Here is a 55,695-nt window from a genome sequence, read left to right as displayed (position 1 = left end):
AATGCCTCAGCCACGCACCATCCCCGTTATTCCAGGAATACGCCGATGACCGCAGCCGCCGCACCTGCCGTACCCGCTTCCACCGCTCCGCGCTGGCCCGTGCGCTACCTGCTCTTCATCGGCGGCCTGGGCGGCCTGCTGTACGGCATCGACATCGGCATCATCGCCGGTGCCCTGCCCTACCTTGAAGCGACCGCCAGCCACGCCTGGCAGCTCAGCAGCCAGCAGCTCGGCTTCGTGGTGGCAGCGGTGCTGCTGGGCAGCGTGTTGTCCTCGCTGTTCGCCGGCATGATCGCCGACCTGATCGGCCGCCGCGGCGCGATGCTGCTGGCCGGCCTGCTGTTCACCGCCTCGATTCCGATCATGGCACTGGCCTCCGGCTACACGCCGCTGCTGCTGGGACGCCTGCTGCAGGGCATCAGTGGCGGTTTGATCGGCGTCGTGATTCCGCTGTACCTGGCCGAAGTGCTCAGCCCCGAACGACGCGGGCGAGGCGCGGCCATGTTCCAGCTGCTGCTGACCGTTGGCCTGGTGCTGGCAGCCCTGATCGGCCTGTACCACGCCCATGCCGTGGATGCCGCCGCCGAGGCCGTGCGCTCGCTGCCGGTCGCGGAGCAGGCGCAGGAACTGTTCACGGTGAAGGACCACGCCTGGCGCACCATCTTCTGGACCTGCCTGGCGCCAGGACTGCTGTTCTGCGCCGGCATCTTCTGGCTGTCCGAATCGCCACGCTGGCTGGTGCGCCGCGGCCGCATCGACGAAGCGCGCCGCAGCCTGCAGCGCGTCCTTCCCGCCGCAGAGGTCGAGCCCACGCTGGCCCAGATCCAGGCCCCGGAATCGAGCAGCAGCGACGGCAAGCGGGATCCGCTGCTCAGCCGCCGCTACGTGGTGCCGTTCCTGCTGGCCTGCGTGGTGCTGGCCTGCACCCAGGCCACCGGCATCAATTCGGTGCTGGCCTACGCAGTCAACATCCTCAACCAGGCCGGTCTGTCCGGCTCGGTGGCCAACGGCGCCGACGTAGCGATCAAGCTGCTCAACGCGGTGATGACCGTGGTCGCGCTGCTGCTGGTCGACCGCAAGGGCCGCAAGTTCCTGTTGATGCTGGGCAGCGGCGGTATCTGCGTGGCCCTGCTGGCCGCCGCCACGCTGTTCTTCCAGGCCGAGCGCGGCCGCGCCGATGTGCAGCCGCAGTTGCAGGCGGCGGTCAGCCGCGATGGCCTGCAGCTGGTGCTGGATGACGCACAGTGGCAGCGCCTCGGCGCAGGCATCGACAGCGAAGGCCGGCCGATGCAGCTGACCGTGTCGTATGCCTACGGTGACTTCACCAATGTGCGCGCCCTGCGCAGCGACAACCTGACCGATCGCGAGCTGCGCATCGAGCGCGCCGGCACCGTGCAGCCGGACAGCGTGATCGGTGCGTTCTTCCGCAAGCTGCACCTCAACCCGTTCGCCGACCCGGCCAGCGCCGAGCAGGCGCCGCTGCGCATCGAACAGGCCCGCATCGGGCCGGTGCCGCCGCCCGCACACGGCTGGGCGGTGGCCACCTGCATCCTGGTGTTCGTCGCGTTCTTCGCCGTCGGCCCCGGCGTGTGCGTGTGGCTGGCATTGTCTGAGCTGATGCCGAACCGCATCCGCTCCAACGGCATGAGCATCGCGCTGCTGATCAACCAGTTCGTCTCAACCACCATCGCCGCGATCTTCCTGCCCACGGTGGGCCACTACGGCTACGCCAGCATGTTCGTGTTCTGGGCGGCGTGCACCTTCGTGTTCTTCCTGGTGGCCGCGTTGTGGCTGCCGGAAACCAAGGGCAAGTCGCTGGAAGAGATCGAGGCACGGTTCGCGGGAAGGCGGAGCTGACGGCACCGGTTCCTGGCGTCGGCCATGCCCTCACATGACATGCCAACCGTGCGCGCCTGACGACCGGGTGTGGGGTATCGATGGGATGTTGCCTGCCGACGAGGTGTGGCCTACCGATAGGCATGGCCTGCCGACTGGGTAGAGTCGACTGTCAGTCGACTCCACCGCCTCCGGTCATTTCCCGGTGATGTGCCTGGCCAGTTCCCGCGCCTCGTCCTTGCCCGGCAACCCGCTCAGACCCATCGATTCAGAAAATGGTCCCTGTACCGTTGCCACCGTCACCACACGGCCGTCCACGCTGATGGCGATGCGCTGACCGACCAGCGCCGCCGTGCCATCATGGATGCGCCGGTGCGCCTCGGGACGATAGCGGATCTGCAGCACCGTCAAACCATTCCCATCCGGCACCGCGCGCACATCGGCGATGTCCGCGCTGCTCGCGATCGGGGGTTGCCGAAGCGTCAGCCACTCGTCCTGCCACGGCACCCCTGCGTCCTTCCCGGCCACGTCAACCGCACTCAGGCGGACGTCCACGCCGGGAAGCGGCGGACGGTCCGCTCCCCCGGTCGTACCCGGCGTGGTGCCTGACATGCATCCGGTCAGGCCCAACGCCGTCGCCAACAGCAGCGGACAGGCCGCCCTCACTTCAGCTTCCGCAGCTTGAACGCCACCAGTACCTGCAGCAGGCCGTACAGCAGGCTGCCGATGCCGATCCACAGCGTGGTCACCGCCACGCCCGCATACGGGTTGGCGGCAAACAGCAGGCCCAGCACCACCGCCAGTACGCCGCTGAGGATCAGCAGCCACTCACCCTGGATCTGCCTGCGCACGCGGATCGCGAACACGATGCGATAGATGCCGGCCACCAGCAGCCACGCGGCCAGGAACAGCACCAGCACGCTGGCCGTTGCCAGCGGATTGATCACCGCCAGGATGCCGAAGCCCAGCGAGGCGATGACATACAGCGCCAGCCAGCCACGCGACGCGCCGCTGCCGCCGCTGACCAGGGCGAACAGGCTGATCACGCCCTCGACAATGGCCATCACGCCCAGCGTCCAGGCCAGTGCCATCGCCGCCGACAGCGGCCAGCCAATGGCGATGATGCCGAAGCCAAGCGCAACCAACCCGTACAGCAGCAGGATCCACCAGCTGCGCCCGACCCCCGACAGCAAGGGAGACAAAGGGGAATTCATGGCCACTCCTTCGATCCGGAATCGGCCCCATCCTAGTCCCTGCGCATGAAAGCGGCGATCACGGCACGCGCGCGCAGACCCACACGCGCACCTCTTCAGTCCCTACCAGACGCAAGGTCTCGGCGATCTCCATCACCGTGCTGCCGGTGGTCATCACGTCATCCACCAACGTCAGCCGCACCGGCGCTGATCCGCGCGTGGCGAATGCGTCGAAGAGGTTGTCCCGGCGCTGTTCGGCGCTGCGCTCCGACTGCGGTGCCGTATGCCGGCGCCGATACAGGCCCTGCCAGACCGGCATCGGTAGCAACCGGCACAGTTCGGCGGCCTGGTTGTAGCCGCGCTGGCGCAGGCGGCGGTTGTGCAGCGGCACCGGCACCAGTGGCGCGCACGACCAGGGCGGCGGTGCGCGCTGCATCAGCTGCACGAGCAGGCGGCCGGCCGCCAGGTCCTGGTGGAACTTGTAGCGCACCAGCAGCTGGTCGACCGGCGGCAGATACAGCAGGCTGGCATGGGTGGCGGCCTGCGGCGGCACTTCCTCACGGCAGGTACCGCAGACGATCAGCGCGTTGTCGGGCAGTGGCAGCGCGCAACGCAGGCAGGCACGGCCGGCCCACGGAAGTTCCGCGTAACACGCCGCGCAGAGATCCAGGCCATCGTGGCCGTCATCGTTGCAGACCAGGCATCGCAGCGGCAGCAGCACGCGAAGCAGCGCGCGGGAGACACGGGTTGCCGTATGCCAGAGAGGGATGCGCATGCCCCAGTTTTCCGCCGCGCTGCGGGCATCGCCATCACCGGAATGCCTGCTGCGGTGTCGGCGTTATCCGTTGCCGCACCGTCCATCAGGCTGAGCGTTCGCGATGCCCTGCATCCGACGGCGCCAAGGCCGGCACCATCAACAGCTCCGCCAGACCGCGATAGATCGGCACGCGGCACACCAGCCCGGATACACCACGAGCAAGCAGCACCGTGGCCAGGATCGGCAACAGCAAGTCACCACTGTCGGTCAGTTCCAGCGAGATCACCGCCGAGGTCAGCGGTGCCTGGGTGACGCCGGTCAGGTAAGCGCACATGCCCAGCAGCACGAATGCGCGCGGGTCCACGCCCGGCATCAGCACTGACAGGTTGTGGCCCAGTCCCGCGCCGACCGCCAGCGCCGGCGAGAACAGACCACCGGGAATACCCGCCACGTACGACGCCAGGTTGGCCAGCAGCTTCATCAGCCCGAATTCGTGGCCGACCATTGCCTGGCCCTGCACCAGGCTGCGCGCCTGTTCGTAGCCGGTGCCGAACGCGCCTTCACCGAACACCATCGCCAGCACGACCACCGCCAGACCGCAGCCTGCGGCCAGCAGGACCGGATGGCGCTGCCGCAGTTGCCCCAGCCAGCGCGGGCGGCCCGCAGCGCTGGCCAGCACCGCTCGTGCGAACAGCCCACCCAGCAGGCCTGCCACCACGCCGCACAGCAGGATCGCCAGCCAGCCCTGGCCCAGCGGCAGGCGTGCGCTCACATGACCGAAATAGGTGTAGTTGCCCAACAGACCGAGCGATACCACGCCACCGACGATCACCGCGGTCAACAAGGTGCCGGAGAAGCGATGTTCGAAACGGCCGCTGAGCTCTTCGATGGCGAAAACGATGCCCGCCAGCGGCGTGTTGAAGGCCGCCGCAATACCCGCAGCGCCGCCAGCCAACAGGAAGTGCGAGAGCTCGCGGGGATCCTTGAAGCCGAACCAGCGGCCGAACAGGTACATCAGGCTGGCGCCCACATGCACCGTCGGGCCCTCGCGGCCGACCGATGCGCCCCCCAGCAACGACAGCGAGGTCAGCAGCAGCTTCCCGGCCGAAACCGCAGGTGACAGGTTGGTCTTCCGGAACGGCTCATCCGCCTTGTCCAACGCAGCGATGACCTGCGGAATGCCGCTGCCGCGCGTAGGCTTCAGCACGCCAGCGGTCAGCCAGGCCAGCAGCGCGAAAATGCCCGGCGTAAGCAGCAGGGCCCACCACGGCCAGTGCGCGGTGATGCGCTGGAACAGATGGAAGGCCGCATCGCTGGCCTTGGCGAACAGGATCGCCACCAGCGCCACGGCCACGGCACCGCCCCAGAGCGCGGCGCGGCGGCGCCAGGCCTCGCTGAGGACCAGCGCGCTGATGCGGCCGCGGAGACGATGGAGATCGGTCATGGGAAAGAGTCTGCGCGCCAGCGCTTCCGTTGGGCAGCGGCCACTTTGGCCGAAGCCCTTGCAGGATGCGGTGAAATGCGGCGCTTCTGACAAGCGCGATCGGAGCGGCCTTCCGTAAACCAACATAACTCTATTTAGGTTGACAGCGTTCATCAACCCACCCACACTGCCGCCCTCGCTCCATTCGTACCCAAGGTCCCGCCATGGCTGCTGCCATCCGCCACGACTGGCAACAGGACGAGCTGCAAGCGCTGTTCGAGCTGCCGCTCCCTGAGCTGCTGTTCCGCGCCGCAGCGGTCCATCGCGAGCACTTCGACCCGTCGCAGGTGCAGGTATCCACCCTGCTGTCGGTGAAGACCGGCGGCTGCCCGGAAGACTGCGCGTACTGCCCGCAGGCGCAGCGCTACAGCACCGGGGTGAACGCGCAGAAGCTGATGGACACCGATGCGGTACTGGCCAAGGCACGCCAGGCCAAGGCCGCCGGTGCATCGCGCTTCTGCATGGGTGCCGCGTGGCGATCGCCGAAGGACCGTGACATCCCGAAGGTGGCGGCGATGATCGCCGGGGTGAAGGCGCTGGGCCTGGAGACCTGCGCCACGCTCGGGATGCTCAGTGGCGAGCAGGCGCGTGCGCTGAAGGATGCCGGTCTGGACTACTACAATCACAATCTCGACACCGCGCCGGACTACTACGATTCGATCATCCACACGCGCCAGTACCAGGACCGCCTGGATACACTGGAACACGTGCGCGATGCCGGCCTGAAGACCTGCTGCGGCGGCATCGTCGGCATGGGCGAGACGCGCGCGCAGCGCGTCGGCCTGCTGCTGGCGCTGGCCACGCTGCCGGCGCATCCGGATTCGGTGCCGATCAACAAGCTGGTGCAGGTGGCGGGTACGCCGCTGCATGGCAGCGCCGAGCTTGACCCGTTCGAGTTCGTGCGCATGATCGCGGTGGCGCGCATCGCCATGCCGCGCTCGATGGTGCGGCTGTCGGCCGGCCGCGAGGCGATGAGTGACGAACTGCAGGCGCTGTGCTTCCTGGCCGGTGCCAACTCGATCTTCTACGGCGACAAGCTGCTGACCACCGGCAACCCGGAAAGCGAACGCGACCTGGCCCTGTTCGCGCGGCTGGGGCTGCAGCCGATGGCGGTGCAGGTGGATGCCGAAGGCCACGACCACGGCGGCACCGTGCACGCCGATATCAGCGCCGACGCGCCCGGCTGCGGCTGCGCTCACGCGGCCTGAGACGGGCGGCAAGCAGGCGCCGCGGCAACGCGCTACCCTAGCCGCCCCGTCGACGCATTCAGCCACCATGGCCCGCCCCGACCTGACCGCCCGCCTCCACGCCCAGCGCGCTCTGCGCGATGCCCAAGGCCGTCGCCGCCCGCGACGTACGGTCACCCGTCGCGATGGCGTGCGCCTTGAGGTGGACGGCCAGTGGCTGACCGGCTTCTGCAGCAACGATTATCTGGGCCTGGCGCAGCAGTTCAGCGTGGTCAATGCGCTGCAGGACGCCGCTGCGCGCGAAGGTGCCGGTGCCGGTGCATCGCATCTGGTCTGTGGCCACCACGCGATGCACGACGCACTCGAACGCGAGGTGGCCGAGTGGCTGGGTTACCCGCGTGCATTGCTGTTCGGCAGTGGCTTCGCCGCCAACCTGGCGGTGCAGCAGGCGCTGCTGAGCGAAGAGAACGACGTCTGCGTGCAGGACAAGCTCAACCACGCCAGCCTGCTCGATGCGACGCGGCTGGCCGGTGCACGCCTGCGCCGCTACCCGCACCTGGATGCGGAAGGCGCGATGCGCCAGCTCAAGCACGCACCCGACGGCGCGGCGATGCTCGCCACCGACGGTGTCTTCAGCATGGATGGCGACATCGCGCCGCTGCGTGCGTTGTCGCTGGTCGCGCGCCTGCAGCAGGCGTTGTTCTACGTCGATGACGCACATGGCGTGGGCGTGGTGGGGGACGGCCGTGGCGCCGTTGCTGCCGCCGGCCTGGGCGTGGACGACGTACCGGTGCAGCTGGTGACGCTGGGCAAGGCCTTGGGCGGTTCCGGTGCGTTGGTGCTGGGCCGCGACGACCTGGTCGAGCACTTGGCCGAAACCGCGCGCCCGTACATCTACACCACCGCCGTGCCACCGGCGATGGCCGCCGCTGCACTCGAGGCGGTGCGCCTGGCGCGCCGCGACAACTGGCGCCGTTCCAAGCTGGCTGACCTGATCGGGCTGTTCCGCAGCGAAGCACGCCGCCACGGGCTGGACCTGATGGCCTCGGAAACGCCGATCCAGCCGCTGCTGTGCGGCGATGACCACAGCGCCATGGCGATGTCCAGGGCCCTGGAACAGGCCGGCTGGATGGTCGGCGCGATCCGCCCGCCGACCGTGCCGGAAGGCAAGGCACGGTTGCGCGTCACGCTCTCCGCGCTGCACACGCCGGAACAGGTGCGCGGCCTGGTCGAGGCCATCGCCAGCGCGCGCGACCGCGTCAATCTTGCCCTGCATGAAGCCGCTCCGCCGCCGCTGCCCGCTTTTGCCTGAGTTCCGTGTCGTTGCCCATGCATATTGAAGTCACCGGCCGTGGGCCGGACCTGGTGTTGATCCACGGTTGGGGCCTGCAGGGCGGCGTGTTCGCACCGCTGGTGCAGCGACTTGCGGACCAGTTCACCCTGCATCGGGTCGACCTGCCCGGTCATGGCCACAGCCGCGAAGACGCCACCCCGCTGCGCCTGCCGTTCGTGGTCAGTGCCATTGCCGCGGCCACGCCGCCGGCGGTGTGGTGCGGCTGGTCGCTGGGCGGCCTGTTCGCACTGCACGCGGCGGCCACGCTGCCGAAGGTGCGCGGGCTGGCGATGATCGCCGCCACGCCGCGCTTCGTGCGTGGCGAGGACTGGCCGCACGCAGTGGAGCCGGCAGTGTTCGAGCAGTTCGGGCGAGAGCTGGCCAACGATTTCGGCGGCACGCTGGAGCGCTTCCTGGCACTGGACGTGATGGGCTCGGCGCACGCCCGCGAGGAGCTGCGCACGCTGCGCCAGCGCCTGGTCGAGCGCGGCGCCCCCACTGAACGCGCCCTGCTGGAAGGCCTGCGCCTGCTCGAAGGCACCGATCTGCGGGGCGCGCTGCCCACGCTGGGCAAGCCCAGCTTGTGGATCGCCGGCCAGCGTGACCGGCTGGTGTCGCCGACGGCGATGCAGGCTGCCGCTGCGCTGGCCCCGGGCGCGCAGGCGCTGACCATTGCCCACGGTGGACATGCGCCTTTCCTCGGCCATGCCGATGAGGTGGCCGCCGCCCTGCAACACTTCGTTGCCGGCCTGTCACCGGCCGATGGCGGACAATGAGACCCCTCCGAATTCCGCAGGACTGACGCATGGATCTGGGTATCAATGGCCGCTGGGCACTGGTCTGCGGCGCCAGCAAGGGGCTCGGCCTGGGCTGCGCACGCGCGCTGGTGCGCGAGGGCGTCAACGTGGTGATCGTGGCCCGTGGCGAGGCTGCACTGCAGGTCGCTGCCGACGAACTGCGTGCACTGCCAGGTGCCGGTGAGGTGCGCGCCGTCGCCGCCGACGTCACCACCGAGGCCGGCCGTACTGCCGCGCTGGCCGCCTGCCCGCAGGTGGATATCCTGGTCAACAACGCAGGCGGCCCACCGCCCGGCGACTTCCGCAGCTTCGAGCGCGACGACTGGATCGCCGCACTGGACGCCAACATGCTGGCGCCGATCGCGCTGATCCGCGCCACCGTGGATGCGATGATGGAACGCGGCTTCGGCCGCATCGTCAACATCACCTCGTCCGCGGTGAAAGCCCCGATCGACATCCTGGCGCTGTCCAACGGCGCGCGCAGCGGCCTGACCGGTTTCGTCGCTGGCCTGTCGCGCCGCACCGTGGCCTACAACGTCACGATCAACAACCTGCTGCCCGGCCAGTTCGACACCGACCGCCTGCGTGCCAACTTCGCCCACAGTGCGGGCAAGGACGGCAATGCAGGCGAAGTGGCCGAACGCCGCCGCCAGCAGATTCCCGCCGGCCGCTTTGGCACGCCGGACGAGTTCGGCGCCGCCTGCGCCTTCCTGTGCAGTGCACAGGCCGGTTACCTCACCGGGCAGAACCTGCTGATCGACGGCGGCACCTACCCCGGTACGTTCTAAGAGACTTCTGCAATGCCGTCCCACTTCGATGCCCGCCATGTCCGTCGCGCGTTCGCGCGTGCCGCCACCAGCTACGACGCTGCCGCCGCCCTGCAGCGCGAGGTGCAGTCGCGGCTGATCGAGTCGCTGGACTACCTGGAGGCGCGCAAGCCCGAGGTGGTGCTGGACATCGGCGCAGGCACCGGCCACGCCACTGCGCTGATGAAGAAGCGCTGGCCGAAGGCGCAGGTGATCGCGCTGGACGTGGCGCTGCCGATGCTGGACCAGGCCAAGCGCCAGGCCGGCTGGTGGAAGCCGTTCCAGCGCCTGTGTGGCGATGCCGCTGCGCTGCCGCTGGCCGACAACAGCGTGGACGTGATCTTCAGCAACCTGTGCCTGCAGTGGGTGGACGACCTGCCGGCAGTGTTCGCCGGTTTCCGCCGCGTGCTCAAGCCAGGTGGCCTGCTGCTGTGCTCGACCTTCGGCCCGGAAACGCTGATCGAACTCAATGAGGCGTTCGCCGCCGCCGACGACCGCCCGCACGTGAGCCGCTTCGCGCAGATCGCGCAGTTCGGCGACGCACTGATGATGGCCGGCTTCCGCGACCCGGTGCTGGACCGCGATCTGTTCACCCTGACCTACGACGACCTGCCCTCGCTGATGCGCGAGCTGCGCGCGATGGGTGCGACCAATGCGCGGGTAGACCGCCGCCATACCCTGACCGGGCGCGGACGTTTCGCGGCGGCGGCGGCGGCGTACGAGCCGATGCGCCGTGCCGACGGCAAGCTGCCCAGCAGCTGGGAAGTGATCTACGCCCACGCCTGGGCCCCGGACCCGGGCGCGCCGATCCGCGAAGGCGGGCATGACGTGGCCTCGGTGCCGGTATCGGCGATTCCGATCCGGCGCAAGCAGACCTGATCGATCGATCACGGGTGATGCGCCGACCACGGTCGGCGACTACCGACTCATGCACGGAACCCGCTCTGGTAGGTGCCGACCCTGGTCGGCACAATGCCGGCGGCATCGCGATCTGACAGATTGTGCCGACCAAGGTCGGCACGCACCCAATGCAGGCTTCCGCCTCAGGTGTTGGCCGGCGAACTCAGCGGCGGGCGCACCAGGTCACGGTGGAAGAAATAGATTTCCTGCACCAGGAAGCGCCAGCTGGTGTGGAAGCTGCGGAAGCGCGTGCTGGGCGTCGACGAGGCCAGCGCATCGATGCCCAGTGCCTTGCTCAGGCGCAGCGCGCGCGCCATGTGCAGCGGGTCGCTGACGATGATCACCCGGTGCAGGTCGCGCTGGTCCATCAAGCGCTTGGCTTCCACCAGGTTCTGTACGGTATTGCGCGAGGCGGTCTCGATCAGGATCGCCTCATCCGGCACGCCATGCTTCAGCGCATAGCGCCGCGCCACCTGCGATTCGGAGAAGCGCGCACCGGTGCCGCCATAGCCGCCGGTGAAGATCAACAGCGGCGCGTACCGGGCGTCGTACAGATCCAGGCCATGGCGGATGCGCTCTTCGAACACCGGTGACGGCTTGGCGTCGTAGGCGGCGGCACCCAGCACGATGATGGCGTCGGCCTTGGCGGCCTGGTCGCGTTCACCCACCCAGACGATCCAGGCGGTCACGCCCAGCAGCCAGATCACCAGCAGCACGAACAGCCGCCACAACCAGCCCAGCAGGCCGGTGCGTTCGCGGTGCCGCCCGCGGCTCACGCCGCCCCCCAGCGCAGGGCGGGCAGATCGACATTGCCACCGGACAGCACCAGGCCGACGCGCAGGCCGGCGAAGCGCTGCGGCTGCGCCAGCACCGCCGCCAGCACGGTGGCCGAGGACGGCTCGACCACCTGCTTGAGGATGTCCCACAGCAGGCGCATCGCTGCCAGCGTCGCGGTGTCATCGACCACGATCACCTCGGCACCGGCGGCGCGCAGCAGTTCGAAATTGGGCGCGCCGATCAGGGTACGCAGTCCATCGCAGATCGTGTCCGGGGTGAACGCGCCCTGCCGCTCGCCAGCGGCCAGCGAGCGCGCGGTATCGTCGGCTCCGGCTGGCTCGGCCAGCACCAGGCGGGTCTGCGGGCTGGCGTGCTGCAGCGCCAGCGCAGTACCGCTGGCCAGGCCACCACCACCCACCGGCACTACCAGCACATCGAACGGGCCGTCGCTGTGCAGCAGTTCCAGGGCCGCCGTGCCCTGCCCGGCCATCACCGCCGGGTCCGCATACGGATGGACCAGGGTCGCGCCGGTATCGGCCTGCACCCTGGCGCAGGTGGCCTCACGGTCGGCGATGGTCGGCGGGCAGCGCCAGAGCGTGGCGCCGTGGCGGGCGATGTTGGCCAGCTTGGCCGCCACCGCCCCTTCCGGCACCACCACATGGCAGGGAATGCCACGGGTGCGCGCGGCCAGGGCCAGCGCGGCGCCGTGGTTGCCGGAGGAATGGGTCACCACACCGGCACTGGCGCGATCGGCATCGAGCGACCACACCGCATTGCAGGCACCGCGGAACTTGAATGCGCCACCGCGCTGCAGGTGCTCGGCCTTGAACGCCAGCTGCGCGCCGGTCATCGCATCGAGCGTGCGCGAGCGCAGCACCGGGGTCACGCTGGCATGCGGGGCGATCCTCGCAGCAGCAAGCAGGACGTCGTCGGCGCGGGGCAACAGTGAATCGCTCATGACGCAAGATTAACGTATGGCCGCGCGCTGGCGACCCCGGCACAGGCCATGCCAGCATGAGGGCCTTCACCTCCATTCATTCTGGCCAGCGGAATTAAGGGCCGATTCAACGCCTGCGCCCGAAGCTGGCGGCACAACCCGTCCTCTGGGGGGACCCACCATGAAAATGCGCCTGTTGCTTGCCGGTGGCCTGCTGCTGGCCCTGACCGGCTGCACCACCTACGACTATGTAGGTGGTAGCCGCGGTGGCGGCTACTACCACGGTGCGCCGTCGGTGGAGTACCGCTACCCCGCCGGCTATCCCTACAACTACGGCTACCCGTACTACGGTGGCTATGGCGGCTATTACGGCGGCTACGGCAACCCGTACTACTCGCGCCCGATCTACCGTCCGCCGCACAACCACCGCCCGCCGCCGCGCCCGCCCGGCAACGGCGGCGAGAACCGTCCCCCGCCGCCGTCACGGCCGTCGTACAACGGCGGCTCGCCGTGGCGGAACATGGATTCGATGCGTCGCCCGCCGCAGTCGAACATGCAACCGTCGGCGCCGCCGCCGCAGGCCCGTCCGGCCCCGGCACCGAGCGCACCGAGGATGAACGGTTCCCCTTGGCGCAACATGGATCGTGCGACGCAGCGCACAGTTGAGCGCTGAACCGTCTTGCATTTCACACGGTCTAAGCCGCACTCTACGCGGACAGTGACGGCCCGCGTCACAAAGTGACAAAAACGACACGGGCCGCCGCAAAAGGCTCTGCGTCGATATCCGACAGGAACATCTGGATCCCCCCTGTTCCGGCCCTGTCGGATGTCGGCACCTCTGAAGGCAGACGGCCCCGCAATGCGGGGCCGTTTGTTTTGTTGGGTCGCCGACCGGCAAGGGCCCCAGCGTCAGTAGATCCACGCCATGCGTGGATGGCGCCGTCCCGACAGCTCCAAAAAAACAGGGCCGGACAGTCCCCCGACTGCCGGCCCTCTGCTCCCCCACCGTGCGCCTGTACCGGCCCCTGTTCCAATTCCGGTCACGGGCGCCCACGGCGCCAGCCACGATGGGTGCTATTGGGTTATCTGCAAAAATCCTGCCAACTTTAGGGCTGATTTCGACACCGGTCGGCCGGCCCCGACGACCCGGCCCCGAATGGCGCTAAAATCGCCACCCCGGCGCCGCCCCCCCCGGGGCCGCGCCCGCCCCCAGCTGAACAGCCTCCCATGAACCCGTCCTTCCATCGTTACGACGTCATCGTCATCGGCGGTGGCCACGCTGGCACCGAAGCCGCGCTGGCCGCGGCCCGCACCGGCGTGCGCACCCTGCTGCTGACCCACAACATCGAAACCGTGGGCGCGATGAGCTGCAACCCGGCCATCGGCGGCATCGGCAAGGGCCATCTGGTCAAGGAAATCGACGCCCTGGGTGGTGCGATGGCGCATGCCGCCGACCGCGCCGGCATCCAGTGGCGCACCCTCAATGCGTCCAAGGGCCCGGCCGTGCGCGCCACCCGCTGCCAGGCCGACCGCAACCTGTACCGCATGGCGATCCGCGCCATCGTCGAAGGCCAGGACAACCTGACCGTGTTCCAGGCCGCGGTCGATGACCTGGTGATCGAAGGCGACGCCGTGCGCGGGGTCATCACCCAGACCGGGTTGCGCTTCGACGCCGAGGCGGTGGTGCTGACCGCCGGCACCTTCCTGGCCGGCAAGATCCACGTCGGCCCGACCCAGTACGCCGCCGGCCGCATGGGCGACCCGCCGGCCACCACGCTGGCCGCGCGCCTGCGCGAGCGTCCGTTCCAGGTCGACCGCCTGAAGACCGGCACGCCGCCGCGCATCGATGGCCGCTCGCTGGACTACAGCGTGATGGACGAGCAGCCGGGCGATTCGCCGCGGCCGGTGATGTCTTTCCTCGGCTCGGTGGACGAGCATCCGCAGCAGGTCAGCTGCTGGATCACCCACACTACCGAGCAGACCCACCAGATCATCCGCGATGCCCTGCACCGCTCGCCGCTGTACAGCGGCCAGATCGAAGGCATCGGCCCGCGCTACTGCCCGTCCATCGAAGACAAGGTGGTGCGCTTCGCCGAGAAGGCCAGCCACCAGATCTTCGTCGAACCCGAAGGCCTGGGCATCGTCGAGATCTACCCCAACGGCATTTCCACCTCGCTGCCATTCGACGTGCAGCTGGAGATGGTGCGCAGCATCCGCGGCTTCGAAAACGCGCACATCACCCGCCCCGGCTATGCGATCGAGTACGACTTCTTCGATCCGCGTGGGCTGAAGGCTTCGCTGGAGACCAAGCTGGTCAACGGCCTGTTCTTCGCCGGCCAGATCAACGGCACCACCGGCTATGAAGAGGCCGCCGCGCAGGGCCTGCTGGCCGGCCTGAACGCCGCACGCCAGGTGCGTGGGCTGGACGGTTGGTGCCCCCGTCGCGACGAGGCATACCTGGGCGTGCTGGTCGATGACCTGATCACCCACGGCACCAACGAGCCGTACCGCATGTTCACCAGCCGCGCCGAATACCGCCTGCAGCTGCGCGAGGACAATGCCGACCAGCGCCTGACCCCGGCCGGCCGCGAGATGGGCCTGGTGGATGACCGCCGCTGGAGCGCGTTCGAGACCAAGCAGGCCGCCGTCGCCGCCGAGCGTGCGCGGCTGGGCGCGCTGTGGGCGACCCCGGCCAATGCACTGGGCCGTGAACTGCAGGACACGCTGGGCGTGGCGGTCAGCCGCGAAACCAACGTGCTGGACCTGATCAAGCGCCCCGAGCTGGACTACGCGCAGCTGATGCAGGTGCCGTCGCTGGGCCCGGCGGTAGCCGACGGCAAGGTGGCAGAACAGGTGGAGATCGGCGTGAAGTACGCCGGCTACCTGGACCGCCAGCGCGAGGAAATCGAGCGCCAGCAGCGGCATGAGGCCACGCCGATCGCCGAGGCGTTCGACTATGCGACCGTTCGCGGGCTGTCGGCCGAGGCGCTGCAGAAACTGGAGCGCGTGCGACCGCAGACCATCGGCCAGGCGCAGCGGATTCCCGGCATGACCCCGGCGGCGATCTCTCTGCTGCTGGTGCATCTGGAGCGCGCGCGCCGCGGGCGCGTGGCGTAACGCAGGACCGTCCGCTTCTGGTGGGTACCGACCTTGGTCGGGACATGACTCTGCTCTGGTGGGTACCGACCTTGGTCGGCACGAATCATCCGATCGCGATGCCGCATGGCATCTGTGCCGACCAAGGTCGGCACCCACCGGAACGCACGCGCTACTGTGCGTCGGCGCAGCCGCCCAAGACCTTGAACAACGTCACCCGGTTGCCCGCTTCCTGCTGCTGGAGTGCGATCAGGTCCTGCTGCGCGGCATACAGGCTGCGCTGCGCATCCAGCGACTGCAGGTAGCCGTCCAGCCCGGTGCGGTAACGCGCGTCGGCCAGCATGTAGCTGCGCTGGCTGGTAGCGACCAGCGCGCGTTGCGCGTCCATCTGCACGGTCAGGTGATCGCGCGTGGCCAGCGCATCGGCCACTTCACTGAAGGCCTGCTGGATCGCTTTCTCATACTGCGCGATGCCGATGTCCCTGCCGATCTTCGAGGCATCCAGCGACGCCTTCAGTGCGCCGGCGTGGAAGATCGGCGCGGTGATGCTCGGCGCAAACGACCAGCCGCGGGTGCCGGCCGAGAACAGCGTCGACAACGCGGCGGAGCTATGGCCGTAGTTGGCGGTCAATGTCAGCGTCGGGAAGAATGCAGCGCGCGCGGCACCGATATCGGCATTGGCGGCCTGCAACGCATGCTCAGCGGACAGTACATCCGGGCGCTGCAGCAGCACGCTGGACGGCAGGTTGGCCGCCAACGGCGCCAGTGCCACGCTGCCATCCAGCGCCTGCGTGGTCGGCAGCAGGGCTGGATCCAGTGGCTCCCCCACCAGCAACTGCAACGCATCGCGATCCTGCGCCTGCTGGGTCTGCAGCTTGGCAAGCGCGCCGCGCGCGGCCTCCACGCTGGTCTGCACCTGCGACAGGTCCAGCCCCGAGGCCAGCCCCTGCGCATGACGCGCTTCGATGCGCTGCAGGGTCTGCTGCTGGCTGTCCAGGGTCTGTTGCGTGAATGCCAACGACTGCCCATCGGCCGCCAGCGCCAGCCACGCCGTCGCCACTTCGGCGATCAGGCTGGTGCGCGCCGCACGCTGGTTCTCGGCGCTGGCCAGCCAGTTCTGCAGGGCCTCGTTCTTCAGGCTGCGGATGCGCCCGAACAGGTCCAGCTCCCAGCTGCTGATGCCGACCTGCACGGCATCGGATCCGGTCACCTGGGTGACGCCGGTCTCGCTGTTGGCATCGCTCACCCGCGACCGGGTGACACTGCCGCTGGCATCCACCGACGGCAGCAGTGCTGCGCGCTGGATGCGGTACTGCGCGCGTTCCTTTTCCACCTGCAGCACCGCCACGCGCAGGTCGCGGTTGTTCTGCAGCGCCAGCGCGATGACCTGCTGCAGGCGTGGTTCCAGGAACACGTCGCGCCAGGCCGGCATCGCCAGCGCGGAATCGGCCTCGCCAGTGGCGGCATTGCCGAACTGTGCCGGCACCGGCGCCTCGGGGCGCTGGTAATGCGGCGCCATGCTCACGCAGCCGCCCAGCACGGTCGTCATCGTTGCGGCCGCCAGGGCGCGCAGCAGCATCGGCTTCATGGGCGTGCCTCCGGGGCAGCGGCTTCGGCCGGCGCGCGGCCCGGGAACATCCGGCGCACCAGCAGGTAGAACAACGGCACGAAGAACATGCCCAGCACCATCGAGGCAATCGTGCCGCCGGCTACGCCGGTACCCAGCGAACGGCGCGCGGCAGAACCGGCGCCGGTGGCGAACACCAGCGGCAGCACGCCCATCAGGAACGCCAGCGACGTCATCACGATCGGCCGCAGCCGCAGGTAGACCGCCTGCAGGATCGCCTCGCGGGTGGGCTTGCCCTGCTGTTCCAGGATGCGCGCGAACTCGACGATCAGGATGCCGTTCTTCGCCGCCAGGCCAATCGTGGTCAACAGGCCGACCTGGAAGTACACGTCATTGTTGAGGCCGCGCAGGTTCATCATCAGCACGGCGCCGAACACGCCCACCGGCACGGCCAGCATCACCGCGAACGGCACCGCCCAGCTTTCATACAGCGCGGCCAGGCACAGGAACACGAACAGCAGCGAGATGGCGTACAGCATCGGTGCCTGGTTGCCCGACAGCTGTTCCTGGTAGGCCATGTCCGACCAGGCGTGGCTGAAGCCTTCCGGCAGCGTGTCGGCCAGGCGCGCGATCTCGGCCATCGCCTCGCCGGAGCTGACGCCGGGCGCCGGCTGGCCGGTGATCTCCATCGCCGAGATGCCGTTGTAGCGCTGCAGCGCGGCCGGTGCGCTGGACCAATGCGCGCTGACCAGCGATGAGAGCGGCACCATCTGACCGGCCTGGTTGCGCACGCTCCAGCGCTCGATGTCCTGCGGCTGCATGCGCGCTTCGGCGGTGCCCTGGATGAAGACCTTCTTGATGCGGCCCTTGTAGATGAAGTTGTTGACGAAGTCGCCGCCCAGCGCGGCATTCAAGGTGTCGTTGATGTCCTGCGGATTCACGCCCATCGCCTGCGCCTTGGCGTCATCCACCTTCACTGCGTATACCGGCGCGTCCTCCAGGCTGGCATAGCGCACGTTGACCAGCTTTGGATCCCTTGCGGCCTCCTTCAGCAATGTGTTGCGCGCAGCCACAGCGGCCGCATGGCCGGCACCGCCTTCGTCCTGCAACTCCAGGGTGAAACCGCCCGCATCGCCGAGACCGAGGATGGCCGGTGGCGAGGTGATGAACACCTGCGCATCGGGCACGCTGGCCATGGCTTTGGTCAACCGCGCGGCGATGGTATCGGCGTCGTCCTTGCGGTCATCCCAGTCCTTCAGGCGGATGAAGGCCTGGCCGACATTCTGGCCGCTGCCGGTCACGCTGAAACCGGCGGTGGCCTGGATCGACAGCACGCCGTCGTCCTTCACCGCCACCGCACTGAGGCGATCCATCACCGCGCGGGTCTGCTCCAGCGTGGCGCCGGCCGGTAGCTTGACCAGTGCGTTGAGCATGCCCTGATCCTCATCAGGCAGGAATGCACCCGGCAGGTGCCACAGCAGCAGGCCGGTGGCCACGCTCAGCACCAGGTAGAACAGCACGCCCAGCGTGCGCCGGCCAAGGAAACCATCCACGCGATGGCGCAGGCCGTTGGAGGTGCGCTCGAAGCGGTGGTTGAACCAGATGAAGAACTTGCCCAGCAGGCCCGGTTCGCCGCCGTGGTCGCCGTGCGGATTGCCGCCCTTGGGAATCGGGTGCAGGATGCTGCCGCACAGTGCGGGAGTGATGGTCATCGCCACCAGCACCGACAGGATCATGGCAGCGGCGATCGTCACCGAGAACTGGCGGTAGATCACGCCGGTGACGCCGCTGAAGAACGCCATCGGCAGGAACACTGCGGTCAGCACCAGCACGATGCCGACCAGCGCGCCGGTGATCTGGCCCATCGCCTTCAGCGTGGCCGGCTTCGGCGCCAGCCCTTCGAAGGTCATTACCCGCTCTACGTTCTCCACCACCACGATGGCATCGTCCACCAGCAGGCCGATGGCCAGCACCAGCGCGAACATGGTCAAGGTGTTGATCGAATACCCAAATGCGGCCAGCACGCCGAACGTGCCGAGCAGCACCACCGGCACCGCAATGGTCGGGATCAGGGTGGCGCGCCAGTTCTGCAGGAACAGGTACATCACCAGCACCACCAGGATGATCGCCTCGATCAGGGTGATCACCACTTCCTTCAGCGAGATGGTCACGAACGGCGTGGTGGTGAACGCCACGTGGGCGGTGTAGCCATGCGGCCAGTACTTCTGCAGCTGCTGAAGCCGTGCATCGATGGCCTTGGACACGGCGATGGCGTTGGCACCGGCATTGAGTTCGATGCCCAGTGACGCCGACGGCTTGCCGTTGAAAGTACTGATGCTGTCGTAGCTCTCAGGGCCCAGGCCGATCGTCGCCACGTCGCCCAGATGCACCACGCTGCCGTTGGCATCGGCCTTGAGCACCACCTGCGCGAAATGCTCGGGGGTGTGCAGGCGGCTGCGCGCGGTCACCGTGGCGTCGAGCTGCTGGCCCTTCAGCGCCGGCTGGCCGCCGAGTTCACCGGCCGAGACATCGGTGTTCTGCGCCTGCAGCGCGCTCTCGATGTCCGAGGGCATCAACGCGTACTGGCGCATCTTCTCCGGGTCCAGCCAGATACGCATGGCGTACTCCTGGCCGATCGGCTGGATGTTGCCGACACCGCTGACGCGGCTGATCTGGTCGTCGATGCGCGCTTCCATGAAGTTGGCGACATCGAAGTTGTCCATGCTGCCGTCTTCGCTGGTGAACGACAGCACCTCGAAGATCGAACCACTGGACTTGGTGATGGTCAGGCCGTTCTGCTGCACCGCCTGCGGCAGCGTGGCCATGGCCGCCTGCAGCTGGTTCTGCACCTGCACCTGCGCGGTATCCGGGTTGGTGCCGGTGGCGAACACCAGGTTGACCTGCGCCGAGCCGTCGGAGGCACTGGTCGAGGTCATGTACATCAGGTGATCAAGGCTCTGCTGCGACTGCTCGATGACCTGGGTGACCGCGTTTTCCACGGTCTGCGACGACGCACCGGTGTAGGTGGCGCGGATGGTGATGGTCGGTGGCGCGATCTGCGGATAGCGGTCCACCGGCAGGATCAGGATCGCAAGCAGGCCGAGCAGGCTGACCGCGATGGCGATCACCCAGGCGAAGATCGGCCGGTCGATGAAGAAACGAACCATGTGCGGCAGGCCTCAGTGCGACTTTTCGTCGGTGTTGCCGTTCGGGTCGATCGCCGGCATCGTCGCCAGCTGCGCCGTCGTGGCCTGCACCGCCTTCACCTGCTGGCCGAGCGAAACCGCACTACCGTTGCTGACGATCACCCGTTCGCCGGCCATGAGGCCGTCGGTGATCTGCCACTGGTTGCCGACCACCTGGCCGGTGCTGACCCGGCGCTCGATCACATGATCCCTGGCATCAAGCAGGCGCAGCAGCGGCTCGCCGCGTTCGTTGCGCAGCACCGCCTTCTGCGGCACCAGCAGCGCGCGCGCGTCGGTGGCCATCGGCAGCACTGCCTTCAGGTACATGCCCGGCAGCAGCAGTCCGTCCGGATTCGGGATGACCGCGCGCAGCACCACGTTGCCGGTGCCCGGATCCACCGCGCTGCCGACGAACTCCAGGGTGCCTTCATGCGCGTAAGTGCTGCCGTCTTCCAGCAGCACCTTCACCTGCGCCTTGCCATCGATGGCCTTCACCAGGCCGGCATCGAGCTGTTTGCGCAGCGCCAGCATCTGCGTGCTGGACTGGGTGACATCCAGGTAGACCGGGTCCAACCGCTGGATGGTGGTCAGCGCGGCGTCCTGCCCGGCCGCGACCAGCGCGCCAGCGGTGACGCTGGAGGTGCCGATGCGACCGTCGATGGGAGCGGTCACGCGGGTGTAGTCGAGGTTGATGCGCGCGGCCTGCAATGCCGCGCGCGCCGCAATCACGTTGGCCTGCGCCTGCTTCAATGCCGAGGTGGCATCGTCGGCGTCCTGCTTGCTGGCCGCATCCATGCTCACCAGCGCGCGGGTGCGCTCGGCCTTCGGCTGCGCCGACAGCACGGTGGCCTCAGCCTGCGCCAGCTGGCCACGGGCGGTATCGAAAGCCGCCTGGTACGGCGCCGGGTCGACCTGGTACAGCAGCTGGCCGGCCTTGACCTGCTGGCCTTCGGTGAACAACCGCTGGCGGATCAGGCCGCCGATCTGCGGCCGCACCTCGGAAATCTCGAACGGCACCGCGCGACCCGGCAGGGTCTGCTGCAGCGCCAGCGGCTGCGCGCTGGCGTTGATGATGCCCACTTCGGGCATGGCCGGGGCTTCAGTCCTGCCCGCCGAACAGGCCGCCAAGGCCAGCAGCAGGGGCAACAACAGCGGACGGGGGGTACGGGACAGCGGGCGCAGGAGGGACATGGGGGGCGTGGGGGCCTTGCGTTGACCCGTGCACGCTGCCGTGGAACTGTGCAGAGAATATGGAGATTGTGCGACCAGCTCAGCTGGCGCTTGCTTTCGGCGCCGCATGCGCCGCTAATGGCCCCCGCGATGGCGAAGATTCGACTCAAATTCGGCCTGACCGCGAAGACCTTCCTCGCGATCTTCACCGCCTGCCTGCTGGTGCTGGCAGTGAATGGTATTGCCAGCCGCGTCGCCTTCCAGACCGGCTTCCTGGACTACCTCAACGACCAGGGCGACCTGCGCATGCAGCGGCTGATGCCGCACCTGCAACGCGAGTACCGCGAACATGGCGGCTGGGAACATCTGCACGGTGACAGCGACCGCTGGGCGCGGCTGCTGCGCCCGGAACTGGCCCACGGCCATGAAGGACCGGTGCCGCCGCTATCCGACCAGACCGGCGTACCATCGCGCCTGGGCCTGTTCGATGCACGGCACCGGTGGGTGGCCGGCAATCCCGACGCCACCAGCGACGACGAACCGCATGCGGTGCAGGTGGACGGGCAGACCGTCGGCTGGCTGGGCATGGTGCCGTTCCAGACCGTCATCGCCACCAACGACCTGAACTTCTACAACACCCAGGTGCGCGCGTGGTGGGTGATCGGCATCGCGCTGCTGCTGGTGACGGTGCTGCTGGCCTGGCTGGTATCGCGGGCGCTGCGCCAGCGCCTGGCCAAGCTGGCCGCGGCCACCCACCGCTTGGCCGCCGGTGACTACGCCACCCGCATCGAGCGCACCAGCGACGATGAGCTGGACGCACTGGTCAATGACTTCAACCGGATGGCGCAGGCGCTGGACGATACCGAGCGCAACCGCCGCGCCTTCATCGCCGACATCTCGCACGAGCTGCGCACGCCCCTGGCGGTGGTGCGCGCCGAGCTGGAGGCGATCGAAGACGGCATCCGTCCGCTGGACCGCGCCAACCTGGTGGGCCTGCAGGGCGAGATCCGCCAGTTGGGCAAGCTGATCGACGACCTGCACGACCTGTCGATGACCCAGTCCGGTGGCCTGGCCTACCGCTTCGCGCCGCTGGACCTGGTGGCGCTGCTGCGCAGCGAGCTCAACGGCATGCGCGTGCGCTTCGCCAATGCAGGCCTGGCGCTGGAAGAAGACCTGCCAGCCACACCGTTGCAGGTGTCCGGTGACGAACGACGCCTGCAACAGGTACTGGCGAACCTGCTGGAAAACGCGCTGCGCTATACCCACGCCGGGGGCCGCGTGCACGTGCAGGCCGCGCGCGTGCCCGCCGGCGTGCAGCTGATCGTGGAAGACACCGCGCCGGGCGTGCCGGCCGACAAATGCGGGCTGCTGTTCGAACGCTTCTACCGGGTGGAAAGTTCGCGCAACCGCGCCAGCGGCGGCAGTGGTCTGGGACTGGCCATCAGCCACAACATCATCCTCGCCCACCACGGCCACATCCACGCCGAGCCCTCGCCACTGGGCGGGCTGCGCGTGGTCATCACCCTGCCGGAGCCTGCATGAGCACGTCGCCCGCTACGTCCGCGAAGATCCTGATCGTCGAGGACGAGCCACGCTTGGCCTCGGTGCTGCGCGACTACCTGGCCGCCGCCGGCATGGCCAGCGAGTGGGTGGACGACGGTGGCCAGGTGATCGACGCCTTCGCGCGCTACCAGCCCGACCTGGTGCTGCTGGACCTGATGCTGCCACAGCGCGATGGCGTGGACCTGTGCCGTGAACTGCGCGCCAGCAGCGATGTGCCGGTCATCATGGTCACCGCACGGGTGGAAGAGATCGACCGCCTGCTGGGCCTGGAGATCGGCGCCGACGACTACATCTGCAAGCCATTCAGTCCGCGCGAAGTGGTCGCGCGGGTAATGGCGGTGCTGCGCCGCTACCGCCCGGATCCCGGTGCGCGCGCCAACGGCGGCCTGCACATCGACGAGCCGGCCGCACGCGCCACCTGGAACGGCAAGGGTCTGGACCTGACTCCGGTGGAGTACCGCCTGCTGCGCACGCTGCTGGCCACGCCAGGGCGGATCTGGGCACGCGACGAACTGCTCGACCGCCTCTATCTGGACCATCGCGTGGTGGTCGACCGCACCGTCGACAGCCATGTGCGCAACCTGCGCCGCAAGCTGGCCGACGCCGGCATGGAAGGCGAGCCGATCCGCTCGGTGTATGGCATGGGCTACAGCTACGAGCCTTGAAACAACCGTAGAGCCGAGCCCACGCTCGGCTGCTTCTGCCCGAATGGTCGGCAAGCCGAGCGTGGGCTCGGCTCTACAACACACCACGCAGGTATCATCGTCGCGAATGCCCTGATTTGCGGAGACACCGATGAACCCGTTGCGCCCCTTCCGCGACAAGATGCCGGTCCTCGGCGAGCGCGTGTACATCGACCCGGCCTGCACCGTCATCGGTGATGTGGAACTGGGCGACGACGTGTCGGTGTGGCCGGCCACGGTCATCCGCGGCGACGTCAATTACGTGCGCATCGGTGCGCGCACCAACGTGCAGGACGGCACCATCATCCATGTCAGCCACCACAGCCCGTACAACAAGGCCGGCTGCCCGACCCTGATCGGCGAGGGCGTGACCGTTGGCCACGGCTGCATCATCCACGCCTGCACCATTGGTGATTACAGCCTGATCGGCATGGGCGCCTGCATCCTCGACGGTGCCCGCGTTGAACGTCACGGCTTTGTCGGTGCCGGCGCGGTGGTCGGCCCGGGCAAGGTGGTGGGCGAAGGCGAGCTGTGGGTCGGCAATCCGGCCCGGCCGGCGCGCACGCTGAGCGACAAGGAGATCGAGTCGCTGCATTACTCGGCCGACCACTACGTACGGCTGAAGGGCGAGTACCTGGGCTGAACGGCCAACACCGCCCGACGGCTCTGCTAAAGTCTGGGCCCGACCAGGATCTGTCGAGACCCCCCATGCCTGTGGCTGCCTGCCGGAGAGGACTCCGGCGCCCACAACGAAGGCCATCGCGCTGATGGCCGCACCGATGCTCGATACCTACCGCGAGGTGGTGACGCCGGAGGGCGTGCTGCTGCAGTTGCCGGCGGCTGGCCCGCTGCCGCGGGCGATGGCCTGGCTGGTGGACCTCGGTGTGCGCATCGCGGTGCTGGTGCTGATGTCGATCCCGCTGGCACTGCTGGACACGTTCGGCTCCGGCCTCTACCTGGTGCTGATGTTCCTGGTCTACTGGATCTACCAGATCGTCTGCGAGGCGCTGTGGGGCCGCACCCTGGGCAAGCGTGCGCTGGGCCTGCGCGTGCTGTCGCGCGATGGCGCACCGGTGGGCTGGATGGCAGCGATCACCCGCAACCTGCTGCGCACCGTGGACATGCTGCCGTTCGGCTATGCGCTGGGGCTGGTCAGCAGCCTATTCGATCCGTATGGACGGCGCCTTGGCGACCTGGTGGCCGGCACCGTGGTGGTGCATGCACCCGCGCTGTACCTGCCTCCGCCGCCCACCATCGACAGCGTGCTGGCGCCGCCGCAGCCGCTGCGCCCGGAGGAACAGGCCGCTTTGATGGCCTTCGCCGAGCGTGCACCGCGTTTGTCCGCGCCCCGCCAGCAGGAGCTGGCCGGCATTGCCGAACCGCTGACCGGCAGCCAGGGCCAGATCGGCGTGCTGCGCCTGTATGCAATGGCCAACTGGTTGCTGGGGCGGCGATGAGACAGGAACAGTTCGTCGCCCGCTACCAGCAGGAGTGGCAGGACCTGGAGCATTGGCTGCTGCTGCGTGCCGGTGCCTCGCGCCGCGCGCGCCGCAAGGCCAGCGGCCTGGCACTGGACGATCCCGCCTTCCCACAACGCTACCGTCGCCTGTGCCAGCAATTGGCGCTGGCCCGCGAGCGCGGCTACAGCCCCCAACTGATCCAGCGCCTGCAGCAGCTGATGCAGCAGGGCCACAGCGTGCTGTACCGCACACGACCGACGCGCTGGCGCGCCTCGTTGGAATTCCTGGTGGCCGACTTCCCGCTGCTCGTGCGCAGCCAGGCACGCAGCATGTGGGTAGCGCTGGCGATGTTCGCGCTACCGGCCATCGCCTGCTTCGTGCTGGCGCAGGTCTACCCGGACCTGATCCACATGCTGATGGACAACCGCCAGATCGCCGCGATGGAGCGCATGTACGACCCTGCCGCTGAACGGCTGGGCCGCGACAGCGGCACCGACTGGATGATGTTCGGCCACTACATCATGAACAACATCAGCATTGCCCTGCGCACGTTCGCCAGCGGCCTGCTGGCCGGGCTCGGCACGCTGCTGGTGCTGCTGTTCAACGGCGTCACCATCGGGGCGGTGGCCGGCCACCTGCAGCACATCGGCCACGGTGGACCGTTCTGGCGCTTCGTGGTCGGCCATGGTGCCTTCGAGCTGACCGCGATCGTGATCGCCGGCGGTGCCGGCCTGCAGCTGGGCATGAAGCTGCTGGCACCGGGCCGGCGCAGCCGCCTGGATGCGTTGGTCGACGGTGGACGCATCGGTGCCCGGCTGTGCCTGGGCGTGGCGTTCATGCTCCTGGTCGCGGCCTTCATCGAAGCGTTCTGGTCATCGATCGCCGAGGTCCCCGCATGGATCAAGTTCAGCGTCGCCGTGGTGCTCTGGGCCGGCGTGCTGCTGTGGCTGTGGCGTGGCGGGCGTGGAGGCGGCGATGCGCATTGACCGCCTGGACGTGGTACTGCGCGCACGCAGTGGCTGGGAAGCGATGGAGCTGGGCAACGCCCTCACCCGCCGCCATGCGCGTGCGGTATGGGGCAGCTGGCTGCTGGCGAGCGCACCGCTGTTCGTGATCGTCAATGCACTGGGCTGGTGGCTGGATGCCTTTGGCTGGGCTTGGCTGGCGATGTGGTGGTGCAAGCCACTGTTCGAGCGTGCGCCGCTGTATGTGCTGTCGCGGGGCATCTTCGGCGAGCCGGTGGGCGCATGGGCGGCGCTGCGGGCGCAGCGCCGCTGGGGCAACACCGGTTCCTGGGGCTACCTGGGCTGGCGCCGCTTCAGCGTGCTGCGCAGCCTGTGCCTGCCGGTGAACCTGCTGGAAGGCAATGCACCCGGCCAGCGCGGACCGCGCCGCCGCGCGGTGGCGGCCGGCGCCGCAGGCTCGGCACTCGTCCTGACCCTGACCTGCATGGCGTTCGAAGCGGTGCTGGTGTCCGGTGCCATCGGTGCAGTGTTCATGTTCATGCCGCTGGACCTGATGTCCGAATCCTGGCGCGCGGCGTGGGACATGATCGGCAAGGACACGCCGGCGTGGGCACGGCTGGGCTTCAACCTGGCGTGCTGGCTGGCCTCGGTGCTGATCGGCCCGTTCTTCGTCGGTGCGGGCTTTGGGCTGTACTTGAACCGGCGCACGCAGATGGAAGCCTGGGATGTGGAGATCGCACTGCGCCGCCTGCGCGACCGCCTGCTCCCGGCGGCGTCGACGCTGGCCCTGCTGCTGTGCCTGGCACTGCCGCTGGTCCCCGCACCAGTGCGCGCGCAGGATGCGGATGCCGAGCCCGAACGCGCGATGGGCAAGCCCAGCGACAGCGGCATCACCGCCGAAGACGACGACGAAGAGCCGGTCATCGACCCCGCCAACACCCCGGCCAGCATCTTCGGCAGCACGCCCGTGGATACCGCCGGCTTCCGCCAGGCGGTGAATCGCGCCTACGAGGATCCGCTTCAACGCCCGACCCGCCAGGTCACGCACTGGAAGCCGATCGAGCAGGCCGAGGAAAAGAAGAAGGAAGACAAGACGCTGCAGAGTGACAGCAGCAACCAGGGCGAGCGCAAGGCACGCAAGGACGGTATCGCTTGGCTGGCACGGCTGGCCGAGTGGGGCCTGTGGGGCCTGCTGGGCATCCTGCTGCTGGTCCTGCTGCTGACCGCGCGGATGTGGTTGCCCTGGCTGCGCGGCAGCGGCCGGCGCAAGGCCGATGCAGCACCGCAGGTGATGGAGGAACAGGTTGAACTGCCCGTGGCGCTGCCGCCGGACGTGGCCACCCAGGCCGGCCTGCTCTGGGACCAGGGCCGGCCCCGCCAGGCGCTGGCCCTGCTCTACCGTGCCAGCGTGGTTACCGTGGGCGAGCGCAGCGGCATCGCGCTGCCCCCCGGCGCCACCGAAGCACAGTGCCTGCGCGCATCGCGCCGCATGCCTGACGCCATCGACCGTGACCTGTTCGCACGCATCGTTCGCATGTGGCAGTACGCCGCCTACGGTGGCCGCCTGCCCAGCCGCAGTGATTTCGACGCATTGGCCGCAACGCTGCGCCAGCAATACGGGTGGCAGGCATGAGCCCGCGCCTGTTCTGGTCGTTGCTGCTGGGCGTGCTGGTGCTGTTCGGCGTGCCGCTGACCATCCTCTACCTGCGCACGCATGAACGCGTGACCGAAACCATCCGGCTGCCGCCGCAGGGCGAGGCCGGTTACAACCCGCTGTACGTGCTCGGCCAGGCCCTGCGCGCCGACGGCATCGACGTGCATTCGCGACCACGGCTGGAACTGCAGCAGATGACGCTGGGGCCGCACGACACGGTGGTGCTGCTGCAGGACAGCAGCGAACTGCCGGCACCGGCCGCAAGACAGTTGCTGGACTGGGTGGACCGGGGCGGCCACCTGCTGGTGCGGACGCCGCCACCGGCCGAGGACGATGCCGGCAGCACGCAGGGGCCCTTGCTTGATGAGCTGGGCGTGGACAGCCTGTTCCAGCGCAGCGACTGCCAACCTTTCCACATCGACGACGACACCGGTCACAGCGAATTCTGCGGCGGCCGCCGCTTTACGCTGGGCTTTGCCGCGCGCGCGCAGGCCGAGCGTCGCTGGGGCAGTGACCGTGACCTGGTGTTCGCGCGCCTGCGTCATGGCCAGGGCAAGGTGAGCGTGCTGGCGGACATGGAGTTCATGCGCGGTGATGTCGACTCGCCTGCCGCGCGCCTGGCCGCGGCCGCCGGCGACGCCAGCGATGGCCTGCACGACAACGCCCACCGCGACCTGACCCGCTATCTGCTCGACCCGAACTATGGCAAGGGTGCGGTCTGGCTGGTCTACGCCAGCCGTCCGCCGTCGCTGTGGGCGCGCATGTTCTACCAGGGGTGGCCGCTGTGGGTGCCGCTGCTGCTGGCCCTGCTGGGCTGGCTGTGGCACCGCTCGCAGCGCTTCGGCAGCCTGCGGCCGTCGCCGGTGCTGGAACGCCGCTCGCTGCTGGAGCACGTGCGCGCCAGTGGCGAACTGCTGCTGCGCTTCGGCCATGGCGCACGCCTGTACGACGCCGTGCTCGCCCTGTTCCTGCACCGCCTGCGACTGCGTGCGCCGGTTGCCGCCGCGCTCGATGGCGCACCGCGTGAGCAGGCCATCGCCGCGCTGCTGCAATGGCCGCAAAGCCGCGTCGCCAGCGCGCTCACACCGCCTCCGCCGCACGATTCCTCCGCCCTGCGCGAGCGCATCCGCTTGCTGCTCCAGATGAGATCCCTGCTATGACCGAAATCCCCGAGCTGCCGGCGGCCGCCAATGCCCGCCTGATCGAACGCGTCGATGCCATCCGCGAGGCCGTCGGCCACGCCTTCATCGGCCAGGCCGATGTGCTGGACCAGATCCTGGTGGCCCTGCTGGCCGGTGGCCACGTGCTGATCGAGGGCGTGCCCGGGCTGGGCAAGACCCTGCTGGTACGCGCACTGGCGCAGGCACTGGAGCTGGACTACGGCCGCGTGCAGTTCACCCCCGACCTGATGCCCAGTGACGTCAGCGGCCACGCGGTGTACGACCCGAAAAGCGAGAGCTTCAAGATCCGCCGCGGCCCGGTGTTCACCAACCTGCTGCTGGCCGACGAGATCAACCGCGCACCGGCCAAGACCCAGTCCGCGCTGCTGGAAGTGATGCAGGAAGGCCAGGTGACCATTGAAGGCAAGGCCTTCACCCTGGCGCCGCCGTTCATGGCGCTGGCCACGCAGAACCCGCTGGAACAGGAAGGCACCTACCCGCTGCCGGAAGCGCAGCTGGACCGTTTCCTGCTGAAAGTGCTGATCGACTACCCGCAGCTGGAGGACGAGAAGCGCATGGTGACCGCGATCACCAGCGGCCGCTCCGCCAGCGATTTCGACCTGAGCCAGGTACCGCGCGTACTCGGTGCCGGGGAGCTGCTGGAGCTGCAGCGCGCCACCGCGGCGATCACCGTTGATGACGAAGTGATCGACTACGCGGTACGGATCGTGGCCGCTACCCGGCAGTGGCCAGGCATCGCGGTCGGTGCCGGCCCGCGCGGCAGCATCGCGCTGGTACGCGCCGCGCGTGCGCAGGCGGTGCTGGCCGGCCGCGACTTCGTCACCCCCGACGACGTGCGCGACATCGCGCGCCCCGCGCTGCGCCACCGTATCGCGCTGGCCCCGGAGCTGCAGATCGAGGGGCAGGATGCCGACGACGTGCTGGGCGCACTGCTGGCCAAGGTGGAAGCACCGCGCCGATGAGGCCTGCCCCGCTGCTGCTGGCGCTGCTGCTGGCCTGGGCCACCCTGGGTGGTCTCGTGCTGGGCGGCCTGCTGCCGCGCTGGAGCTGGGCGCTGGCCGCGGTGGCGATTGCCGTGCCAGCGTTGATGGATCTGTGGCGGCAGTCACGGCGTCCATCGCCGCAGATCCAGCGTGAGCTGCCCGAAGCGCTGGCATTGGGCGTGCGCCGCGAGGCCGCGCTGCGCCTGCAGGCGGACGCGGCGATGACGGTGCAGGTGTTCGATCTGGTCCCCGGCGGCTGGCCGCTGGAATCGCTGCCGCAGCGCGTGCGCCTGCAGCCCGGCAGCGCTTCCACCCTGCACTACCACCTGCAGCCGCTGCAGCGTGGGCACTTCCACTTCGAAGGCGTGCATCTGCGCATGCGCTCGCCGTGGCGGCTGTGGTGGCAGCAACGCACCCTGCCACCGGCGCTGGACGTGCGCGTCTACCCGAACTTCGTGCCGCTCACCCGCTTCGCGCTGTTCAGTGCGGACCAGGCCTCACGTCTGGTGGGTGCGCACGTGAAGCGCCGCCGTGGTGAAGGCACCGACTTCCACCAGATGCGCGAGTACCGCGTGGGCGACAGCCTGCGCCAGCTCGACTGGAAGGCCACCGCACGGGCACGCAAACTGGTCTCGCGTGAGTACCAGGACGAGAAGAACCAGCAGCTGCTGCTGATGCTCGACAGTGGTCGGCGCATGCTGGCCAGCGAAGGCGGGCTCTCGCATTTCGACCACGCCTTGAACGCTTCGCTGGTGGTGGCGTACCTGGCGCTGCGCCAGGGCGACGCCGCCGGCCTGTTTGCTGCCGGTGGCGAGCGCCGCTGGGTGGCGCCGCAGCGTGGCATGGGCACGGTCGAGCACCTGTTGCGTGCCAGCTACGACCTACAGCCGCGCGCAGTGGCCACCGACTACCTGGCCGCTGCCACCGAGGTATCGCTGCGCCAGCGCCGGCGTGCGTTGGTGATGCTGGTCAGCAACGTGCGCGACGAGGACATCGAGGATCTGCTGGCGGCGGTGCGCCTGCTGCAGAAACGCCACCTGGTGTGCGTGGCCAGCCTGCGCGAACGCGAGCTGGACGGCGCACTGGAGGGCGACGTGCAGACGCTGGAGGATGCCACCCGGGCCGGTGCCGCCGCACTGTACCTGCAGCAGCGCGCGAAGGCGCACGACGCGCTGCGCAGCGAGAAGGTGATGGTGCTGGACGTGACCGCCGATGCCCTGCCCGGCGCGCTGGTGGAACGGTATCTGGCAGTGAAGCGCGAAGGGTTGTTGTAGCCCTGCGCTTGACCGGAGCCGAGCATGGGCTCGGCTCTACACGTGTTGTTCCGCAGAGCCGAGCCCATGCTCAGCTGCAGTGTCAGCGTTCGCCCTGCAACCGCCGTTGCAAACGCTCCACCGCACGCTGCAGCAGCACCCGGTTGCGGGCCAGTTTCATCCACTGCGGCAGGCGCGAGAACATCGAACGATGATGGCCGCTGCCTTCGCGCAGTCTGGCCGTGGCGTAGTCGTGCAATGCCTGCAGGTGCTCGGCGTTATACGCCCACAGCAGGCCAGCCGAGGTCTTTTCCAGCAACCTCAAAGGCAGGCCGAAGTCCGGGTCGATGGCCTCGTTGCCACGCCACCGCGACCGGGTGACCTCGACATCGCTGCTGCGCCCACATTGGCTGCAGTCCGCGGACAGCACCCGCAGCGCAGATGTCTCTCGAGCGCGGCGAACTTCAGCGCTTATCCATTTGTGGCCGCAGTAGCCGCAAGGACGGTAGCCGCAGTAGCGCACCGGCCCCACCCAGTCTCCGGAGCCACAGCGGCTGCAACCGCAGCCGCCGTTCAATGCCTGGCTGCAACCCAGGCACCGGAAGCGGCGTGAATCAGGCGTACCTGTCACCCAACCCGGCGTGTCACATCGATTGCAACGCACCGCCACCCGGTCTGCATAGCGCCGCAGGGAGTGACCGTCGTCCCGGTGGCGCCCTGCCACCATCAGACGTAGATCCGCGTCGGCGCCTCATCAACGATCGCGTGCGGCACGAAGCGCGCACTGTCACGGGTGATCGCGCTGTCGTCCTCGCGGATGCCGATGCCGCAGGCATGGTCACCGATCACCCAGCTGCCGATCAGCGGATAGCCGCCTTCGAAGCGGGTCAGCGGATGCGCGCGCTGGATGATCGCGGGGCCATCGTAGGGGCCGTCGCTGCGCTGGGTGCTGCCATCGGTGAGGTGCATCTCGATGTTGGCGCCCTCGCGTGAGAACAGCGGCTTGCGCACCCAGCCCGAGGCCAGCGTGCTGCCGTCATCGAAGTGCGCTTCCAGCAGGTTCGGATGGCCCACGTTGCGCTGCCACAGCAGCGGCAGGATGCCCTTGTTGCTCAGCACCGCCTTCCACGCCGGTTCCAGCAGCTGCATGCCCGAACCGGGAAGCGCGCGACCGAATTCCTCGGCCATCAGGTCTTCCAGCGGGTACAGCTTGAACAGCGTGCCGATCACCGAATCGTCCAGCGCGGTGAAGCGGCCGTCCTCGGACAGACCGATGTCCTCGACGGCGATGGCCTGGCCATGCAGGCCGGCCTGCGAAGCGCAGTCGCGCAGGTAATCGACGGTGCCACGGTCTTCTTCGGAACTGCCCACCGCGCTGAAGTACAGCGGCGGCGGCAGCTGCGTGGCCAGTTCGCCGAAGCGCTCGACGAGCGCTTCGTGGATCGCGTTGAACTGGTCGGCGTGCTGCGGCAGGCGGCCGGCGTTGCGCTGGTCCTCCAGCCACTGCCACTGGAAGAAACTGGCCTCGAACAGCGAGGTCGGCGTGTCGTAGTTCAACTCGTACAGCTTGGCCGGACCGGTGCCATCGTAGGCCAGGTCCAGGCGGCCATAGAGATGCGGCTGGCGCTGGCGCCAGCTGTCGGCGATCCAGTCGCGGTAGTGCGACGGAATCGCCAGCTGGTCCATCAACCGTTCACTGGCGATGACATCGCCCACCAGGTCCAGCGCCATCTGGTGCAGCTCGGCGCTGGGGTCTTCGATGTCCTGTTCGATCTGGCGCAGGGTGAAGGCGTAGTACGCGCTTTCATCCCAGTACGGCTGCCCGTCGATGGTGTGGAAGCGGAAACCCGCCTCTTCCGCGCGTGCCCGCCACTGGGCACGCTCGGCAATCCGGATGCGCTGCATGGGTCGATCAGCCGCCGTAGCTGCCGCTGGTGCTGCGGCGCGCGCTGGTGTTGCCGAAGCCACCACGGCTGGCAGTGACCGCACGGTTCGGTTCGCTGGTGACCGGTGCCAGCCCGGCCTTGCCCGCGCCGATGCCGCTGGCGGTGTTCATGCCGCCGGTGCCGCCCGGGGCCGGGCGCGCCCAACCAGCGTTCTTGTCCTGGTAGGCCGGGGCCGACGCCGGCGCCTGCGGGGCCAGGCCGCCGCGGTTGCTCAGCATCTGCGACATGAAGAAGCCCATCATCATCGGGCCGATGAAAGAGGTACCCGCCGACGTGTGCTGCTGCACGCACTGTTCCGGCTTGTAGTCCTTCTCGCAGGCTTCCTTGCTGGCGTACTTCGGCGCCGCATCGGCGGCCTGCTTCTGCGCTTCGGCAAAGGCATTGCGGCACGACGACGGATCACCGGTCGCCTCGGTGCAGGCCTCGACCGAGGTGTACAGGCCTTCCTGCACCTTCACCTCCGGCTCCTTCTGGCAGGCGGTGAACAGCAGCGGCGCAGCGCTCATCAGCAGCAGCGCGGTGGTGCGGGAACGTTTCATGGCCTCATGCCCTGTCTACGGATCAATGCCCCAATGATGCCAAATCCGGGCCAGCAACCGGAATCGGCAAAGTGGCAAAGATGAACGGCCTTTCATTTTCGTCGTTCCCCATCATCCACGCATGGCATGGATCCATCGTGTCGACCAAGGTCGACACCTACCAAGAGCGGATCGCCGGCCCCGACACATCGCAGGAAACTGTCGAAGGCGGGGTGGGTCCGCTGGCGGGGGTGTCCGCGGCATGGATGCCGCGGCCAAGACCCCAAGCACGGGTTTACGGCGTCCCCCGCCAACGGACCCACCCCGCCTCCCGCAGGAAGCCCGCTGTTGCTTCGGCTGTTGCTTCGGCAGGTGCCGGGCGCAACCCGGCCGGACCATCTCCGGTGGTTGCAGCAGCAACCGAAAAAATTGTCCATGATCGGGCGACCCTCACGTCGTACGGCCCGCCCGTTCCGCCAGCCATGCCCGAATACCGTTCCCGCACCTCCACCGCCGGCCGCAACATGGCCGGCGCCCGCGCCCTGTGGCGTGCCACCGGCATGAAGGATGGTGACTTCCACAAGCCGATCATCGCCATCGCCAACTCCTTCACCCAGTTCGTGCCCGGCCACGTACACCTGAAGGACCTCGGCCAGCTGGTCGCGCGCGAGATCGAGCAGGTCGGCGGCGTCGCCAAGGAATTCAACACCATCGCCGTGGACGACGGCATCGCGATGGGCCACGACGGCATGCTGTACTCGCTGCCCAGCCGCGAGATCATCGCCGACTCGGTCGAATACATGGTCAACGCGCACTGCGCCGACGCACTGGTGTGCATCAGCAACTGCGACAAGATCACGCCCGGCATGCTGATGGCCGCGCTGCGCCTCAACATCCCGGTGGTGTTCGTCTCTGGCGGGCCGATGGAAGCGGGCAAGACCAAACTGTCCGAGCACAAGCTGGACCTGGTCGATGCGATGGTGGTGGCTGCCGATGACAGCGCCTCCGACGAGAAGGTCGCGGCGTTCGAGCGCAGCGCCTGCCCCACCTGCGGCTCCTGCTCGGGCATGTTCACCGCCAACTCGATGAACTGCCTGACCGAAGCACTGGGCCTGTCGCTGCCCGGCAACGGCACCACGCTGGCGACCCATGCCGATCGCGAAGCGCTGTTCCGTCGCGCCGGCCGCCTGATCGTCGAACTCTGCCATCGCTGGTATGGCGGCGAAGACCCGAGCGCGCTGCCGCGCGGCATCGCCACCCAGGCGGCGTTCGCCAACGCGATGGCCCTGGATATCGCCATGGGCGGTTCCACCAACACCATCCTGCATCTGCTGGCCGCGGCGCAGGAGGCAGAGGTGGACTTCGACCTGACCCACATCGACGCACTGTCGCGGCGCGTGCCGCAGCTGTGCAAGGTGGCGCCGAACACACCGAAGTACCACGTCGAGGACGTGCACCGCGCTGGCGGCGTGTTCGGCATCCTGGGTGAGCTGGACCGCGCCGGCCTGCTCGATACCTCGGTACCGACCGTGCACAGCGCCAGCCTGGCCGACGCGCTGGAACGCTGGGACGTGGTGCGCAGTGACAACGACACCCTGCATACCTTCTTCAAGGCCGGCCCGGCCGGTATCCCCACCCAGGAAGCCTTCAGCCAGGCCACGCGCTGGCCGACGCTGGACATCGACCGGGCAGAAGGCTGCATCCGTTCGCTGCAGCATGCGTACTCACTGGAAGGCGGCCTCGCCGTGTTGCGCGGCAACCTTGCCGTGGATGGCTGCGTGGTCAAGACCGCCGGCGTGGACGAGTCGATCCACGTGTTCGAAGGCCCCGCACGCGTCTACGAAAGCCAGGACGCCGCCGTCGCCGGCATCCTCGCCGACGAAGTGAAACCGGGCGAGGTGGTGGTGATCCGCTACGAAGGCCCGAAGGGTGGCCCGGGCATGCAGGAGATGCTGTACCCGACCAGCTACCTGAAGTCGAAGGGACTGGGCAAGCAGTGCGCGCTGCTCACCGACGGCCGCTTCTCCGGTGGCACCTCGGGCCTGTCGATCGGCCACGTATCGCCGGAAGCCGCCAGCGGCGGCACGATCGGCCTGGTGGAAGACGGCGATCGCATCCGCATCGACATTCCGGCACGCTGCCTCGACCTGCTGCTGGACGAGGCCATCCTGGCGCAGCGCCGCAGCGAGGCCGATGCACGCGGCTGGAAACCGCGTGCACCGCGCCCGCGCAAGGTCACCAGCGCACTGAAGGCCTACGCCCTGCTCGCCACCAGCGCCGACAAGGGCGCGGTGCGCAACACCGCCCTGCTCGGCGATTGAGAAGCCTTGGGGTCAGAGCCCCTCCTGCGGAAGGGCTTTGACCCCGGATCGCGGCAGGGGGTCGGATTCCTTTCGCAGAAAGGGCTCTGACCCCAGGCCAAGCCTCAGAACACGAAGGGCTCGCCATCCAGGTGAACCGCGCCCGCAGTAATGTGGACGGCGCCACCGGACTGCAGTTCGAACGCCACGCGCGCAACGCCTCCGGCGCGATCGTCATGCGCCATCACCTCGTTGATCGACGCACTCGCACCCCACGGTTCGCTTCTATCCAGCATCACGTGCTCGGCCGCTTCGAACTGCAAGCGGCGCTCTGCCTGGTCCGGATCGCGTAAGACGAGCTCGAAGGTGGCCGCGATCCAGTCACCGTGGATCGCGATGATTGTCCAGTCGTGCATGTGACCTCACTCGCTTGTGGCTGTAGGGGCCGCGTGTGGCAAGCTCATGCCGTCGTCGTCCTCGGCAATCAGCTCGATCTTCATGTGCCTGCTCCTTGCCTAGCTGGGCATATTAGCCTGGCGCCACTTGCCGCTGGGGTCAGTGCCCTTCCTGCGGAAGGGCTCTGACCCCGATTCCAGCCAATAGCGGTAAGGTAGGACGAAACACCAACACGGAGGTTGTGATGACGTTGCTTTCGCTTGCCCTGGCCGCTGCCATGGGCACTTCGGCAGAACCACCCAAAGCACCCGACTGCAGCTACGACCGTGCAGCAATGCTGGCGATGGAACCTGGCCGGTTCGATCAGGACCTGGCAGGTGGCTGGCGCCCGTTGGCCGACCGTGGTTGTACCCGCGAAGCTGCAGATCTGCTGTCCGCCTACGGCGCGCTGCCCAAGGCAGAAGGCAATGTCATCATCACGTGGCACGAGGGCCAGCTGCGCGCGGAGCTGGGGCAGACCGCGCAGGCGATTGCGCTTATGGAACGCAGCCACAAGCCGGTAGGCGGGGGCGACCCGGGTTACTGGAATGCCTACGTGGACGGCATGGTCGCGTTCCTGCGCCAAGACCGCAGCGCCCTGGAGATGGCTCGTGCGAGGCTGGTCGCGATACCGACGCCCAACGCGATGGCGGAGAACATCAAGGACGGTCGCTACCACTTCACCACCGAGGGCGGGCAGCAGGTGCAGATGCCGTGGCCGCCGAACCTGGACGTGCTTGATGGACTGCTGCGCTGCATCGGCAAACCCTACGTGGAGGCCTATGGGCCAGGCTGCCGGAAGCCGGAGGGCGGTTGAGCGCCAGCGCGCGTGCTGGAGTCAGAGCCCTTCCTGCGGAAGGGATCCGACCCCGCCTCAGCCGATCACGCGCTTGAACGGCGGCAGGGCGTCGATGATGCGCTTGCCGTAGCGGCGGGTCAGCAACCGCGAATCGAGGATGATCACGCGGCCGGTGTCGGTGGAGGTGCGGATCAGTCGGCCGGCGAACTGGGTCAGCGTGCGCAGCGCGTGCGGAATGGCGATCAGGTTGAACGCATTGAGCCCGCGCCCCTCGAACCATTCGCTGAGCGTGGCGGTCTGCGGATCGGTCGGCACCGCGAACGGCACCTGGGTGATCACCACCGTGGTGCAGGCTTCGCCGGGCAGGTCGAGGCCTTCGCCGAACGAGTTCAGGCCGAACAGCACCGAGCCCTCACCCGCCGCGACACGGCGCAGATGTTCGTCGATCAGCCGGGTCTTGGACATCTCGCCCTGCACCAGCACCTGCTTGCGGCGCGCGGCCGACATCAGGCCGGCCACCTTCTCCATCTTCCAGCGTGAAGTGAACAGCACCATCGAGCCCTTGGCCCAATCCAGTTCGGTGTCCAGGTAACGCGCCACTTCGCGCGGATGCCCTTCGCGGTCGTCCGGGGTGACCGGGAACCTGGGCACGATCAGTTCGGCCTGGTTGGGCAGGTCGAACGGCGAGGACAGCGAGACCATCTCGGCCTCTTCGGGGATGCCGTTGTCGATCGCCAGCGACTGGAAGTCGCCGCCGCCGGTGAGGGTGGCCGAGGTCATCACCACCGAATCCACTTCATCCCACAGCAGCTTGCGCAGCACGTGCGCGGCCGATACCGGCGAGCCGTGCAGCACCAGGTCGCCGTCGCGGGTGGCGGTGACCCAGCGCGCCATCGGCGGCGCGCCGTCCTTGTCCTCGCGCCGCCAGGCCTGCCACAGGTTGTACTGCTGTTCGATCATCTCCAGCGCCATGCCCAGGTTGCGCTGCAGGCGCTCGCGCGCGGCGTCGTCCGGCTTGCCCTTGGCCACCTGCGCGGTAGCGGCATGCGCCCAGTTGTAGAGGCTGCGGGTATCGTCGGCCAGCGCTTCGATCGGCTCGCGCCAGGCCTCGGGCAGGCGGCCGTTGGCGGCGCGCCACATCGGCTCCTCGTCGGCCGGTGCCGGCATCCACACACGCTCGATGTGGTCACGGAACGCGCGCAGCTGCTTGGCCACGTTGCTGGCCACTTCGATCGCTTCGTTCGGCAGCAGGTTGCCAAGGCGGTCCTTGTCGACCGCGCGGTAAGCACCGGCGATCAGGATCTGCAGGCGGCCGGTGCGCTTGGCCATTTCATCCAGCGCCAGGCTTGCCGCGCCCTGGTCGATCGCCACGTTGCCAATGTGGTGGCCTTCGTCCAGCACCAGCAGCATGTCCGACGGCGGTGCGATCAGCGGCTGGCCATTGTCGCTGTCGCCGATCGACAGTGCCGACAGCAGCAGCGCGTGGTTGGTGACCACGATCTGCGCATCACGCACAGTATTGCGCGACCGCAGCACCGCACATTGCGCCGAGTAGGCGCAACGGCGCCCGGCGCAGCCCGAGGCCGGCGTGGTGATGCGGCTGCGCAGGCCGAGACTGATGGTTTCCGGGGCGTTGTCGATGTCGCCATCCCAGCTGCCGCCGGTGAAGGCATCGGTCAGGCGCTTGGCGATGTCCATCTCGATCGGCGCCAGCGGCCGGTCGAACAGCGGCGCATCATCCTCGAACATGCCGCCCTGCGCGCCCTCGCCCTGCGCCTCGGCGGCGTTGCGCGTGCACAGGTAGCGGGTACGGCCCTTGGCCAGCGCAACGGTCGCTTCCAGGCCGGTGGCCTTGAGGAAATTCGGGATATCGCGCTCGACCAGCTGCGACTGCAGCGCCACGGTGCCGGTGCTGATCACCAGCTTCTTCTTGCTCGCCAGCGCGATCGGCACGCCCGCGGTGAGGTAGCCCAGGCTCTTGCCGACGCCGGTGGGCGCCTCGACCACGCCGACGCCGCCGCTTTTCGACAGCGCGCGCGACACCACGCCGATCATCTGGCTCTGCGAACGGCGGGTGGAAAAGCCGGGTGTATTGGCCTGCAGCGTCGTGTACGCCTTGCGGATCGCATCCTTCAAGGTGTCATCGAGCGTGCGCGGAGCGGCAACGGTTTCGGTCACGCCGGGATTTACCGTGGCTGGATCAGGCCGGTCATTGTCGCATGGCCGGCCACGTTCCCCGCCGCTGGCACCCTGAACGGGCCAGCGACGACGCCTGGCGACGGTCACGGTCCAATGGCGGGACCGTCCCAGGGGCAGATACGCCGGGCCTGACCCGGCGCGACCGTTCAGGCGCCCGGGAGCGTACGGGTACGCAGCAGGCGCACCAGCGCCCACACCACCAGCACCACGCCGATGGCCTCGACCATCGCCAGCGCGAAATGCAGCACGCCGAGGATGGCGCTCAGGCTGGACACGGCACTGAAATCACCGCTGCGCACCATCCACATTGGCAGGATGCCCGCCGCCATGCCACCAAGGCTGGCCAGCAGCAACAGCAGCAGGCCGACCAGGGCGCCGGTGCGGGTGGCATCGCGCGGTGCGCCCACCACCCAGACCAGCCCGACGCACAGCGCGATCAGCACCGGCAGGCGCACGCCCACCATGCTCAGCACGGTCACCAGCAGGGTTGTTCCGTCCATCGATCAGTCCTCACCGGCCAGCACGGCCGAGCCCTGGCGCAGCGCCTGGTAGACCTCGTCGGTCTGCGGGCGCACACCGTGCCACTGCAGGAAGCTCTCGGCGGCCTGTTCGACCAGCATGCCCAGGCCATCGACGGTGTTGCGGCAGTTCGCTGCACGCGCCCAGGCCAGGAAGGCGATGGCCGCCTCGCCGTAGTTCAGGTCGACGGCGGTGGTCATCGAATTGACCAGCGACAGCGGCAGCTTGAACTCGACGTCACGGTCGCGGCCGGCCGAAGTGGCATTGACGATCAGTTCGAAGTCGCCCAGCTCGCGCAGGTCTTCCCAGTAGCGGCTGATCGCGCGGCCGGGTTCACCCATCGCGTCGATCAGCTCATCGGCGCGTTCCGGCGTGCGGTTGACCACCACCAGCTCGGTGATGCCGGCATCGAGGAAGGCTGGGGCGACGCTGCGCGCCGAGCCGCCAGCGCCGATCAGCAGCATGCGGCGGCCACGCAGGTCCAGGCCGTGGCGATCGGTCAGGTCACGCACCAGGCCGATGCCGTCGGTGGTGTCACCGTGCCAACGGTCGCCCTTGCGCAGCAGCGTGTTGACCGAGCCGGCGCGGCGCGCACGTGCGGTCAGCGTGGTGCACACCGAGAACGCGGCTTCCTTGTGCGGCGAGGTGATGTTGGCGCCGACACCGCCCTCGGTGGCGAAGGCTTCCAGGCCGCCCAGGAACGCATCCGGAGCCAGGTCGATCGCGCGGTAGTCGATGCTGATGCCTTCCTGGCGACCGAACGCCGCGTGGATCTGCGGCGACTTCGAGTGGGCAACGGGGTGTCCGAAGACGGCGTAACGGTCGGTCATGGAATCCTCAAGCTGGCTAGACTGGTGCTCTTTCGTGCACGGACCCGGATGATGCGCATCACCCCGCCCCTGCTGGTGCTTGCCGCCAGTCTACTCTCTGCCCCTGTGGCGATGGCGTTGAACGAGTACGGCATCGAAGGCATGGGCGTGGTCTCGACCCGTGCCGACGAGGGCCGCGCCACCATCAGTGCCGACGGCCAGCGCATCGTGTTCGCGCGCCGCGGCGAGGCGGGCTGGGGCCTGTGGCAAGCACGCGTGATCGAGGGCCGCTGGCAGCAGCCGCAGGCGCTGGCGGTGGGCGTGGCCGGCGAAGCCCGTGATCCCTACTTCAGCCGCGACGGCCGCTGGCTGCTGTTCGCGGCCGGCCGCGAGGGCGCGCTGGCGCTGTACCGGGCCGCGGTGGAAGCCGACGGCCAGCTCGGCAAGGCGCAGCCCTTGGCGGGCGACGGTGGACGCCGGGATGAGCGCGGGCCGGCCGTGAGCGCGGACGGCCAGCGGCTGTTGTTTTCCCGCCAGCAGGGTCGCGGCGCGGGCTGGGACCTGTTCGTGGCGTCACTGGACGCGCAGGGCATGCGTGGCCCGGCCACCGCACTGGCCGCGTTGAACAGCGCCGACGACGAGACCGACGGCGACTGGCTGGGCAACGACGGCGCGGTGGTGTTCAGCCGCGGCAGCGGCGCGACCGCGCAGGTGTGGAGCAGCGGCTGCGCGTGGAGTGGCGCGGCGCTGCAACCGTTGGGGCTGTCGTTCAACCAGGCCAGTGGCTGGACCGGCGCGCCGTTGATCGACAATGCCAAGCCGGGCGAGATGCTGGTCGCCAGCAACGCGGCCAGGGCACCGCGTGCCGGTGGCGTGGATGTGTACCGGTTGGCGGTGCCGAAGGTGGTGGCGGTGGCCGGGTGCGTGCGGTAGCACGGTGACGGCGCTACCGGTAGATCCACGCCATGCGTGGATGGCCGTCTGGTAGGTGCCAACCTTGGTTGGCATGCAGGAAAGTGCCAACCAAGGTTGGCACCCACCCGCGTAGAAGCGGCAGGGTCAGCGCGACAACACCTTCGCGCGCTGCTGCTCGTACTCGACCTCGCTCAGCTGGCCATTGTCCTTGCGCTGGTTCAGCGCGGCCAGCTCGGCCTGCACGCTCTCCGGCAGGGCCTGCTCACGGGCCACGTGGCGGGCGGCGGAGAGCTGCTCCGGCGGGCGCTTGCCGGCCCGCCAGGCAGCGATGAAGACGCCGACGATGATGGCACCGAACACCAGCGTACCGATGCCCCAGATCAGCCATTGCATCCATCCCAGTTCGGGTCCCATCGCGCATTCCTCCGTCTATCGAGGCGCTATTGTCAGCGCTCGCGCAGCCAACGCGCCACCTGCGGCGCGAAATAGGTCAGCACGCCATCGGCGCCGGCGCGCTTGAAGCCCAGCAGCGACTCCATCACGCAGGCGCGCTCGTCCAGCCAGCCATTGGCGAAGGCGGCCTTCATCATCGCGTACTCGCCACTCACCTGGTAGGCGAAGGTCGGCACGCCGAAGGTCTCCTTCACCCGGCGCACCAGGTCCAGGTAGGGCATGCCCGGCTTGACCATCACCATGTCGGCGCCTTCTTCCAGGTCCAGCGCGATCTCGCGCAGGGCCTCGTCGCCGTTGGCCGGATCCATCTGGTAGGTCTTCTTGTCGGCCTTGCCGAGGCTGGCGGCACTGCCCACTGCATCACGGAACGGGCCGTAGAAGGCCGAGGCGTACTTGGCCGAGTAGGCCATGATGCGCACGTTGAGGTGGTGGTCGGCATCCAGCGCGCGGCGGATCGCACCGATGCGGCCGTCCATCATGTCCGACGGCGAGACGATGTCCGCGCCGGCCTCGGCGTGCGACACCGACTGCTTGACCAGCGCTTCGACCGTGATGTCGTTCAGCACGTAGCCCTTGTCGTCGATGATGCCGTCCTGGCCGTGGGTGGTGTACGGGTCCAGCGCCACGTCGGTCATCACCCCCAGTTCCGGGAAGCGCGACTTCAGCGCGCGGATCGCGCGCTGTGCCAGGCCGTCCTCGGCCCACGCCGCCGATGCGTCCAGCGACTTCAGCGACGGGTCGATCACCGGGAACAGGTCGATCACCGGAATGCCCAGTTCCAGCGCCTCTTCGGCCACCTTCAGCAGCTCTTCGATCGACAGCCGCTCCACGCCCGGCATCGACGGCACCGCGGTGCGGCCGGCCTGTTCGTGCACGAACACCGGGTAGATCAGGTCGTCGGTGGTCAGCGTGTTCTCGCGCATCAGGCGGCGCGAAAACTCGTCGTGGCGCATGCGGCGGGGGCGGTACAGCGGATGGGACATGGCAGGCTCCGAGGAGTGGCTATTGCAACAGGTAGCCCTGCGGCAGCAGGGGTTCGGGCAGGGGGCGTTCGCCGAGCGCGTCGAGCTGGTCGATCTCGATCGTGCGCACCAGCGCGTCCAGCGGCAGGTCGTTCGGCTCCAGGCCGAACGGGTCTTCCATTTCTTCACCCAGCTGGTCCAGGCCGAAGAAGGCGTAGGCCAGCACCGCCGACAGCACCGGCGTGCCCCAGCCCAGCGAACTGGCCAGGCCGAACGGCAGCAGCACGCAGAACATCCACGCGCAGCGGTGCAGCAGCAGGGTGTAGGCGAAGGGCAACGGCGTACTGAGGATGCGCTCGCAGCCGGCCTGGATCGACGACATCGCGTGCAGGCGCTCTTCAAGCTGGGCATAGAGGATCGGCTCCAGCTCGCCGCTACGCAGCGCCTGCGCCAGTTCGGCCGCGATCATCGCCAGGAGTGCATCGGGCACGTTCTCGCGCTGGCCCAGCTGCTCGCGTTGGCGCTTGTCCAGCCACGGCAGTGCCGCCAGGGCCACGATGCGGCCACGCAGGCGCGCAGCCAGCGCATGGGCGAAGGCAGTGGTGAGGTAGGCGATGCGGCGGCGGCGGCCGGCGTCATCGGCCAGCAGCAGGTTCACCTGGCGCGCCAGGGAACGCGATTCGTAGACCAGCTGGCCCCACAGCTTGCGGCCTTCCCACCAGCGGTCGTAGCAGGCGCTGTTGCGGAAGCTGAGGAAGATCGACAGCACCAGGCCCAGCAGGGTGAACGGCGTGACCGAGACGCGTTCGATGCCGGTCGGTGGCGCCAGTTCCACCACCGCAGCCACGGCGATGGACAGGATCAGGATGGCCAGCACCTTCGGCGCGATCGCTTTGACGATCGAGCCGCGCAGGATGTACAGCAGTTGCCAGCCGTGGGGACGGGGTCGGATGATCATGGGGCAGCCGCGCGGGGCGCGGATTCACAGGCACGCGGGAGGCTCGCGCAGCCATTCATTGTACGCCCCTGCCCGGCCACCGGCCGCGCGCCTGCGACGCCCTGTCGCACCTGGGCCAGGGTTCAGATCACGCCGCCGCCCAGGCCAAGACGCAGGATGCCGACCACCACCACGATGCCGTTCAGGACCAGCCCGGCCCAGGCCCGGCCGCGCTTGCTCGGGTGGGTGAACAGGATGCCCAGCGCGGCGATGACCGCACCGACCGCAGCGAACGGGATCAGGAACCAGTTGCCCCAGCCCAGCAGCGGAATCAGCGCCAGGATCATCCACAACAGCGCCAGTACGCCCCACAACAGACTGATCACGCCCATGCCGTTCTCCTGCCTTTGGTTCCTGTCCCCACCATAGTCGTTCCCGCTGCCGCCGCCTACTGCCATTGCAGGACTGTCACCCGACCCGTGCTAGCGTGCTGCCGTGCGTGCCTTGGCCCGGGTGTTGGCGCCGATTCAGAGTGGCCCGCCGATCATCGCAACCAGTCCTGCAGGGGTGATGCCATGAACATTCGTTGGGCCGCGTTGGCGGTCATGCTGCTGGCCGCAGCCGGTTGTGCCAGCACTTCCAAGGTGATGCTGGGGCGTGCCCGCGCGCCGATCGATCCGGCGCTGGTGCAGATCTATTCGACACCGCCGGCGGGGTCCCAGGAAATCGCCCAGCTGGAGTCGGCCTCCGCCGTCGGCTTCGGTACCCAGGGCCAGACCGATGCCGCGGTGGCACGCCTGAAGCGCGAAGCCGCAGCGCTGGGCGCCAATGGCGTGGTGCTGATGGGCGTTGGCAGCAGTGGTTCGCCGGTGGGCATGTCGGTCGGCGCGGGCAGCTTCGGCTCGCATGTCGGCGGTGGCGTCGGCATCGGCATACCGACCACCCAGAAGCGCGCCGCGGGCGTAGCGATCTGGGTGCCGAATCCGGCACCGCCGGCGCGGTTGCCGACACAGGTGATCACGCCGCAACCGCAGCGGTGATGCGGTAGATCCACGCCATGCGTGGTGGGGCGTGGCCGGTATCCGCCGGGGTCAGAGCCCTTTCCTGCGGAAAGGGATCCGACCCCGGCGCAGGCATCACTTGTACTTCGGCACGAACACCTTGTTCACCGCATCGGCCAGCTGGTCCGGCGGCAGCAGGCCCTGGTCGAGCAGGAAGTTGTTGAACGCCAGGCGGTCGAACTTCGCGCCCAGCGCCAGTTCGGTCTGCATGCGCAGTTCCAGGATGCGGGTGTAGCCGTAGAAGTAGCTGCCGGCCTGGCCCGGCATGCGCACCATGTAGCGGTCCAGTTCCTGGGTGGCCATCGCCTTGGACAGGCCGACCTGCTCCATCAGCACGCGCTCGCCGTTGGCACGGTCGGTCAGGCCGAGGTTGAGCATCGGGTCGAGCATGGCGCGCGCGGCTCGCAGCAGGCGGAACTGCAGCGCGATCATCTGCCCGTCCAGCGGCTCGTACGGCACCATCTCGGCTTCGGCATACAGCGCCCAGCCTTCCACGTTCACCGAATTGAACGCGAACATGGTGCGCGCCAGCGACACGCCGCGCTCGACCATGGCGGTGAACTGCAGCTCGTGGCCGGGGCGGCCTTCATGCGCGCTCAGCGTCCACGCCGCCGCACCGAAGTTGAAGTCGTCGTACTGCGCGCCCGGGCCCGCAGCCGGGTTGCCCAGCGGCAGCACGAAGGTGCCCTGCTGCCCGGTGTTGTTCACCAGCGGCGCCGGCAGGAAGTGCGGGGCCGGGCTGGCCGCGCTCTCGGCCGCCGAACCCAGGCGCATCTGCATGGCGCGCTTGGGCACGTCGACGATGGCATGCTCGCGGATCAGCGGATCGATCGCATCGATCACCTTGCGGTAGTGACCTTCCAGGTGATCGTCGGCGATCTTGTCGGCCTTCAGCGCGCGGATCACCGCCACCGGGTCGCTCGGGTCGGCGACCTTCAGGCCCTTCTCCTTCGCTACCAGCGGCGCCAGCTGCTGCATCGCCGAGCGGGTTTCCATGAACTCCAGCTGCGCGCGCTGCATCAGCAGCTTCGGGTCGATGTCGATACCGACCTGCTTGAGCTGGTACGCATACAGCGGCGCCGGCAGGCGTGCATCTGCGCGTGCCTTCGGCAGCACGGTCGTGCGCGTCCAGGCGGCATAGTCCTTCATCTGCCCGGCCAGCGTCTTCATCGCTTCATCGGCGCCGGCAATCTGGTACTTCTTCAGCAGCGACTCGATGCCGGTGATGTAGGTTTCGACGTTGTCCAGCGACTGCTGCACTTCGATCTTCGTCGGCTGCAGCAGGCTGCGGTCCTTGAGCCGCTCTTCGTAGCGCTGGCGGGCCAGCGTGGTGAAGGCGGTGCCGCCCGGCTGCAGGCCGGCATAGGCCTTGAGGCGATCGATCGCCTTGGCGCGGCGCTCGGCCGGCACCTGGTCGGATAGCAGCAGGTTCAGGCCACTGAACACGGTCTGCGGCGCGTCGCTCCACGGCAGCAGGTACTTCTCGTTGAGCTCGCTGCCTTCAATGTTCTGGTTGGCGGCGTGGATCATGATCTCCAGGTCCTGGCGGACGTTGGGATCCTTCTCGGTCGCCAGCTTCGCCTTCAGTTCGTCGCGGGCCTTGGCCATCGCCGCGCGGTAGCGCTTGCCGTTGTCCGGGCCGAGATCGGCCACCTTGTCGTCGTAGCCGGGCACGCCGAAGAAGCCGGTTTCTTCCGGCTGGAACGGGCCCTGGGCATCGAGCAGGATCTGCGCCAGCGCGTTGCTGCGGGCGACCCAGGCCGGGCTGGCCGGGGTGGCGGCCTTGGCGGCGGGTGCGGCCAGCGCCGGCGGTGCGGACAGCAGCGGGGCGGCGCTCAGCGCCAGGGCAACGGCCAACGCAATCGGCTTCATGGTGCACTCCAGGACAGGGTTGACCGCACCCTACGCGCTCACAGCGATGGCGACAATCGGCGGGAAGTCATGGCGACCGGGTAGTGCGGACGGGCTCCGCGAAAACCTGGGGGGTGTGGAGTCGACTGTCAGTCGACCATCGCGCGCAGCGCGGGATTTCTGCTATCTGATCGAAGAGCAGTCGACTAACAGTCGACTCTACCCCGTCGCCTTGCCATCGGAGGTCACAACGCGGCGGCCAGCGGGCATTCGCCGCGATCACGGCACGCCTGCAGCGCGCATTCGTGCGCAGCCTCATCGTCATCCAGCGCGGTCAGGTCGAAAGTCTGCTTGTCCTCGGCCAGCACGTACATCACCGGGTAATCCCAGACGTCGTCACTGCGGGTGCCCTTCACGAACAAGCGGCCGCGTGCATGCGGGCCCTCCAGCGCCACCGTCAGGCCGACGTCGCGCTGGCCGTTGATCGCGGTCTGCATGCTGCCCAGCGGCATCGATTCGGCATGCAGTGGTTCGCCGAACGCTTCCACCAGTTCGATGCTGCAGCCGGCGCGGCGCAGTGCTTCACGCATCGGCGGGCTCTCGCGCGCCGCCTCGCTCCAGCGCAGCACGCTCCAGGCCACCACGCCCCCTGCCCCACCCAGCACCAGCACCACTGTCAGCGGCATCGCCCAGCGCCAGTGGCGGCGCCACCAACCGGTGGACGGCGGATCGTGGCTGGGGATCGGCGGTGGCAGGGTCATCGGCGGGCTCCTTCCCGGCAGAGGATCAGGGCTTCAGGCAGCGTCCCAGGAAGGCTTCGGCCACGCGGTAGCGATGCAGGGCATCGGCGCCGGACAGGCCATGCTTGGCACCCGGGTAGGTCATCAGTTCGAACGGCTGTCCGCGCTTCTGCAGCGCGCTCATCAGGCTGGTCGAATTGGTGAACAGCACGTTGTCGTCGGCCATGCCATGGATCAGCAGCAGCGGCGAGCGCAGGCCATCGATATGGGTCAGCACGCGCGCTTCGCGGTACCCGGTTTCATTGCGCACCGGCAAGTCCATGTAGCGCTCGGTGTAGTGGCTGTCGTACAGGCCCCAGTCGGTCACCGGTGCACCGGCCACGCCACAGGCATAGCTGTCGGAGGCCTTGGCCAGCAGCATCAGGGTCATGTAGCCGCCGTTCGACCAGCCCTGCACGCCGATGCGCGCCGGATCCACCCACGGCTGCTGCTTCAGCCACGCCACGCCACGCAGCTGGTCGGTCACTTCCACCGTACCCTGCCTGCCGTACAGCGCGCCGCCGAAGTCGCGGCCACGACGCGGGGTGCCGCGGTTGTCCAGCGAGAACACCACGTAGCCCTGCTGGGCCAGGTACTGGTTGAACAGGTGGTCGCCACGGCCGGGCCAACTGTCGGTGACGGTCTGGCTGGCCGGCCCGCCGTAGACATACACCGCCACCGGGTAGCGCTTGGACGGATCAAAGCCGGCCGGCTTGATGATGCTGTAGTTCAGCGCGGTCTTGCCGTCAGCAGCGGTGAGCGTGCCGAACTCGATCGGACGCTGCGCGTCGCGGTAACGCGCATACGGATGCTTGGGATCGGCCAGATCGTTCTCCAGCAGGGTGGCGATCTTTTCGCCATTGGCGCGGAACAGTTCGATCTGCGGCGGGGTGCTGCTGTTGGACCAGCTGTCGACATAGACGCTGGCGTTGCGTGCGAAGCTGGCGCTGTGCATGCCCGGCGCCTTCGACAGGCGCTGGGGCTCGCCGCCCTGCAGCGACACCGCGTAGATCTGGCTTTCGCGCGAGGTTTCGATGCCAGCGCGGAAGTAGGCCTTGCCGGCCTTCTCATCGACCGCCAGCAGTTCGTCCACCGGCCAGTTGCCGTGGGTCAGTGCAGTGGCCTTGCCCTTGCTGTCGATGCGGTACAGGTGCTGGAAGCCGGTACGCTCGGACGACCACAACACGCTGCCGTCTTCCAGGAAGCGCAGGCTGTTGTGCAGCGGCACCCAGGTCGGGCTGGTCTCGTGGGCGAGCACGCGCTGGCGGTTGGAGTCGAGCGCCACTTCCACCAGGTCCAGCTGCTTCTGGTCACGCGACTGGCGCTGGAAACTCAGGTGCTGCGCATCGCGCCAATCCACGCGCGCCAGGTAGATATCCTGTTCCTTGCCGAGGTCGACCCAGCGCGGCTGCGCATCGGCGGCCGGTGCGATCACGCCCAGCTGCACGCGCACGTTGGCATCGCCGGCGGCCGGGTAACGCTGCTCGATCACGTCGGTGCGGTCGGCATAGACCTCGTAGCGCTTCTGTACCGGCACCGGCGATTCGTCGATGCGGGCAAAGGCAATGGCCGAATCATCCGGCGCCCACCAGTAACCGGTGTGGCGGTCCATTTCCTCGTCAGCGACGAATTCGGCCACGCCGTTGCCGATGGTGGTGCTGCCGTCGCGGGTCAGCTGCAGCTGCTTGCCGCTGGCCAGATCGATCACCCACAGGTTGCGGCCGCGGATGAAGCTGACGAAGCCGCCCTTGGGCGACAGCTTGGCGTCGGTGGCGAAGCCTTCACCGTGGGTCAGCTGGCGCACCGCGGCCTGGCCCTGCTGCTTGAGGTCGTACAGGTACAGCTCGCCACCCAGCGGGAACAGCAGGCGCTGCGCGTCCGGCGACCACTGGTAATCGACGATGCCGGTCATCGCGGCGATGCGCTGGCGTTCGCGGCGGGCCTTCTCTTCGTCGCTGAGAGTCTCGGTGCCGGGCAGCACCACCTTGGAATCGACCAGCAGCCGGGTCTGGCCGCTGCCGATGTCGTAGGTCCACAGGTCCAGCTGGTTGCGGTCGCTGTCCTTGCCGCGCAGGAAGCTGACCTGCGATCCGTCCGGCGCCACCTTCGGCTTCATCAGGGTCGGGCCGGACAACGGCAGCGGGCCGGTGATGGCTTCCAGGGTCAGCTTTTCAGCGTGGGCGGCGGTACTGGTGGCGAGCATGAGGGCGAGCGAGGCGAACAGGTGGCGCATGGAGGATCCCGGCAAACGGCAGGTCCGCCCCCGCGCTGGATGCGGGGCGGTCGTGCCCCATCCTAACCAAGCCCGTGCGGGAAGGCAGCATGACCTTTTGCCCATGCCCGGGTACTGGGGTCAGAGCCCTTTGCGCTGCAAAGGGATCCGACCCCCGGGCGGTCAGCGCTTCCCGAACAGGTGCTTGCGCTCTTCGTCGCTCAGCGGCTTGCCGGCATTCGGGTTCACCTGCTGGCGCAGGGCATAGGCGCGCTGCGTGGCCGGGCGTGCGGCAATCGCTTCATGCCAGCGCTTGAGGTGCGGGAACGCGGTGAAATCCACCGGCAGCTTGTCGTAGGCGCCGATCCACGGGTAGCTGGCCATGTCGGCGATGGTGTAGTCGTCGCCGGCGAGGAACGCGGTCTGGGCCAGGCGCTTGTCCATCACCCCGTGCAGGCGGCGCACTTCGCTGTCGTAGCGCTCGATCGCGTACGGGATCTTCTCCGGTGCGTACACGTTGAAGTGGCCCATCTGGCCGCTCATCGGGCCCAGGCCAGCCATCTGCCAGAACAGCCATTCCAGCGTGGTCACACGGCCGCGCGGGTCACTGGGCAGGAACCGGCCGGTCTTCTCGGCCAGGTACAGCAGGATGGCGCCGGATTCGAACACGCTCTGCGGGGCGCCGCCATCGGCCGGGGCCTGGTCGACAATGGCCGGCATCTTGTTGTTGGGCGAGATGGCGAGGAATTCCGGCTTGAACTGGTCGCCCGAACCGATGTTGACCGGGTGGATGCGGTACTCCAGGCCGGTTTCCTCCAGCAGCAGGGTCACTTTGTGGCCGTTCGGGGTAGGCCAGTAATACAGGTCGATCATGGCGTCGGCTCGGGGTGCGGAAAGGAACCTGAAGTCTAGTGCGTGAGTTGGGTTGGCACCGTCATGGCGGGCCGGTAACCTCGCGGCTCCCCCGAAACGCACTGTCCTGCATGAGCCACAGTCCCCGCCCCCTGTCCCCGCTGTCCTCGCTGATCTTCGCCTCGCGCTGGCTGCAGCTTCCGCTGTACCTGGGCTTGATCCTTGCCCAGTGCGTCTACGTGTTCCTGTTCGGCAAGGAACTGTGGCACCTGCTGTCCCATTCGGTGTCGATGGGCGAACAGCAGATCATGCTGATCGTGCTGGGCCTGATCGACGTGGTGATGATCTCCAACCTGCTGGTGATGGTGATCGTCGGCGGCTACGAGACCTTCGTCTCGCGCCTGCGCCTGGAAGGCCACCCGGACCAGCCGGAATGGCTGAGCCACGTCAACGCGAGCGTGCTGAAGGTGAAGCTGGCGATGGCGATCATCGGCATCTCCTCGATCCACCTGTTGAAGACCTTCATTGCCACCAGCGCGCTGAAGGGACTGCCACTGTGCAAGCCGGAACAATGGGCAGCGGCAGTGTCGTCGGCGTCGACCAGTTTCTACAACGCTGGCGTCGATACCTGCACGACCATGACCCAGGAAGGCGTGCTGTGGCAGACCATCATCCACTGCGTGTTCATCCTGTCGGCGATCGGCATCGCCTGGACCGACAAGCTGATGTCCAACGGCCACAGCAAGCCGCACGACAAGTCGCACGACCACTGATGTCGTTGCCAGCAGCGGCATGACGCCGTTGCCCGTCCCGGCCACCGCCCCTTGTACGCGGCGGTGGCCGGGATGCTAGATTGCACCCTCGCCGTTGCCGGCGGTGGCGTCGGGAAACGTCACCCTGCCGCGCCCGGACTGCAGGTCCCGGCCATGCGTATCAATGATTTACGTCACGTCGTCTTCTAGAGGGGAGCAGGATGTCGCACGTTTCAACGATCACCGCCGCGCGCCGGTGGCTGCCGGTTGCCCTGGCCCTGGCACTGGCCGCCTGCTCGGGCAAGGAAGAACCCGCGGCACCCGCTGCCGCCACCGCGCCTGCCGCCACGGCGCCCGCCGCACCGGTGGTCGCTGCCAAGGTGCAGTCGATGGGCACCGAGCAGCTGCGCGAGTCGGCCAGCCAGGCGCTGCGCGAGAACCGCATGTACGCACCGGCCGGCGACAACGCCATCGAGTACTACCTCGCCCTGCGTGACAAGACCCCGGACGACGCCTCGGTGAAGAGCGCGCTGACTGACCTGCTGCCCTATACCCTGATCGCCGCCGAACAGCACCTGGGCCGCGAGGACTACACCGAAGCGCAGCGCCTCGTGGCACTGATCGAGAAGGTGGACGCCTCTGCGCCAGCGTTGCCGCGCCTGAAGGACGGCCTGGCCAAGGGCGTGCAGAACGCGGCCAAGCGCACCGAGGCTGAAGCCGAAAAGGCGAAGAAGGACGCCGAGGACCGCAGCAAGCAGCAGACCGAGCAGCAACGCCTGACCGAGCAGCGCGCCAAGGAAGCCGACGCCGCCAAGCAGATTGCCGCCCAGCAGGATGCCGCGCGCCGCGACAGCGAGCGCCAGGAAGCCGAGCGCCAGGCCGCCGCCCGCCGCGAGGCCGAGCAGAAGCAGCAGCAGGCGGCCGCCCAGCAGGCCAGCGCGGCGCGCCAGGCCGCAGCTTCGGCCGCGCCCACCCTGCGTCCGGTCAGCACCCCGGCGCCGCGCTATCCGGGCGAAGCCCTGCGTTCGGGCACCTCCGGTGAAGTGCTGGTGGAGATCACCGTTGGCACCGACGGCTCGGTGGTGAACGCCCGCGTGCTGCGCGCAACGCCGAGCCGCGTGTTCGACCGTGAAGCCCTGAATGCCGTGAAGCGTTGGCGCTTCGAGCCCGTAAGCGCGCCGGTGACCACCCGCCGCACCCTGGTGTTCGCGCCGGGCAACGGCTGAGGCACGCCGTGGTAGCGCCGGGCCTGGCCCGGCGACGCTCGATCAAGGCCCGGCATGTCCGGGCCTTGTGCGTTTCAGGCTGCCGCGTCGATCAGCCGCTGCAGTGCCGGATCGCGCGCTGTCAGCACCTGGAACAGGCCCAGCGCATGCAGGCCCGGCAGCAGCGCACGCAGATCCGCTTCGGCAGTGGCGCGCGCGGCCGGATCGCCGGCAGGATCCTGCCAGTCGCGGACGCTGACGAGGAACGCCCCGACACTGCCCTTGCGCACGGTCACGCCGTTCACCTGCACGTCGTTCTGATGGTCGGGGAGGATGTCGTGTGGCTGCATGGAGGATGCTCCTGTGGGATCGGAGCCCAGTGTGGCGCGCGCCAGCTGGCGTTTCTGCCGTATAACTGCCAATGAATATGGCAGATAAGACACTTCCTGCGTTGATCGACCCCGCTCTGGCGGACGCCGGCGATGGTCCCGCGGTGCTGTCGTCGCAACTGCGCGCGTCCGGTCGGCGCCGCACAGCACGCCACCGGCATGTGCGCGGCCAGCTGCTGGGTGCCCACCACGGCGTGCTGCGCATCGAAGCGGGGGATCTGCAGTGGCTGCTTCCTGCCGGGCACGTCGCATGGATACCGCCCTTCATGCCCCACGCACTGGTGGAGGCAGAGGAGTTCGATGGCTGGAGCCTGTACTTCAGCACTGCGGCCTGCGTGGAACTGCCAGCGACGCCCCGTATTTTCCAGCCCAGTGTGCTGCTGCAGGCCGCGACGGCTCGTGCACTGCGATGGCCCCATCGGGTGCTGGAGGCTGCGCAGGAGCGCCTGGCCGGCGTGATCGCCGATGAGATCACCGCCAGCACGCCGCTTCCGCTCGCTCTGCCGCAGCCGCGCGACCGACGCCTGCGCCGGATCGCCGCCGCCCTGGCACGCGCCCCGCGCGACAGCCGCAGCATCGACGACTGGGCCGCCAGCAGCGGTCTGTCCAGCCGCAGCCTCGCCCGCCACTGGCTGGCCGAAACCGGCATGACGCTGGGCCAATGGCGGCAACGACTGCGCGTGCTGCTGGCGCTGCCGCGCCTGCTGTCCGGCGAGCCGGTGATCAGCGTCGCGCTGTCGATGGGGTACAACACGCCCAGCGCCTTCATCGCCGTGTTCAAGCGCGAGATGGGCGTGACGCCTGCGCGGTATGGGGAGGGGTGAGGTGTCCAACGCTCCGGCTGTCTGCACGTGCGATGGGCGCCGGTGATCGCCCAGCGTTGCGCCGCTTGGCAGGCAACGCAGTCCTGGAAACAACGAGGCCCGGGAAGACCGGGCCTCGTTCGACATCCGCCGGGTAGGGCCCGGCGCTACCAGGCCTTCAGCCGGAGATCGCCAGGCGTTCGTTGTGGTACCGGCGCACGGCGGCGAACCACAGCACAGCGGCCAGGCCAAGGCTGGCGCCGAGGTAGATCGCCCACACCGAGGTGGTGATGGTCTCGTGGCGGATCACCTTCAGCAACATCTGGTTCTGCGACAGGAACGGCACTGCGTACTGCCACAGCTGGCTCTTCACCGGGTAGGCAATCAGCGCATAGCCCGGCAGCATCGGCAGCAGCATCAGCCAGGTCATGTGGCTCTGCGCTTCCTTCATGCTCTTGGCCGCTGCGGCCAGGAACGTCAGCAGCGAGGTGCCGATCAGCAGCATCGGCAACATCACCAGCAGCATCTGCACCATGGCGACGATGTTCATGTTGAGCTGGCGGCCGATATTGCCCGGTGCAATCTGCGCGCTCACCTTGAACGCGGCCAGGGTCAACAGCAGCGAGGCGAAGCCAACCATGCAGGCGGCGGCGATCTTGCCGCTGACAATGGCGCTGCGCGATCCCGGCGTGGCCAGCAGCGGCTCCAGCGACTGACGCTCACGCTCGCCGGCGGTGGTGTCCATCACCAGGTAGGCGCCGCCGAGGAACGAGGTGAGGGTCAGCAGGATCGGCAGCAGCGCCGACAGCATCAGGCCACGCTTGGCTTCGGCACTGGCCATGTCCTGGCTGGCCACGTCCAGCGGCCGCGCAACCTGGGCATCAATGCCCCGTGCCATCAGCCGCAGCGCTCCCACCTGCCCGTTGTAGGTGGCCAACGCCGCCTGCAGGCGCGCGGTGGGTACCTCGGCGGCACGCCGCGTGCTGTCGCGGATCACCTCTACCAGCGCCGGCTTGCCATCGGCCCAGTCCTTGCCGAAGTCCGGGCTGATGCGCAGCGCCACGTCGATGTCCTGCGAGCGGATGGCCTCGGCCAGATCCTTCGGCGCCGCAGCGACATTCAGGCCCTGCGCGGCCAGGAAGCGCACCAGGTTCGGCGCGTGCTCGGCACCGATGGTGGGAATCTGCAACGGCTGCTCGATCTGCGTGCGCACGCGGCTTTCGGACAGCTTGCCCATGCCAAGGATCAACAGCGGGTACAGCAGCGGCCCGAACAGCAGGGTCAGGGCCAGCGTGCGGCGATCGCGCGACAGGTCACGCAGCTCCTTGCGCATCACCGTCATCAGGGTCGACATCATGCTCATGCGTGCAGGCCCTCTTCGCTGCCGATCAGTTTCACGAACGCATCCTCCAGATTGGTTTCACCGGACTGCGCGCGCAGTTCATCGGCGCTGCCGGCGGCCATCACCGTGCCCTTGGCAATGATCACGATGTGGTCGCACAGCGCCCCCACCTCCTGCATGATGTGGCTGGACAGGATCACGCAGCGGCCTTCTTCGCGCAGCCCCAGCAGGAACCGGCGCAGCGCGCGGGTGGTCATCACGTCCAGGCCGTTGGTGGGTTCGTCGAGGATGACGTTGCGCGGGTCGTGCACCAGTGCACGGGCGATGGCGGTCTTGGTGCGCTGGCCCTGCGAGAAGCCATCGGTCTGGCGATCGAGGATGTCGCCCATGTCCAGTGCATGCGACAGCACTTCGATGCGCTCGCGGATGTGCTGGGCCGAGAGGCCATGCAGTTCGCCGAAGTAGGCGATGTTCTCGCGTGCGGTGAGGCGCTTGTACACGCCGCGCGCATCGGGCAGCACCCCCAGGTGGCGGCGGACGTCCACCGGATTGCGTGCCGCATCGATGCCATCGACGCTGATGCTGCCCTGGTCGGGCGTCATCAGCGTGTACAGCATGCGCATGGTGGTGGTCTTGCCGGCACCGTTGGGGCCCAGCAGGCCGGTGATCTGGCCATCGGCGGCGCGGAAGCCGACGTTGGCCACGGCCTGGATGCGGCCGGTGCGGGTATCGAAGGCCTTGTGCAGGTTGTCGGCGACGATCATGGAGTCCATCCGTTGAACGAGGTGAACGCCGGCACGTAGCTCAGCGTGTCCAGGCAGCTGGCATCGAGCGCCTTGGCCTGGGTGGTGTCGATGAACTGGCCGAGCAGGCGCGGCATGCAGCCGGCGT

At 68.4% G+C, this 55,695-nt stretch carries 51 protein-coding genes; 24 read left to right on the top strand and 27 right to left on the bottom strand.

Translation table 11 applies throughout. From position 1 onward, the window contains the following. The first annotated feature begins 45 nt into the window (after positions 1-45). Positions 46-1,857: an MFS transporter gene (locus tag AC5P8Z_RS09945; protein ID WP_495228960.1), complete on the top strand. Its 1,812-nt coding sequence runs from the start codon at positions 46-48 to the stop codon at positions 1,855-1,857. 174 nt (positions 1,858-2,031) lie between these two features. Here AC5P8Z_RS09945 and AC5P8Z_RS09940 read toward each other — a convergent pair whose 3' ends face one another. The 4 genes from AC5P8Z_RS09940 to AC5P8Z_RS09925 form a co-directional block, all read right to left on the bottom strand. Beyond that, a complete protein-coding gene (locus AC5P8Z_RS09940) occupies positions 2,032-2,391 on the bottom strand; it encodes a SecDF P1 head subdomain-containing protein (RefSeq protein ID WP_495228959.1) in 360 nt (119 codons plus the stop codon). Between the two features lie 107 nt (positions 2,392-2,498). Continuing rightward, positions 2,499-3,050: an HdeD family acid-resistance protein gene (locus tag AC5P8Z_RS09935; RefSeq protein WP_286070271.1), complete on the bottom strand. Its 552-nt coding sequence runs from the start codon at positions 3,048-3,050 to the stop codon at positions 2,499-2,501. Between the two features lie 58 nt (positions 3,051-3,108). Continuing rightward, positions 3,109-3,804, bottom strand: coding sequence for a ComF family protein (locus AC5P8Z_RS09930; protein WP_286070272.1), 696 nt, complete (start codon positions 3,802-3,804; stop codon positions 3,109-3,111). An 85-nt stretch (positions 3,805-3,889) separates the two neighbouring features. Next, positions 3,890-5,230: a chloride channel protein gene (locus AC5P8Z_RS09925; protein ID WP_495228958.1), complete on the bottom strand. Its 1,341-nt coding sequence runs from the start codon at positions 5,228-5,230 to the stop codon at positions 3,890-3,892. A gap of 203 nt (positions 5,231-5,433) precedes the next feature. Here AC5P8Z_RS09925 and bioB point away from each other — a divergent pair, with 203 nt between their 5' ends. From bioB to bioC, 5 genes are all read left to right on the top strand, one after another. Next, entirely contained in the window at positions 5,434-6,477 is a 1,044-nt protein-coding gene (bioB, locus tag AC5P8Z_RS09920; RefSeq protein ID WP_286070274.1) for a biotin synthase BioB, read from the top strand. 67 nt (positions 6,478-6,544) lie between these two features. Next, positions 6,545-7,768 carry an 8-amino-7-oxononanoate synthase gene (gene bioF, locus AC5P8Z_RS09915; RefSeq protein ID WP_495228957.1) on the top strand — a complete coding sequence of 408 codons (1,224 nt, stop codon included), beginning with the start codon at positions 6,545-6,547 and terminating at the stop codon, positions 7,766-7,768. Positions 7,769-7,785: 17 nt separating this feature from the next. After that, complete coding sequence (gene bioH, locus AC5P8Z_RS09910) at positions 7,786-8,565, top strand: pimeloyl-ACP methyl ester esterase BioH (RefSeq protein ID WP_495228956.1); 780 nt, start codon at positions 7,786-7,788, stop codon at positions 8,563-8,565. A 29-nt stretch (positions 8,566-8,594) separates the two neighbouring features. Beyond that, positions 8,595-9,374, top strand: a complete 780-nt coding sequence (locus AC5P8Z_RS09905; protein WP_286070277.1) for an SDR family oxidoreductase — start codon at positions 8,595-8,597, stop codon at positions 9,372-9,374. A 12-nt stretch (positions 9,375-9,386) separates the two neighbouring features. Further along, positions 9,387-10,271, top strand: coding sequence for a malonyl-ACP O-methyltransferase BioC (gene bioC, locus AC5P8Z_RS09900; protein ID WP_286070278.1), 885 nt, complete (start codon positions 9,387-9,389; stop codon positions 10,269-10,271). Between the two features lie 164 nt (positions 10,272-10,435). Here the strand turns inward: bioC and AC5P8Z_RS09895 are convergent, their stop codons facing one another. Next, positions 10,436-11,080 carry a YdcF family protein gene (locus AC5P8Z_RS09895; protein ID WP_286072071.1) on the bottom strand — a complete coding sequence of 215 codons (645 nt, stop codon included), beginning with the start codon at positions 11,078-11,080 and terminating at the stop codon, positions 10,436-10,438. Next, a complete protein-coding gene (locus AC5P8Z_RS09890; RefSeq protein ID WP_286070279.1) occupies positions 11,065-12,027 on the bottom strand; it encodes a pyridoxal-phosphate dependent enzyme in 963 nt (320 codons plus the stop codon). Before AC5P8Z_RS09890 ends, AC5P8Z_RS09895 begins: the two co-directional genes overlap by 16 nt. A 160-nt stretch (positions 12,028-12,187) precedes the next feature. Here AC5P8Z_RS09890 and AC5P8Z_RS09885 point away from each other — a divergent pair, with 160 nt between their 5' ends. Both AC5P8Z_RS09885 and mnmG read left to right on the top strand, forming a co-directional pair. Further along, positions 12,188-12,679, top strand: a complete 492-nt coding sequence (locus tag AC5P8Z_RS09885) for a hypothetical protein (RefSeq protein ID WP_286070280.1) — start codon at positions 12,188-12,190, stop codon at positions 12,677-12,679. A 554-nt stretch (positions 12,680-13,233) separates the two neighbouring features. After that, the gene (mnmG, locus tag AC5P8Z_RS09880) at positions 13,234-15,123 is read left to right on the top strand and encodes a tRNA uridine-5-carboxymethylaminomethyl(34) synthesis enzyme MnmG (protein WP_286070281.1); all 1,890 of its coding nucleotides are present in this window, start codon (positions 13,234-13,236) and stop codon (positions 15,121-15,123) included. A gap of 151 nt (positions 15,124-15,274) precedes the next feature. Here mnmG and smeC read toward each other — a convergent pair whose 3' ends face one another. From smeC to smeA, 3 genes are read right to left on the bottom strand one after another with little or no spacing between them, the layout of a single operon-like run. Beyond that, positions 15,275-16,690 carry a multidrug efflux transporter outer membrane subunit SmeC gene (gene smeC, locus AC5P8Z_RS09875; protein ID WP_495228955.1) on the bottom strand — a complete coding sequence of 472 codons (1,416 nt, stop codon included), beginning with the start codon at positions 16,688-16,690 and terminating at the stop codon, positions 15,275-15,277. After that, positions 16,687-19,836 (bottom strand): multidrug efflux RND transporter permease subunit SmeB, encoded by a 3,150-nt coding sequence (smeB, locus tag AC5P8Z_RS09870; protein WP_495228954.1) that lies wholly within the window; start codon positions 19,834-19,836, stop codon positions 16,687-16,689. Before smeB ends, smeC begins: the two co-directional genes overlap by 4 nt. 12 nt (positions 19,837-19,848) lie before the next feature. Then, positions 19,849-21,045 (bottom strand): multidrug efflux RND transporter periplasmic adaptor subunit SmeA, encoded by a 1,197-nt coding sequence (gene smeA, locus AC5P8Z_RS09865; RefSeq protein WP_495228953.1) that lies wholly within the window; start codon positions 21,043-21,045, stop codon positions 19,849-19,851. 117 nt (positions 21,046-21,162) lie between these two features. Between smeA and baeS the strand changes: the two genes are divergently transcribed. From baeS to AC5P8Z_RS09820, 9 genes are all read left to right on the top strand, one after another. Next, positions 21,163-22,566, top strand: coding sequence for a sensor histidine kinase efflux regulator BaeS (baeS, locus tag AC5P8Z_RS09860; RefSeq protein WP_495228952.1), 1,404 nt, complete (start codon positions 21,163-21,165; stop codon positions 22,564-22,566). Next, positions 22,563-23,252, top strand: coding sequence for a response regulator (locus AC5P8Z_RS09855; RefSeq protein ID WP_019337017.1), 690 nt, complete (start codon positions 22,563-22,565; stop codon positions 23,250-23,252). The genes baeS and AC5P8Z_RS09855 overlap by 4 nt, the downstream gene beginning before the upstream one ends. A gap of 130 nt (positions 23,253-23,382) precedes the next feature. Next, positions 23,383-23,913: a gamma carbonic anhydrase family protein gene (locus AC5P8Z_RS09850; RefSeq protein WP_295567450.1), complete on the top strand. Its 531-nt coding sequence runs from the start codon at positions 23,383-23,385 to the stop codon at positions 23,911-23,913. Between the two features lie 124 nt (positions 23,914-24,037). After that, on the top strand, positions 24,038-24,727 hold the full coding sequence (locus AC5P8Z_RS09845) for an RDD family protein (RefSeq protein WP_495228951.1): 690 nt from the start codon (positions 24,038-24,040) through the stop codon (positions 24,725-24,727). After that, positions 24,724-25,716: a stage II sporulation protein M gene (locus tag AC5P8Z_RS09840; protein ID WP_495228950.1), complete on the top strand. Its 993-nt coding sequence runs from the start codon at positions 24,724-24,726 to the stop codon at positions 25,714-25,716. Before AC5P8Z_RS09845 ends, AC5P8Z_RS09840 begins: the two co-directional genes overlap by 4 nt. Continuing rightward, positions 25,706-27,328 (top strand): DUF4129 domain-containing protein, encoded by a 1,623-nt coding sequence (locus AC5P8Z_RS09835; protein WP_295567454.1) that lies wholly within the window; start codon positions 25,706-25,708, stop codon positions 27,326-27,328. Before AC5P8Z_RS09840 ends, AC5P8Z_RS09835 begins: the two co-directional genes overlap by 11 nt. Beyond that, entirely contained in the window at positions 27,325-28,509 is a 1,185-nt protein-coding gene (locus tag AC5P8Z_RS09830; protein WP_495228949.1) for a DUF4350 domain-containing protein, read from the top strand. Before AC5P8Z_RS09835 ends, AC5P8Z_RS09830 begins: the two co-directional genes overlap by 4 nt. Continuing rightward, positions 28,506-29,492, top strand: a complete 987-nt coding sequence (locus AC5P8Z_RS09825) for an AAA family ATPase (RefSeq protein WP_286070291.1) — start codon at positions 28,506-28,508, stop codon at positions 29,490-29,492. Before AC5P8Z_RS09830 ends, AC5P8Z_RS09825 begins: the two co-directional genes overlap by 4 nt. Continuing rightward, entirely contained in the window at positions 29,489-30,787 is a 1,299-nt protein-coding gene (locus AC5P8Z_RS09820) for a DUF58 domain-containing protein (protein ID WP_286070292.1), read from the top strand. Before AC5P8Z_RS09825 ends, AC5P8Z_RS09820 begins: the two co-directional genes overlap by 4 nt. A gap of 82 nt (positions 30,788-30,869) precedes the next feature. Here the strand turns inward: AC5P8Z_RS09820 and AC5P8Z_RS09815 are convergent, their stop codons facing one another. The 3 genes from AC5P8Z_RS09815 to AC5P8Z_RS09805 all read right to left on the bottom strand — a co-directional run bounded on the left by AC5P8Z_RS09815 (position 30,870) and on the right by AC5P8Z_RS09805 (position 33,251). Then, positions 30,870-31,196: a hypothetical protein gene (locus AC5P8Z_RS09815; protein WP_495228948.1), complete on the bottom strand. Its 327-nt coding sequence runs from the start codon at positions 31,194-31,196 to the stop codon at positions 30,870-30,872. Positions 31,197-31,492: 296 nt separating this feature from the next. Further along, entirely contained in the window at positions 31,493-32,671 is a 1,179-nt protein-coding gene (locus AC5P8Z_RS09810; RefSeq protein WP_286070294.1) for a glutathionylspermidine synthase family protein, read from the bottom strand. Positions 32,672-32,678: 7 nt separating this feature from the next. Beyond that, complete coding sequence (locus tag AC5P8Z_RS09805; RefSeq protein ID WP_286070295.1) at positions 32,679-33,251, bottom strand: DUF1190 domain-containing protein; 573 nt, start codon at positions 33,249-33,251, stop codon at positions 32,679-32,681. 461 nt (positions 33,252-33,712) lie between these two features. Here AC5P8Z_RS09805 and ilvD point away from each other — a divergent pair, with 461 nt between their 5' ends. Next, a complete protein-coding gene (ilvD, locus tag AC5P8Z_RS09800) occupies positions 33,713-35,551 on the top strand; it encodes a dihydroxy-acid dehydratase (protein ID WP_495228947.1) in 1,839 nt (612 codons plus the stop codon). A 104-nt stretch (positions 35,552-35,655) separates the two neighbouring features. Here ilvD and AC5P8Z_RS09795 read toward each other — a convergent pair whose 3' ends face one another. Continuing rightward, positions 35,656-35,946, bottom strand: coding sequence for a hypothetical protein (locus AC5P8Z_RS09795; RefSeq protein WP_286070297.1), 291 nt, complete (start codon positions 35,944-35,946; stop codon positions 35,656-35,658). Positions 35,947-36,170: 224 nt separating this feature from the next. Between AC5P8Z_RS09795 and AC5P8Z_RS09790 the strand changes: the two genes are divergently transcribed. Beyond that, positions 36,171-36,782: a hypothetical protein gene (locus AC5P8Z_RS09790; RefSeq protein ID WP_495228946.1), complete on the top strand. Its 612-nt coding sequence runs from the start codon at positions 36,171-36,173 to the stop codon at positions 36,780-36,782. Between the two features lie 57 nt (positions 36,783-36,839). Here the strand turns inward: AC5P8Z_RS09790 and dinG are convergent, their stop codons facing one another. From dinG to aroE, 3 genes are all read right to left on the bottom strand, one after another. After that, positions 36,840-38,942: an ATP-dependent DNA helicase DinG gene (gene dinG, locus AC5P8Z_RS09785; protein ID WP_495228945.1), complete on the bottom strand. Its 2,103-nt coding sequence runs from the start codon at positions 38,940-38,942 to the stop codon at positions 36,840-36,842. Between the two features lie 167 nt (positions 38,943-39,109). Next, positions 39,110-39,463 carry a hypothetical protein gene (locus tag AC5P8Z_RS09780; RefSeq protein WP_495228944.1) on the bottom strand — a complete coding sequence of 118 codons (354 nt, stop codon included), beginning with the start codon at positions 39,461-39,463 and terminating at the stop codon, positions 39,110-39,112. 3 nt (positions 39,464-39,466) lie between these two features. After that, entirely contained in the window at positions 39,467-40,312 is an 846-nt protein-coding gene (gene aroE / locus AC5P8Z_RS09775) for a shikimate dehydrogenase (RefSeq protein WP_495228943.1), read from the bottom strand. Between the two features lie 48 nt (positions 40,313-40,360). Between aroE and AC5P8Z_RS09770 the strand changes: the two genes are divergently transcribed. After that, complete coding sequence (locus AC5P8Z_RS09770; RefSeq protein WP_495228942.1) at positions 40,361-41,224, top strand: hypothetical protein; 864 nt, start codon at positions 40,361-40,363, stop codon at positions 41,222-41,224. Between the two features lie 126 nt (positions 41,225-41,350). Here the strand turns inward: AC5P8Z_RS09770 and AC5P8Z_RS09765 are convergent, their stop codons facing one another. From AC5P8Z_RS09765 to AC5P8Z_RS09750, 4 genes are all read right to left on the bottom strand, one after another. Further along, the gene (locus tag AC5P8Z_RS09765) at positions 41,351-41,620 is read right to left on the bottom strand and encodes a gas vesicle protein GvpG (RefSeq protein ID WP_010482214.1); all 270 of its coding nucleotides are present in this window, start codon (positions 41,618-41,620) and stop codon (positions 41,351-41,353) included. A gap of 32 nt (positions 41,621-41,652) precedes the next feature. Continuing rightward, positions 41,653-42,642 carry a porphobilinogen synthase gene (gene hemB, locus AC5P8Z_RS09760; protein WP_286070303.1) on the bottom strand — a complete coding sequence of 330 codons (990 nt, stop codon included), beginning with the start codon at positions 42,640-42,642 and terminating at the stop codon, positions 41,653-41,655. Between the two features lie 19 nt (positions 42,643-42,661). After that, the gene (locus tag AC5P8Z_RS09755) at positions 42,662-43,579 is read right to left on the bottom strand and encodes a bestrophin family protein (protein ID WP_286070304.1); all 918 of its coding nucleotides are present in this window, start codon (positions 43,577-43,579) and stop codon (positions 42,662-42,664) included. A gap of 122 nt (positions 43,580-43,701) precedes the next feature. Next, positions 43,702-43,950, bottom strand: coding sequence for a hypothetical protein (locus AC5P8Z_RS09750; RefSeq protein ID WP_006475755.1), 249 nt, complete (start codon positions 43,948-43,950; stop codon positions 43,702-43,704). A gap of 183 nt (positions 43,951-44,133) precedes the next feature. Between AC5P8Z_RS09750 and AC5P8Z_RS09745 the strand changes: the two genes are divergently transcribed. Continuing rightward, positions 44,134-44,598, top strand: a complete 465-nt coding sequence (locus tag AC5P8Z_RS09745) for a YbjQ family protein (protein WP_295567473.1) — start codon at positions 44,134-44,136, stop codon at positions 44,596-44,598. A 96-nt stretch (positions 44,599-44,694) separates the two neighbouring features. On the opposite strand, the gene AC5P8Z_RS09740 is transcribed toward AC5P8Z_RS09745, so the two are convergent. The 4 genes from AC5P8Z_RS09740 to AC5P8Z_RS09725 form a co-directional block, all read right to left on the bottom strand. Further along, positions 44,695-46,491 (bottom strand): DUF885 domain-containing protein, encoded by a 1,797-nt coding sequence (locus AC5P8Z_RS09740; RefSeq protein ID WP_495228941.1) that lies wholly within the window; start codon positions 46,489-46,491, stop codon positions 44,695-44,697. 224 nt (positions 46,492-46,715) lie between these two features. Then, the gene (locus AC5P8Z_RS09735; protein ID WP_286070307.1) at positions 46,716-47,231 is read right to left on the bottom strand and encodes a cytochrome c oxidase assembly factor Coa1 family protein; all 516 of its coding nucleotides are present in this window, start codon (positions 47,229-47,231) and stop codon (positions 46,716-46,718) included. Positions 47,232-47,256: 25 nt separating this feature from the next. After that, entirely contained in the window at positions 47,257-49,482 is a 2,226-nt protein-coding gene (locus tag AC5P8Z_RS09730) for a S9 family peptidase (RefSeq protein ID WP_286070308.1), read from the bottom strand. Positions 49,483-49,644: 162 nt separating this feature from the next. Then, positions 49,645-50,334, bottom strand: a complete 690-nt coding sequence (locus AC5P8Z_RS09725) for a glutathione binding-like protein (RefSeq protein WP_495228940.1) — start codon at positions 50,332-50,334, stop codon at positions 49,645-49,647. Between the two features lie 110 nt (positions 50,335-50,444). Between AC5P8Z_RS09725 and AC5P8Z_RS09720 the strand changes: the two genes are divergently transcribed. Next, entirely contained in the window at positions 50,445-51,086 is a 642-nt protein-coding gene (locus AC5P8Z_RS09720; protein WP_286070310.1) for a TIGR00645 family protein, read from the top strand. A 200-nt stretch (positions 51,087-51,286) separates the two neighbouring features. Next, positions 51,287-52,291 carry an energy transducer TonB gene (locus tag AC5P8Z_RS09715; RefSeq protein WP_286070311.1) on the top strand — a complete coding sequence of 335 codons (1,005 nt, stop codon included), beginning with the start codon at positions 51,287-51,289 and terminating at the stop codon, positions 52,289-52,291. Between the two features lie 74 nt (positions 52,292-52,365). On the opposite strand, the gene AC5P8Z_RS09710 is transcribed toward AC5P8Z_RS09715, so the two are convergent. After that, positions 52,366-52,620: a hypothetical protein gene (locus AC5P8Z_RS09710; protein ID WP_286070312.1), complete on the bottom strand. Its 255-nt coding sequence runs from the start codon at positions 52,618-52,620 to the stop codon at positions 52,366-52,368. Positions 52,621-52,697: 77 nt separating this feature from the next. Between AC5P8Z_RS09710 and AC5P8Z_RS09705 the strand changes: the two genes are divergently transcribed. After that, a complete protein-coding gene (locus tag AC5P8Z_RS09705) occupies positions 52,698-53,483 on the top strand; it encodes an AraC family transcriptional regulator (RefSeq protein WP_495229169.1) in 786 nt (261 codons plus the stop codon). Positions 53,484-53,640: 157 nt separating this feature from the next. Here AC5P8Z_RS09705 and AC5P8Z_RS09700 read toward each other — a convergent pair whose 3' ends face one another. Both AC5P8Z_RS09700 and AC5P8Z_RS09695 read right to left on the bottom strand, forming a co-directional pair. Further along, entirely contained in the window at positions 53,641-54,825 is a 1,185-nt protein-coding gene (locus tag AC5P8Z_RS09700; RefSeq protein ID WP_495228939.1) for an ABC transporter permease, read from the bottom strand. Then, entirely contained in the window at positions 54,822-55,568 is a 747-nt protein-coding gene (locus AC5P8Z_RS09695) for an ABC transporter ATP-binding protein (protein WP_286070314.1), read from the bottom strand. Before AC5P8Z_RS09695 ends, AC5P8Z_RS09700 begins: the two co-directional genes overlap by 4 nt. Positions 55,569-55,695: the final 127 nt, after the last annotated feature.

Source organism: Stenotrophomonas sp. YJH_SMC_17, from assembly GCF_059371655.1.
The sequence above is the reverse complement of the archived record's forward strand: the minus strand, read 5'-3'. Positions and strand labels throughout refer to the sequence as shown.

Bases quoted from the DNA above. Each gene is read 5' to 3' on its own strand.
- AC5P8Z_RS09930 (WP_286070272.1), bottom strand. From the start codon at position 3,804: ATGCGCATCCCTCTCTGGCATACGGCAACCCGTGTCTCCCGCGCGCTG.
- bioF (WP_495228957.1), top strand. From the start codon at position 6,545: ATGGCCCGCCCCGACCTGACCGCCCGCCTCCACGCCCAGCGCGCTCTG.
- AC5P8Z_RS09935 (WP_286070271.1), bottom strand. From the start codon at position 3,050: ATGAATTCCCCTTTGTCTCCCTTGCTGTCGGGGGTCGGGCGCAGCTGG.
- AC5P8Z_RS09925 (WP_495228958.1), bottom strand. From the start codon at position 5,230: ATGACCGATCTCCATCGTCTCCGCGGCCGCATCAGCGCGCTGGTCCTC.
- bioH (WP_495228956.1), top strand. From the start codon at position 7,786: ATGCATATTGAAGTCACCGGCCGTGGGCCGGACCTGGTGTTGATCCAC.
- ilvD (WP_495228947.1), top strand. From the start codon at position 33,713: ATGCCCGAATACCGTTCCCGCACCTCCACCGCCGGCCGCAACATGGCC.
- AC5P8Z_RS09845 (WP_495228951.1), top strand. From the start codon at position 24,038: ATGGCCGCACCGATGCTCGATACCTACCGCGAGGTGGTGACGCCGGAG.
- AC5P8Z_RS09725 (WP_495228940.1), bottom strand. From the start codon at position 50,334: ATGATCGACCTGTATTACTGGCCTACCCCGAACGGCCACAAAGTGACC.
- AC5P8Z_RS09730 (WP_286070308.1), bottom strand. From the start codon at position 49,482: ATGCGCCACCTGTTCGCCTCGCTCGCCCTCATGCTCGCCACCAGTACC.
- hemB (WP_286070303.1), bottom strand. From the start codon at position 42,642: ATGTCCCATCCGCTGTACCGCCCCCGCCGCATGCGCCACGACGAGTTT.
- AC5P8Z_RS09835 (WP_295567454.1), top strand. From the start codon at position 25,706: ATGCGCATTGACCGCCTGGACGTGGTACTGCGCGCACGCAGTGGCTGG.
- AC5P8Z_RS09850 (WP_295567450.1), top strand. From the start codon at position 23,383: ATGAACCCGTTGCGCCCCTTCCGCGACAAGATGCCGGTCCTCGGCGAG.
- AC5P8Z_RS09810 (WP_286070294.1), bottom strand. From the start codon at position 32,671: ATGCAGCGCATCCGGATTGCCGAGCGTGCCCAGTGGCGGGCACGCGCG.
- smeB (WP_495228954.1), bottom strand. From the start codon at position 19,836: ATGGTTCGTTTCTTCATCGACCGGCCGATCTTCGCCTGGGTGATCGCC.
- AC5P8Z_RS09795 (WP_286070297.1), bottom strand. From the start codon at position 35,946: ATGCACGACTGGACAATCATCGCGATCCACGGTGACTGGATCGCGGCC.
- AC5P8Z_RS09715 (WP_286070311.1), top strand. From the start codon at position 51,287: ATGTCGCACGTTTCAACGATCACCGCCGCGCGCCGGTGGCTGCCGGTT.
- AC5P8Z_RS09890 (WP_286070279.1), bottom strand. From the start codon at position 12,027: ATGAGCGATTCACTGTTGCCCCGCGCCGACGACGTCCTGCTTGCTGCT.
- smeA (WP_495228953.1), bottom strand. From the start codon at position 21,045: ATGTCCCTCCTGCGCCCGCTGTCCCGTACCCCCCGTCCGCTGTTGTTG.
- AC5P8Z_RS09820 (WP_286070292.1), top strand. From the start codon at position 29,489: ATGAGGCCTGCCCCGCTGCTGCTGGCGCTGCTGCTGGCCTGGGCCACC.
- aroE (WP_495228943.1), bottom strand. From the start codon at position 40,312: ATGACCGACCGTTACGCCGTCTTCGGACACCCCGTTGCCCACTCGAAG.
- AC5P8Z_RS09735 (WP_286070307.1), bottom strand. From the start codon at position 47,231: ATGACCCTGCCACCGCCGATCCCCAGCCACGATCCGCCGTCCACCGGT.
- bioC (WP_286070278.1), top strand. From the start codon at position 9,387: ATGCCGTCCCACTTCGATGCCCGCCATGTCCGTCGCGCGTTCGCGCGT.
- AC5P8Z_RS09825 (WP_286070291.1), top strand. From the start codon at position 28,506: ATGACCGAAATCCCCGAGCTGCCGGCGGCCGCCAATGCCCGCCTGATC.
- AC5P8Z_RS09905 (WP_286070277.1), top strand. From the start codon at position 8,595: ATGGATCTGGGTATCAATGGCCGCTGGGCACTGGTCTGCGGCGCCAGC.
- AC5P8Z_RS09745 (WP_295567473.1), top strand. From the start codon at position 44,134: ATGAACATTCGTTGGGCCGCGTTGGCGGTCATGCTGCTGGCCGCAGCC.
- mnmG (WP_286070281.1), top strand. From the start codon at position 13,234: ATGAACCCGTCCTTCCATCGTTACGACGTCATCGTCATCGGCGGTGGC.
- AC5P8Z_RS09720 (WP_286070310.1), top strand. From the start codon at position 50,445: ATGAGCCACAGTCCCCGCCCCCTGTCCCCGCTGTCCTCGCTGATCTTC.
- AC5P8Z_RS09710 (WP_286070312.1), bottom strand. From the start codon at position 52,620: ATGCAGCCACACGACATCCTCCCCGACCATCAGAACGACGTGCAGGTG.
- AC5P8Z_RS09840 (WP_495228950.1), top strand. From the start codon at position 24,724: ATGAGACAGGAACAGTTCGTCGCCCGCTACCAGCAGGAGTGGCAGGAC.
- AC5P8Z_RS09855 (WP_019337017.1), top strand. From the start codon at position 22,563: ATGAGCACGTCGCCCGCTACGTCCGCGAAGATCCTGATCGTCGAGGAC.
- AC5P8Z_RS09805 (WP_286070295.1), bottom strand. From the start codon at position 33,251: ATGAAACGTTCCCGCACCACCGCGCTGCTGCTGATGAGCGCTGCGCCG.
- AC5P8Z_RS09695 (WP_286070314.1), bottom strand. From the start codon at position 55,568: ATGATCGTCGCCGACAACCTGCACAAGGCCTTCGATACCCGCACCGGC.
- AC5P8Z_RS09790 (WP_495228946.1), top strand. From the start codon at position 36,171: ATGACGTTGCTTTCGCTTGCCCTGGCCGCTGCCATGGGCACTTCGGCA.
- bioB (WP_286070274.1), top strand. From the start codon at position 5,434: ATGGCTGCTGCCATCCGCCACGACTGGCAACAGGACGAGCTGCAAGCG.
- AC5P8Z_RS09770 (WP_495228942.1), top strand. From the start codon at position 40,361: ATGATGCGCATCACCCCGCCCCTGCTGGTGCTTGCCGCCAGTCTACTC.
- AC5P8Z_RS09705 (WP_495229169.1), top strand. From the start codon at position 52,698: ATGGCAGATAAGACACTTCCTGCGTTGATCGACCCCGCTCTGGCGGAC.
- smeC (WP_495228955.1), bottom strand. From the start codon at position 16,690: ATGAAGCCGATGCTGCTGCGCGCCCTGGCGGCCGCAACGATGACGACC.
- AC5P8Z_RS09885 (WP_286070280.1), top strand. From the start codon at position 12,188: ATGAAAATGCGCCTGTTGCTTGCCGGTGGCCTGCTGCTGGCCCTGACC.
- AC5P8Z_RS09740 (WP_495228941.1), bottom strand. From the start codon at position 46,491: ATGAAGCCGATTGCGTTGGCCGTTGCCCTGGCGCTGAGCGCCGCCCCG.
- AC5P8Z_RS09780 (WP_495228944.1), bottom strand. From the start codon at position 39,463: ATGGACGGAACAACCCTGCTGGTGACCGTGCTGAGCATGGTGGGCGTG.
- AC5P8Z_RS09755 (WP_286070304.1), bottom strand. From the start codon at position 43,579: ATGATCATCCGACCCCGTCCCCACGGCTGGCAACTGCTGTACATCCTG.
- baeS (WP_495228952.1), top strand. From the start codon at position 21,163: ATGGCCCCCGCGATGGCGAAGATTCGACTCAAATTCGGCCTGACCGCG.
- AC5P8Z_RS09945 (WP_495228960.1), top strand. From the start codon at position 46: ATGACCGCAGCCGCCGCACCTGCCGTACCCGCTTCCACCGCTCCGCGC.
- AC5P8Z_RS09700 (WP_495228939.1), bottom strand. From the start codon at position 54,825: ATGAGCATGATGTCGACCCTGATGACGGTGATGCGCAAGGAGCTGCGT.
- AC5P8Z_RS09830 (WP_495228949.1), top strand. From the start codon at position 27,325: ATGAGCCCGCGCCTGTTCTGGTCGTTGCTGCTGGGCGTGCTGGTGCTG.
- AC5P8Z_RS09750 (WP_006475755.1), bottom strand. From the start codon at position 43,950: ATGGGCGTGATCAGTCTGTTGTGGGGCGTACTGGCGCTGTTGTGGATG.
- AC5P8Z_RS09765 (WP_010482214.1), bottom strand. From the start codon at position 41,620: ATGGGACCCGAACTGGGATGGATGCAATGGCTGATCTGGGGCATCGGT.